At 70.8% G+C, this 57,671-nt stretch carries 47 protein-coding genes and 2 pseudogenes (2 of these 49 only partly in view); 27 read left to right on the plus strand and 22 right to left on the minus strand.

What is annotated here, in order from left to right; genetic code table 11:
- From zapE to AB0M27_RS10630, 9 genes and pseudogenes are all read left to right on the plus strand, one after another.
- On the plus strand, positions 1-991 hold the 3' portion of the coding sequence (gene zapE / locus AB0M27_RS10590; protein WP_365720055.1) for a cell division protein ZapE. Its footprint begins 113 nt before the window's first position; only the last 991 of its 1,104 coding nucleotides appear in the window; the start codon falls outside the window, past its left edge; the stop codon is at positions 989-991.
- A 166-nt stretch (positions 992-1,157) separates the two neighbouring features.
- Positions 1,158-1,496 (plus strand): hypothetical protein, encoded by a 339-nt coding sequence (locus AB0M27_RS10595; protein WP_365720057.1) that lies wholly within the window; start codon positions 1,158-1,160, stop codon positions 1,494-1,496.
- Positions 1,497-1,572: 76 nt separating this feature from the next.
- Positions 1,573-2,151 carry a carbonic anhydrase gene (locus AB0M27_RS10600; RefSeq protein WP_365720059.1) on the plus strand — a complete coding sequence of 193 codons (579 nt, stop codon included), beginning with the start codon at positions 1,573-1,575 and terminating at the stop codon, positions 2,149-2,151.
- Between the two features lie 8 nt (positions 2,152-2,159).
- Positions 2,160-3,638: a SulP family inorganic anion transporter gene (locus tag AB0M27_RS10605; RefSeq protein WP_365720061.1), complete on the plus strand. Its 1,479-nt coding sequence runs from the start codon at positions 2,160-2,162 to the stop codon at positions 3,636-3,638.
- 136 nt (positions 3,639-3,774) lie between these two features.
- Positions 3,775-4,626, plus strand: a complete 852-nt coding sequence (locus tag AB0M27_RS10610; RefSeq protein ID WP_365720063.1) for a slipin family protein — start codon at positions 3,775-3,777, stop codon at positions 4,624-4,626.
- 10 nt (positions 4,627-4,636) lie between these two features.
- Positions 4,637-5,185 (plus strand): YbhB/YbcL family Raf kinase inhibitor-like protein, encoded by a 549-nt coding sequence (locus AB0M27_RS10615; protein WP_365720065.1) that lies wholly within the window; start codon positions 4,637-4,639, stop codon positions 5,183-5,185.
- Between the two features lie 261 nt (positions 5,186-5,446).
- A pseudogene (locus tag AB0M27_RS10620) lies at positions 5,447-5,626 on the plus strand (Rieske 2Fe-2S domain-containing protein); the annotation flags it as partial.
- A gap of 113 nt (positions 5,627-5,739) precedes the next feature.
- The gene (locus AB0M27_RS10625) at positions 5,740-6,594 is read left to right on the plus strand and encodes a polysaccharide deacetylase family protein (protein ID WP_365720067.1); all 855 of its coding nucleotides are present in this window, start codon (positions 5,740-5,742) and stop codon (positions 6,592-6,594) included.
- 18 nt (positions 6,595-6,612) lie between these two features.
- On the plus strand, positions 6,613-6,795 hold the full coding sequence (locus AB0M27_RS10630) for a hypothetical protein (RefSeq protein WP_365720069.1): 183 nt from the start codon (positions 6,613-6,615) through the stop codon (positions 6,793-6,795).
- Between the two features lies 1 nt (position 6,796).
- Here AB0M27_RS10630 and AB0M27_RS10635 read toward each other — a convergent pair.
- Positions 6,797-6,925 (minus strand): annotated as a pseudogene (locus AB0M27_RS10635) (ABC transporter ATP-binding protein); the annotation flags it as partial.
- 42 nt (positions 6,926-6,967) lie between these two features.
- Here AB0M27_RS10635 and AB0M27_RS10640 point away from each other — a divergent pair.
- The 7 genes from AB0M27_RS10640 (at position 6,968) to AB0M27_RS10670 (ending at position 14,332) form a co-directional block, all read left to right on the plus strand.
- Positions 6,968-7,684: an aminoacyl-tRNA hydrolase gene (locus AB0M27_RS10640; RefSeq protein ID WP_365720071.1), complete on the plus strand. Its 717-nt coding sequence runs from the start codon at positions 6,968-6,970 to the stop codon at positions 7,682-7,684.
- 9 nt (positions 7,685-7,693) lie between these two features.
- Complete coding sequence (locus AB0M27_RS10645; RefSeq protein WP_365720073.1) at positions 7,694-8,332, plus strand: TetR family transcriptional regulator; 639 nt, start codon at positions 7,694-7,696, stop codon at positions 8,330-8,332.
- Positions 8,333-8,409: 77 nt separating this feature from the next.
- Positions 8,410-9,018 carry a TIGR03086 family metal-binding protein gene (locus AB0M27_RS10650; protein ID WP_365720075.1) on the plus strand — a complete coding sequence of 203 codons (609 nt, stop codon included), beginning with the start codon at positions 8,410-8,412 and terminating at the stop codon, positions 9,016-9,018.
- A 107-nt stretch (positions 9,019-9,125) separates the two neighbouring features.
- Positions 9,126-10,442: a DUF692 domain-containing protein gene (locus AB0M27_RS10655; protein ID WP_365720077.1), complete on the plus strand. Its 1,317-nt coding sequence runs from the start codon at positions 9,126-9,128 to the stop codon at positions 10,440-10,442.
- A gap of 413 nt (positions 10,443-10,855) precedes the next feature.
- On the plus strand, positions 10,856-11,629 hold the full coding sequence (locus tag AB0M27_RS10660) for a DUF4142 domain-containing protein (RefSeq protein WP_365720079.1): 774 nt from the start codon (positions 10,856-10,858) through the stop codon (positions 11,627-11,629).
- Positions 11,630-11,735: 106 nt separating this feature from the next.
- Complete coding sequence (locus tag AB0M27_RS10665) at positions 11,736-12,515, plus strand: TIGR04222 domain-containing membrane protein (RefSeq protein ID WP_365720081.1); 780 nt, start codon at positions 11,736-11,738, stop codon at positions 12,513-12,515.
- A 170-nt stretch (positions 12,516-12,685) separates the two neighbouring features.
- Complete coding sequence (locus AB0M27_RS10670; protein ID WP_365720083.1) at positions 12,686-14,332, plus strand: alpha/beta hydrolase; 1,647 nt, start codon at positions 12,686-12,688, stop codon at positions 14,330-14,332.
- An 18-nt stretch (positions 14,333-14,350) separates the two neighbouring features.
- On the opposite strand, the gene hemQ is transcribed toward AB0M27_RS10670, so the two are convergent.
- Both hemQ and hemG read right to left on the minus strand, forming a co-directional pair.
- On the minus strand, positions 14,351-15,082 hold the full coding sequence (gene hemQ, locus AB0M27_RS10675; RefSeq protein WP_365720086.1) for a hydrogen peroxide-dependent heme synthase: 732 nt from the start codon (positions 15,080-15,082) through the stop codon (positions 14,351-14,353).
- A gap of 5 nt (positions 15,083-15,087) precedes the next feature.
- A complete protein-coding gene (gene hemG / locus AB0M27_RS10680; protein WP_365720088.1) occupies positions 15,088-16,542 on the minus strand; it encodes a protoporphyrinogen oxidase in 1,455 nt (484 codons plus the stop codon).
- Between the two features lie 138 nt (positions 16,543-16,680).
- On the opposite strand from hemG, the gene AB0M27_RS10685 reads away from it, so the two are divergent.
- The gene (locus AB0M27_RS10685; protein ID WP_365720090.1) at positions 16,681-17,652 is read left to right on the plus strand and encodes a DUF4349 domain-containing protein; all 972 of its coding nucleotides are present in this window, start codon (positions 16,681-16,683) and stop codon (positions 17,650-17,652) included.
- A gap of 26 nt (positions 17,653-17,678) precedes the next feature.
- Positions 17,679-19,073, plus strand: coding sequence for an FAD-dependent oxidoreductase (locus tag AB0M27_RS10690; RefSeq protein WP_365720092.1), 1,395 nt, complete (start codon positions 17,679-17,681; stop codon positions 19,071-19,073).
- On the opposite strand, the gene AB0M27_RS10695 is transcribed toward AB0M27_RS10690, so the two are convergent.
- Complete coding sequence (locus AB0M27_RS10695) at positions 19,070-19,339, minus strand: hypothetical protein (RefSeq protein WP_351806705.1); 270 nt, start codon at positions 19,337-19,339, stop codon at positions 19,070-19,072. The two genes, AB0M27_RS10690 and AB0M27_RS10695, sit on opposite strands and share 4 nt — an antisense overlap.
- Positions 19,340-19,430: 91 nt before the next feature.
- Here AB0M27_RS10695 and AB0M27_RS10700 point away from each other — a divergent pair, with 91 nt between their 5' ends.
- Complete coding sequence (locus tag AB0M27_RS10700; protein ID WP_365720094.1) at positions 19,431-20,255, plus strand: rhomboid family intramembrane serine protease; 825 nt, start codon at positions 19,431-19,433, stop codon at positions 20,253-20,255.
- Between the two features lies 1 nt (position 20,256).
- On the opposite strand, the gene hemE is transcribed toward AB0M27_RS10700, so the two are convergent.
- The gene (gene hemE, locus AB0M27_RS10705; RefSeq protein WP_365720096.1) at positions 20,257-21,315 is read right to left on the minus strand and encodes a uroporphyrinogen decarboxylase; all 1,059 of its coding nucleotides are present in this window, start codon (positions 21,313-21,315) and stop codon (positions 20,257-20,259) included.
- Between the two features lie 140 nt (positions 21,316-21,455).
- Between hemE and AB0M27_RS10710 the strand changes: the two genes are divergently transcribed.
- The 5 genes from AB0M27_RS10710 (at position 21,456) to AB0M27_RS10730 (ending at position 28,184) form a co-directional block, all read left to right on the plus strand.
- On the plus strand, positions 21,456-22,133 hold the full coding sequence (locus AB0M27_RS10710; protein WP_365720098.1) for a DUF3000 domain-containing protein: 678 nt from the start codon (positions 21,456-21,458) through the stop codon (positions 22,131-22,133).
- Positions 22,134-22,412: 279 nt separating this feature from the next.
- Positions 22,413-23,069, plus strand: a complete 657-nt coding sequence (locus AB0M27_RS10715) for a response regulator transcription factor (RefSeq protein WP_365720100.1) — start codon at positions 22,413-22,415, stop codon at positions 23,067-23,069.
- Positions 23,070-23,286: 217 nt separating this feature from the next.
- Complete coding sequence (locus AB0M27_RS10720) at positions 23,287-24,576, plus strand: ribonuclease D (protein ID WP_365720102.1); 1,290 nt, start codon at positions 23,287-23,289, stop codon at positions 24,574-24,576.
- Positions 24,577-24,840: 264 nt separating this feature from the next.
- Complete coding sequence (locus tag AB0M27_RS10725) at positions 24,841-26,058, plus strand: acetyl-CoA C-acyltransferase (RefSeq protein WP_365720104.1); 1,218 nt, start codon at positions 24,841-24,843, stop codon at positions 26,056-26,058.
- Complete coding sequence (locus AB0M27_RS10730; protein WP_365720106.1) at positions 26,055-28,184, plus strand: 3-hydroxyacyl-CoA dehydrogenase NAD-binding domain-containing protein; 2,130 nt, start codon at positions 26,055-26,057, stop codon at positions 28,182-28,184. Before AB0M27_RS10725 ends, AB0M27_RS10730 begins: the two co-directional genes overlap by 4 nt.
- A gap of 61 nt (positions 28,185-28,245) precedes the next feature.
- Here the strand turns inward: AB0M27_RS10730 and AB0M27_RS10735 are convergent, their stop codons facing one another.
- The 7 genes from AB0M27_RS10735 to AB0M27_RS10765 form a co-directional block, all read right to left on the minus strand.
- The gene (locus AB0M27_RS10735; protein WP_365720167.1) at positions 28,246-28,638 is read right to left on the minus strand and encodes a hypothetical protein; all 393 of its coding nucleotides are present in this window, start codon (positions 28,636-28,638) and stop codon (positions 28,246-28,248) included.
- Positions 28,639-28,648: 10 nt separating this feature from the next.
- Entirely contained in the window at positions 28,649-29,665 is a 1,017-nt protein-coding gene (locus AB0M27_RS10740) for a hypothetical protein (protein WP_365720108.1), read from the minus strand.
- A gap of 47 nt (positions 29,666-29,712) precedes the next feature.
- The gene (locus AB0M27_RS10745; RefSeq protein ID WP_365720110.1) at positions 29,713-30,765 is read right to left on the minus strand and encodes an NlpC/P60 family protein; all 1,053 of its coding nucleotides are present in this window, start codon (positions 30,763-30,765) and stop codon (positions 29,713-29,715) included.
- Between the two features lie 41 nt (positions 30,766-30,806).
- Positions 30,807-31,289: a poly-gamma-glutamate biosynthesis protein PgsC/CapC gene (locus AB0M27_RS10750; RefSeq protein ID WP_031169214.1), complete on the minus strand. Its 483-nt coding sequence runs from the start codon at positions 31,287-31,289 to the stop codon at positions 30,807-30,809.
- Positions 31,286-32,896, minus strand: a complete 1,611-nt coding sequence (gene pgsB, locus AB0M27_RS10755; protein WP_365720112.1) for a poly-gamma-glutamate synthase PgsB — start codon at positions 32,894-32,896, stop codon at positions 31,286-31,288. Before pgsB ends, AB0M27_RS10750 begins: the two co-directional genes overlap by 4 nt.
- A gap of 6 nt (positions 32,897-32,902) precedes the next feature.
- Positions 32,903-35,236 carry a HAMP domain-containing protein gene (locus AB0M27_RS10760; protein ID WP_365720114.1) on the minus strand — a complete coding sequence of 778 codons (2,334 nt, stop codon included), beginning with the start codon at positions 35,234-35,236 and terminating at the stop codon, positions 32,903-32,905.
- 247 nt (positions 35,237-35,483) lie between these two features.
- On the minus strand, positions 35,484-36,704 hold the full coding sequence (locus tag AB0M27_RS10765; RefSeq protein WP_365720116.1) for a CapA family protein: 1,221 nt from the start codon (positions 36,702-36,704) through the stop codon (positions 35,484-35,486).
- Between the two features lie 20 nt (positions 36,705-36,724).
- Between AB0M27_RS10765 and AB0M27_RS10770 the strand changes: the two genes are divergently transcribed.
- Entirely contained in the window at positions 36,725-37,699 is a 975-nt protein-coding gene (locus tag AB0M27_RS10770; protein ID WP_365720118.1) for a hypothetical protein, read from the plus strand.
- Positions 37,700-37,737: 38 nt separating this feature from the next.
- Complete coding sequence (locus AB0M27_RS10775) at positions 37,738-38,136, plus strand: NTP pyrophosphohydrolase (protein ID WP_365720120.1); 399 nt, start codon at positions 37,738-37,740, stop codon at positions 38,134-38,136.
- A 199-nt stretch (positions 38,137-38,335) separates the two neighbouring features.
- Here the strand turns inward: AB0M27_RS10775 and AB0M27_RS10780 are convergent, their stop codons facing one another.
- The 9 genes from AB0M27_RS10780 to ngcE all read right to left on the minus strand — a co-directional run bounded on the left by AB0M27_RS10780 (position 38,336) and on the right by ngcE (position 50,492).
- Positions 38,336-39,859 (minus strand): amino acid permease, encoded by a 1,524-nt coding sequence (locus AB0M27_RS10780; RefSeq protein WP_365720122.1) that lies wholly within the window; start codon positions 39,857-39,859, stop codon positions 38,336-38,338.
- 152 nt (positions 39,860-40,011) lie between these two features.
- Positions 40,012-41,940: a 1-deoxy-D-xylulose-5-phosphate synthase gene (dxs, locus tag AB0M27_RS10785; protein WP_365720124.1), complete on the minus strand. Its 1,929-nt coding sequence runs from the start codon at positions 41,938-41,940 to the stop codon at positions 40,012-40,014.
- A 230-nt stretch (positions 41,941-42,170) separates the two neighbouring features.
- Positions 42,171-43,463, minus strand: a complete 1,293-nt coding sequence (locus tag AB0M27_RS10790) for a sugar ABC transporter permease (RefSeq protein WP_365720126.1) — start codon at positions 43,461-43,463, stop codon at positions 42,171-42,173.
- The gene (locus AB0M27_RS10795) at positions 43,460-44,251 is read right to left on the minus strand and encodes an ATP-binding cassette domain-containing protein (RefSeq protein ID WP_351806226.1); all 792 of its coding nucleotides are present in this window, start codon (positions 44,249-44,251) and stop codon (positions 43,460-43,462) included. Before AB0M27_RS10795 ends, AB0M27_RS10790 begins: the two co-directional genes overlap by 4 nt.
- Positions 44,252-44,437: 186 nt before the next feature.
- Positions 44,438-45,535 carry a substrate-binding domain-containing protein gene (locus AB0M27_RS10800; RefSeq protein WP_365720169.1) on the minus strand — a complete coding sequence of 366 codons (1,098 nt, stop codon included), beginning with the start codon at positions 45,533-45,535 and terminating at the stop codon, positions 44,438-44,440.
- A gap of 133 nt (positions 45,536-45,668) precedes the next feature.
- Positions 45,669-46,868, minus strand: coding sequence for an ROK family transcriptional regulator (locus tag AB0M27_RS10805; RefSeq protein ID WP_365720128.1), 1,200 nt, complete (start codon positions 46,866-46,868; stop codon positions 45,669-45,671).
- A gap of 186 nt (positions 46,869-47,054) precedes the next feature.
- The gene (locus AB0M27_RS10810; RefSeq protein WP_365720130.1) at positions 47,055-47,975 is read right to left on the minus strand and encodes a carbohydrate ABC transporter permease; all 921 of its coding nucleotides are present in this window, start codon (positions 47,973-47,975) and stop codon (positions 47,055-47,057) included.
- Between the two features lie 15 nt (positions 47,976-47,990).
- A complete protein-coding gene (locus AB0M27_RS10815) occupies positions 47,991-48,926 on the minus strand; it encodes a sugar ABC transporter permease (RefSeq protein ID WP_365720133.1) in 936 nt (311 codons plus the stop codon).
- A 120-nt stretch (positions 48,927-49,046) separates the two neighbouring features.
- Entirely contained in the window at positions 49,047-50,492 is a 1,446-nt protein-coding gene (gene ngcE / locus AB0M27_RS10820) for an N-acetylglucosamine/diacetylchitobiose ABC transporter substrate-binding protein (RefSeq protein WP_365720135.1), read from the minus strand.
- A 361-nt stretch (positions 50,493-50,853) separates the two neighbouring features.
- Between ngcE and AB0M27_RS10825 the strand changes: the two genes are divergently transcribed.
- A complete protein-coding gene (locus tag AB0M27_RS10825; protein WP_365720137.1) occupies positions 50,854-54,657 on the plus strand; it encodes a GH92 family glycosyl hydrolase in 3,804 nt (1,267 codons plus the stop codon).
- Positions 54,658-54,715: 58 nt separating this feature from the next.
- Here the strand turns inward: AB0M27_RS10825 and AB0M27_RS10830 are convergent, their stop codons facing one another.
- Positions 54,716-57,671, minus strand: the 3' portion of a protein-coding gene (locus AB0M27_RS10830; RefSeq protein ID WP_365720139.1) for a GH92 family glycosyl hydrolase. The gene runs 320 nt beyond the window's last position; only the last 2,956 of its 3,276 coding nucleotides appear in the window; its start codon lies beyond the right edge, outside the window; it ends in the stop codon at positions 54,716-54,718.

The following is a 57,671-nucleotide window of genomic DNA, read 5'->3' on the forward strand; positions in this document are numbered from 1 at the left end:
CCCGCCCCCACGCTTCGACTCGGTCCGCTTCTCGACCTACATACCGGACCCGAACCAGCCCAGTCAGAGCGAGGCCGTACAGGTGCTCGAGGGCTTCGCGGGCGGGCTCGGCGGGGCGCACGCCTCCGGCGCCGGCAGGCGCGGACTCTTCGGCTTCGGCAGGGCCAAGGCACCCAAGGCCCCGGCCGGCCCGCGCGGGGTCTACCTGGACGGCGGCTACGGCGTCGGCAAGACCCATCTGCTCGCCTCCCTGTGGCACGCCACCCCGGCCGAGCCCGCGCTCAAGGCGTTCGGCACCTTCGTGGAGCTGACGAACCTGGTCGGCGCCCTCGGCTTCCAGCAGACCGTGCGGACCCTCTCCGGCCACCGCCTGCTGTGCATCGACGAGTTCGAGCTGGACGACCCGGGCGACACGGTCCTCGTGTCGACCCTCCTCGGCAAGCTGGTCGAAGCGGGCGTGGCGCTCGCCGCCACCTCCAACACGCTGCCGGGCAAGCTGGGCGAGGGCCGGTTCGCCGCCGCCGACTTCCTGCGCGAGATCCAGGGCCTGTCGGCCCACTTCCGCACCCTGCGCATCGACGGCGAGGACTACCGCCACCGCGGCCTGCCCGAGGCGCCGAAGCCCTTCACCGACGAAGAGGTGACGAAGGCGGCCTACGCCACCCCGGGCGCCTCGCTCGACGACTTCCCGCATCTGCTGGACCACCTGGCCAAGGTCCACCCGAGCCGGTACGGCGGGCTGACCGACGGCGTGCAGGCGGTGTGCCTCACCGACGTGCGGCCGGTGCCGGACCAGTCGACGGCGCTGCGGCTCGTGGTGCTCGCGGACCGGCTCTACGACCGTGAGGTCCCGGTGCTGGCCTCGGGCCTGCCGTTCGACAAGCTGTTCAGCGAGGAGATGCTGAACGGCGGCTACCGCAAGAAGTACTTCCGCGCGATATCCCGGCTCACCGCGCTGGCCCGCGACGCGAAGGGGCTCGTCGGCTCCTAGTCAAGAGCGAGTTCGCGCCACGCGACCGGCACTTTTCACGCTCTCTTGCGCTCGTAACGCGTAGTTAACCCTGCAAAGGACTTTGCAGGGTTAACGTGTTTCTTGACCAACCATTGACCAGTGTTTGGCGCGCGCTAGAGACGTGAGACTTCCGGGAGGAGGGCGCATGTTCCGAGGTACGACGGCCCGGGCCGTTCTCGCTTCCGTTGCCGTCGTCCTGCTCGCCCTGCTGTTCTCCGCCCCCACGGATCCCTTCACATCTGCGCACACTCTCCGTGAAACAACGGCCAAGGCCGAGTCCGGAACCACGTCGCCCGAACAGCCGGTGCGCGACGCGGCGGAGGTGGTCCGCGCCCCCGCCTCCCGCTGCGCGCAGGAGCACCCGCTGATAACCGGCCGGGCAGCCGGTACCGGCCCCTCACACACACCCGGCACCGCGCACGGCCCGGTCCCCAGAGCCTCCAGAGCCCACGCACCGGCAGCACTTCAGGTCTTCCGCTGCTGACAGGCGCTCAGCTTTCCCCCACAACCGTCGTTCAAGTCCGACGCGCCATTCAGGCGCGCCAGGAGGAACCACATACATGCAGCCCCTCATCGACAACGCCCGTACCTTCGGACAGCGCCCTGAGGAGTTCGCCAGGCTCGCCGAAGGCCAGTCCCCGCAGGTGCTGTTCATCACCTGCTCCGATTCCCGGGTCGTCCCGGCCCTGATCACGGGCGCCCGCCCCGGCGAGCTCTTCGAGCTGCGCACCGCGGGCAACATCGTCCCGCCCCACACCTCGCAGCACCCCACCAGCGAGGCCGCCACCATCGAGTACGCCGTGGAGGTGCTCGGCGTCCGCGACATCGTGGTCTGCGGTCACTCGCACTGCGGTGCCGTCGGCGCGCTGGTGCGCGGCGACGACCTGACCGCCGTACCCGCCGTGCGCGACTGGCTCGCGCACGCCACCCCGCGCCCGGCCGGCCAGGCCGAGGACCCGGAGGTCGCCGAGGGCGTGCAGGCGCACGTGCTGACCCAGTTGCTCCGGCTGCGCTGCTACCCATGCGTCGAGCGCAAGCTGGCGGAGGGTCAACTCGGCCTGCATGCCTGGTACTACGAGGTGCACACCGGCGCCGTACGGGCGCACCGCCCGCAGACCGACACCTTCGAGTCCCTGTGAGCGCGCCGGTGACCAGCAAGAACCTCATATCCCGGTTTTCCTGCCTGCGGCAGGACTTCGCCGCCTCCCTCGTCGTCTTCCTGGTCGCGCTGCCGCTGTGCGTGGGCGTGGCCGTCGCCTCCGGGGTCCCGGCCGAACTCGGCCTGGTCACCGGCATCGTGGGCGGCCTCGTCACCGGGCTGATGCGGGGCAGCAGCCTGCAGGTGTCGGGGCCGGCGGCCGGCCTGACCGTGCTCGTCTTCGAGGCGGTCAAGGAATTCGGGCTGCCGGCACTCGGCGTGATCGTGCTCGCCTCCGGACTCCTCCAGGTGGCCATGGGCCTGCTGAGGCTGGGCCGTTGGTTCCGCGCCATCTCGGTCTCCGTCGTCGAGGGCATGCTGGCCGGAATCGGACTGGTGCTCATCGCCGGGCAGTTGTATCCGGCGCTGGCCGTCAAGGCCCCCGATTCCGGCCTGGGCAAGATCGCCGGGCTGCCCGGGGCGTTCCTGGACGCCCTCGGCGACGGCAGGGCGGTGGCCTCGCTCGCGGTGTGCGCGGGCACGGTCGCGGTGCTGCTGCTGTGGAAGCACCTCCCGGCGAAGGCGCGGACGCTGCCCGGCCCGCTGGCCGCGGTCGGTCTCGCCACGGTGGCCGCCTTCGCGCTGGACCTGCCGATGGCCACGGTCGAAGTGCAGGGCTTGCTCGGCTCGGTCCAGCCGCCGCCGCTGAGCGCGTTCGGCGAGCTGGCGAGTGCCGGGCTGCTCGGCACGATCGTCGCGTTCACGCTGATCGCCTCCGCCGAGTCGCTGTTCAGCGCGGCGGCCGTGGACCGGCTGCACTCCGGTCCGCGCACCGAGTACGACCGCGAGCTGGTCGCGCAGGGCGCCGGCAACACGGTGTGCGGGCTGCTGGGCGCGCTGCCGATGACCGCGGTGATCGTGCGCAGCGCGGCCAACGTGCAGGCGGGCGCCCGTACCAAGGCCTCCCGCGTTCTGCACGGCGTGTGGCTGCTGCTGTTCGCCGCGCTGCTGCCGGACGTGCTCGCCCACATCCCGGTCCCGGCCCTCGCGGGCATCCTGATCCACTCGGGCGCCAAGCTGGTGCCGGTCCGGGCGCTGGCCGTGCTGTGGCGCGAGCACCGGGGCGAGGCGCTGATCCTGGCGGTGACGGCGGTCTCGATCGTGGCGGTCAGCATGTTCGAGGGCGTGCTGATCGGCCTGGCGATGGCGGTGGTCAAGACCGCCTGGCAGGCCTCGCACGTCAAGCTGGAGGTCGTCGACAAGGGGGCGGGCCCGGTCGACGCCCATCTCTCGGGCAACGCGACCTTCCTGCGGCTGCCGAAGATCCTGGACAGCCTGGAGTCGCTGCCCCGGGACCGCCCGGTCCGCCTGGACCTGTCCGGTCTGCACCATCTGGACCACGCCTGCCGTACGGCCCTGGAGAACTGGGCCGAGCGGCACAGTGCGGCGGGGACGGAGCCGGTGAGGGTCACGACGCCGGCCCGCTGACGGCCGCTCTCTCCGGGCCGGGGTCCGACGCCCCTCGGCACCCCGGCCCGATCCCCCCGGCTTATGGCTTCCACCCCACCCCGGGCATATGGTTACAGCAGCGGACGAAATCAGACCTCTCCGTGAGGAGGTCACCATGCTCCAGGAGCTGCTGGGCGCCGTGGCGGCGGCGGGTTCGGTCGCCGTGGTCTACCTGGCGATGGCGGCGCGTGTCGTCAAGCAGTACGAGCGAGGCGTGCTCTTCCGCCTCGGCCGGGTGGTGGGAGGCGAACGCGAGCCCGGCCTGACCCTGGTGATCCCGTTCGTGGACCGGCTGCACAAGGTCAACATGCAGATCGTCACGATGCCGATCCCGGCCCAGGAGGGCATCACCCGCGACAACGTCACCGTCCGCGTGGACGCCGTCGTCTACTTCCGCGTGGTCGACGCGGCGAGCGCCCTGGTGAAGGTCGAGGACTACAAGTTCGCGGTGTCGCAGATGGCCCAGACGTCGCTGCGGTCGATCATCGGCAAGAGCGACCTGGACGACCTGCTCTCCAACCGCGAGAAGCTCAACGAGGGCCTGGAGCTGATGATCGACAGCCCGGCCGTCGGCTGGGGCATCCAGGTCGACCGGGTGGAGATCAAGGACGTCTCCCTGCCGGACACGATGAAGCGGTCCATGGCCCGCCAGGCCGAGGCCGACCGGGAGCGCCGGGCCCGGATCATCAACGCGGACGCCGAGTACCAGGCCTCCAAGAAGCTGGCCGAGGCGGCCCAGCAGATGGCCGACACCCCGGCCGCGCTCCAGCTGAGGCTGCTGCAGACCGTGATGGCGGTGTCCGCCGAGAAGAACTCCACGCTGGTCCTGCCCATCCCGGTGGAGCTGCTGCACTTCCTGGAGCGGGGCAACCAGCAGGCCGCGCCGAACGGTGACAGGGAACGCCGCCTGGAGAAAGGCGAACAGCAGGCCGTGCCGAACGAGGACGGAGAGCTCCCCTCCGGATAACGTGCCGGGCATGCGCAGGAGCTGGATGATCGCCGTGGCCGCGATGGCCTTCGTCGCGGGCTGCGGGGACGGCGCCGAACCGGCCGCCGCGCCGTCCCCAAGCGGAGCCCGCCGGCTGACCGTCACCAGTACCTACGCCGACGGCGGCACCGTCCCGCGCCGGCACACCTGCGACGGCGCCGACGTCTCGCCTCCGCTGGCCCTCACCGGCGTACCCGCGCGGACGTCCTCACTGGCCCTGCTCCTGCGGGACCCCGACGCCCCGCACGGCACGTTCACGCACTGGCTGGTGTGGGACATCGACCCGCACACCACGCGGCTGTCCGCCGGGGAGCATCCGCGGGCGGCGAGCGAGGGCCGCAACGACTTCGGGAAGACCGGGTACAGCGGTCCCTGCCCGCCGCGCGGTGACCCGCCGCACCGCTATGTCCTCACGGTGTACGCCGTCGACCGGCGTGTGTCGCTCGCCGCGGGGGCCTCGCCGACGGATCTGCTGAAGGCGCTTTCCGGGCACTCGCTGGCTGTGGGCACGTTGACGGGACGGTACGGACGGGGGTAGTGCCGCACAGGGAAAGGGTGACCCGTGGCCAAGGAGAACGGCAAGGATCTCCGGGATTTGCTGCGTCTCCCGCCCGGTGAGCCGGTCGACCTCGCCGCGTACGTCACCCGGGCCACGCCGGGTGCCCCCGCCGGGAAGAAGGCGGCCCTGCAGGACACCACGCCTGCGGGTAAACGGCTGGCCGAGCTCCAGGTGCGGTTGTGGGCGGCGGGACCGGCGGCGCTGGTGGCCGAGCATGGGCATCGAGTGCGGTGGGAGACCCGGGACGAGGAGGGCGCCCTGCACGCGGTCTCGGCCCGCTGCACCCACCTCGGCTGTCTGGTCGCCTTCAACCGGGCCGAACGCGCCTGGGAGTGCCCCTGCCACGGCTCGCGCTTCGACGTCGACGGCACGGTGATCCAGGGCCCGGCGGTGCGGCCGCTGGAGCGGCGTGACCTGTGAGGTTCCCGGGATCCCGGCGGGCTCACCGGGGCTCGCCGCCGCGCGGGTGACCGTGCCGCCGCGTCGCCGGACATATCGCCGTACAAGCGATCATTCAGTCCTACGTTCATACGGTGATCCCACGAGTACGCCGTATCACCGCCGTCTGTGTCCTGGGCGTGGCTCTCGCGGCCTGCGGTGGCGCGGGCCCCGTGGGCCATGCCCGTCAGGTCCCGGACAAGTCCGCCGTCTCCGCCTCTGCGTCCGCCTCGCGTCCGCCCGTGCTGGCCCCGGGTCCCGGCGGCCTGACCCCGGTCTTCGAGCACGGCCCGCGCACCCTGGGCAAGACGGTCGCGCTGACCTTCGACGCCGACATGACCGCCGACCAGGGGCCGCGCGCCGCCGCCGGCGAACACTTCGACAACCCGGACCTCATCGGCACCCTGCGCGTACTGAAGGTGCCGGCGACGATCTTCATGACCGGCCGCTGGGCCGACGAGTACCCGACCGAGGCCCGCAGCCTCGGCCACGACCCGCAGTTCGAGGTCGCCAACCACTCCTACAGCCACTACGCGTTCACCCGCGACTGCCACGGCCTGCCGACCGTCGCCGCCGGCAGGATGCGGTCGGACGTGGAGCGGGCGTACGCCTCCCTGCACAAGGCGGGCGTACCGCACGCGCTGCCGTACTTCCGCTTCCCCGGCGGCTGTTACGACCGGCGGGCGCTGCGCGCGCTGAGCGGGCTCGGGGTGACCGCGGTGCAGTGGGACGTGGTGAGCGGCGACGCGTTCGCCACCGACGCCGGCGCCGTCACCGAGCAGGTGCTGGACGGGGTGAAGCCCGGCTCGGTGGTCGTCATGCACTGCACCAGCAGCGCCGCCCCGACCACCGAGCGGGTCGTCCGCGCGGTCGTACCGGAACTGCGCAAGCGGGGCTACCGGTTCGTGAAGGTCTCCGAGCTGATCGGCGAGACCAGCGGACACCGCTGACCGGCCTACGCTGGAGGCATGAGCGACGAGGACTACTGCACGGTCGTCCAGGCGGCGAAACCACCCAGGGCCGACGGGCCGCCGTACGCGGAGTGCGTGCTGTGCCGGGAGCCGACGGAGTACCCGGAGTCGTACAAGGGCATCACGCTCTGCCCCCGGTGTGAATGGCTGGAGGCGCAGCGCACGGCCTGCTCGGGCTGACCGGCTCGCCGACACGGCCCTCCGTCGGCGCGTCCGGGCGGGCGAGGAGGCGGAGCGGGGTGGACTTTCCGGTGCTGTTCGCTCCTTCTACGCGGGTGAGGGTTCCGGGGGTGACGGTGAGGTCGACGCCCGCAAAATGGACACGGCCCGGCGCCCCTTAAGGTTGGCTGGTGTGAGCCATGTTTCAGCCTCCCCCGGAGACAGTCCCTTCCAGGCCGAGCGCAATCCGCGCGACGAGGCGCCACAGTTCGTGCTGCCCCTCGTCGTACGGATCGAGAAGAGCGCGCCGCCGGCGCGTACCGACGCGCTGGAGACGGCCGCCCGGGCGGTGCTGGTGCTGCTCGGGGACGAACGGGCGCACGGGGACGGCGAGTGGGCAGCGGCCGTACGGAGCTGGGAGGACGCGCGGATCCGCAAGGTCGTGCGGCGGGCCAGGGGCGCCGAGTGGCGGCGGGCCGGGGCGCTGCCGGGGATCACGGTGACCGGTAAGTCCGCGCAGGTACGGGTCTTCCCGCCGGTCCCGCTCGACGGCTGGCCCAAGGACCTGGCCAAGCTCCAGGTGTCCGGCACCGAGCTGGACGACCCGGAGCCGCCCGTCGCCGCCGACGCGGCGCAGCCGGTGCTGTGGCTGAATCCCGAGCTGGAGATGTCGGCCGGTAAGGCGATGGCGCAGGCCGGGCACGCTGCCCAGCTGGCCTGGTGGGCGCTGTCCGACGCCGAGCGCACCTCCTGGCGGGACGCGGGCTGCGCACTGGCCGTCCGTACGGCCGACCCCGCCGACTGGGCACGGCTGGCCGGCAGCGGCCTGCCGATGGTGCGGGACGCCGGCTTCACGGAGATCGCGCCGGGCAGCTGTACGGTCGTCGCCGACCACCCGGCGCTGCGCTAGGAGGGACCGATGACGCGGGTCGACGGGCGGGTCGAACGGGGCAACCGCACCCGCCGGCTGGTGCTGCGCCGCACGGTGGACATCGCCTCGGTCGAGGGCCTGGAGGCGCTCACCGTCGGCCGTCTCGCCGCCGAGCTGGAGCTGAGCAAGAGCGGGGTGTTCGCGCTCTTCGGCTCCAAGCAGGAACTGCAGCTGGCCACCGTGCGGGAGGCCGCGCGGATCTTCACCGAGCGGGTGATCCGGCCCGCGACCGAGACCCCGGCCGGCGTCGGCCGGGTGTGGCGGCTGTGCGAGCTGTGGCTGGAGTACTCGCGTGGCCGGGTGTTCCCGGGCGGCTGCTTCTTCTACGGCGCCATGGCCGAGTTCGACGCGCGGACGGGGCCCGTGCACGACGCCGTGGTCCGTGCGCAGCGCGACTGGTCGGCCCATGTCGAGCGCACGATCGACGAGGCCCGTACGGCGGGTGAGCTGCGCGCCGACACCGATGCCGCACAACTCGCCTTCGAGATAGTGGCGTTGCTGGAGACGGCGAACGCCCTGTCGGTGCTGCACGACGAGGAGACCGCGTACCGCAGGGCGCGGGTGGCCCTCGCGGAACGGCTGCGCGGTGCGGCCGTGGACGGTGTCCCGCTCCCCCGATTTCCCTGAGCCGAGGCGGTGTTGGGAATGGGGACGCATTTTCTAAAAAATAAGCACGTCCGTTCGCTTTGTTTTATGCTCGGGCCATGACTCTGACCGGAGCGGACTTCGTCGAACTCGACCGGATCGCCGTCCAGGAGGCCGTGCGCGTGGTGGACCTGGCCACGGACACCGACTGGACCCGGGACACCCCCTGCGCGGGCTGGACGTTGCGGCAGCTCGTCGCGCACATGACCGCACAGCACGTGGGGTTCGCCGCCGCGGCACGCGGGGCGGGGCGGGAACCGGAGCACTGGCGGCAGCCGGAGGACATGAGCGAGCCGGCCCGGGTCCACCGGTCGGCGGCGGCCTCGGTCCTGTCCGCCTTCGCCGAACCGGGCGCGGCCCGGCGGGAGTTCACGCTGCCGGAGCTGGGCGGCGGCTTTCCGGGCGGCCGGGCGATCAGCTTCCACTTCGTCGACTACGTCGTCCACGCCTGGGACGTCGCCGCCGCCCTCGGCACCAGGCCGGAACTCCCCGAGCACGTCCTCGTCGCCGCGCTCGCCGTGGCCCGTCGGGTGCCGACCGATCCCGGCCGGCGCGGCCCGGGCTTCGCTTTCGCCCCGGCACTGGAGGTGCCCGAGGGTTCCGGCCCGCTGGAGGAGGCACTGCGTCTGCTGGGCCGCAGCCCCGAGCAGTGGCCGGCCCGGGGCTGAAGCTCAAATGTTGCTCTGAACACGGCACGGAGGAGGTTCGGGTCCGGCCGCCGGGGCCATACCCCCGTCATTCGACGGAGGGATTCGCTGGACGGAGGGGAGCAGCCATGCGGCGACTGGGCACGGGGATCGGCTGGCGGCCGGAGATCGCGGACGCCGTGGAGCGCATGCCGGGCATCGACTGGGTGGAGGTCGTGGCGGAGAACGTCTGCCCCGGCCACCTTCCCGAGTCGCTGCTGCGGCTGCGCGAGCGCGGCGTGACCGTGATCCCGCACGGCGTCTCCCTCGGCCTCGGCGGCGCCGACCGCCCCGAGGAGGTCCGGCTGACGGCGCTGGCGGAGCGTGCGGAGGCCCTGGGTTCCCCCCTGGTCACCGAGCACATCGCGTTCGTCCGGGCGGGCGGCCCGCTCACCGCCTCCCCGCGCCTGGAGGCCGGGCACCTGCTGCCGGTGCCGCGCACCAGGGACGCCCTGGACGTGCTCTGCGAGAACGTACGCATCGCGCAGGACGCCCTTCCCGTGCCGCTGGCCCTGGAGAACATCGCCGCGCTGTTCTCCTGGCCGGGCGAGGAACTGACCGAGGGGCAGTTCCTGTCCGAGCTGGTCGAGCGCACCGGCGTACGGCTCCTGATCGACGTGGCCAACCTGCACACCAACCACGTCAACCGGGGCGAGGACCCGGCCGAGGCGCTGGCCGCGCTGCCCGTGGAGGCGATCGCCTACGCCCATGTCGCGGGCGGCTTCGAGCGTGACGGCGTCTGGCACGACAGCCACGCCCATCCCGTGCCGCACCCGGTACTCGACATCCTGACCGACCTCGCCGCCCGTACCGCGCCGCCCGGTGTCCTCCTGGAACGGGACGAGAACTTCCCCGAACCGGCCGAGCTGGAGCGGGAGTTGACGGTGATCCGGGACGCGGTGACGGCCGGGCGCACGCGGGCCGACGGGAGTACCGGGACCGGTGCCGTCGCCCGCTCCGAAGGCGGGGGTGTCGCCGTCCTGGCGCCGCCGGCGGTCCGTGCACGGGAGCGGCTCGCCGTCGCCCAGGCCGCCGTCCTGTCCTCGCTGGTGGCGGGGACGCCGGTGCCCGAGGGGTTGGACCGGGTGCGGATGGGGGTGCAGGCGCGGGCACTCACCTCGAAGCGGGCGGACGTGGTGGCGAAGGTGGCGCCGGAGCTGCCGGTCATTCTCGGCGACGGGTACCGGGCGGCGTTCCTGGACTACGCCCGGGTGCGGCCGATGACCGGGGGCTACCGACGGGACGCCCTGGATTTCGCGGGGCACTTGTTGAAAGCGGGGCGGCCGGAGGAGGCGGGGGCCCGGCGACAGCTCCGGGAGTGGTGGCTGGACCGGGCGGGTCCGGCACCGAGGTCCGGCGGACGGGTGGCCCGGGCGGCGCGGAAGGTACTGCTGCGCAGGGCATGACGTGGCGCCCGGTGCCGGTGCCGGCCGGGGGTCGGGTCGCTCACCGGCGCCGGCAGGGTGCATCCCACAGCGGGGGTAGCCCCAGCCCCAGCCCCAGCGGCACGACTGCCCGCAGCCACGGCGCGAAAGCGGGTGCGGCGACTGCAACTCCCCCAGGGGCGCAGGGCTGTATCGATACGCGGTTCCGCCGCGTGGGCGCGACCAGCCACAACACACCGGCAGCCGACAACACACCGCAACCCCAGCGGCAGCGAGGCACAGGGCACACCATCCCGACAGCCGCCGCACCCACAGCACCCCAACGGCGCCCACGCACACCCCCGAGCCCGGCGGCAGCCGAACGCACCCGAGTAATATGCCGCCCGCACCACACCCCCCTGCACACTCGCGTGCGGTGCGCTACAGGAGGCGTCATGCGACCCCGCCCCCCGGTCAAGGGCCGAGGCATATTCAGCGGCACAGGCCTCATCATCGCGGCCCTCGCGGCGACCGCGGCGGCGCTGCTCTACCCGCTCTGGTCGTACGCCGGCCACCAGAGCCCGGCGGCCGGTGCGACGGTGCTGAGCACGCAGACCGTGACGACCCCCTTCGGCCCCCTGTCCGCGCAGGACCGGGACTTCATCACCAAGGTCAGGCTGGCGGGGCTGTGGGAGCTGCCCGCCGGCGAGCTGGCGGAGCGGAAGGGCACCACGGCGGCCGTACGCACGGCGGGCCAGCACCTGGTCGACGGGCACACCTCGCTGGACGCCCATGTCCGCACCGTCGCCACCCAGCTCGGCGTACCGCTGCCCAACGAGCCGAACCAACAGCAGCAGCAGTGGCTCGACACCCTGAGGACAGCGCAGGGCCAGGACTTCGACCGCCAGTTCGCCGGCATCCTGCGGCTCGCCCACGGCCGGGTGTTCGCGCTGGTCGCCGCGGTCCGGGCCGGCACCCAGAACTCCCTGGTCCGCGATCTCGCCGACGACGCGAACGCGACCGTCCTGGATCACATCAAGGTCCTGGAGGCGACCGGGTACGTCGACTTCGCAGCGCTCGCGAAGGAGTTGGCCTCCTCGCCCACCCCCGTGCCGACCCCGACCGCCGTCGAACCGAGTGCCGCCGTGCCGGTCACCCCGTCGCCGGCCGAGTCGTACTCCCTGCCGCCCGTCGCCACCAGCCCGCCGCCGGCGACGAACGGCTCCTGACATCCCTGACCTGGGCGCGAAACGGAACGTCACAGACCGCCAACACTGTGTCCGGATGGTGAACAGGGCATGGCGCTCAGCTAGGCCTCTGACATAGAAACACGTCATGTTCTGGGTCCTTCTCCTGCTCCTGGCCTGGGCTTTCGCCGGTACGGCGTGCACCCGGCTCTGTCTGGCGGCCGTCCGCGCGGCAGCCCTGGACGCGGATGCCACGACGGCGGACCGGGAGCACGATCTGACGCTGTACGAGGCGGCCTTCCTCTCCGGCGGCCCGGCCCGGGTCGCCGATGTGACGATGGTCTCCATGGCCCGCCAGCGGCGCCTGCACCTCGCGCACACCGGCTGGGCCACGGTGGTGGACCCGCGGGGGCGTGATGAGATCGAGCAGTCCGTCATAGGGGCCATAGGTCCGGAGGGACAGTCGCGCATCGCCCCCGTGCGGGCACGGGCGGCCGGCGCCGAGGCGGTACGGCGGCTCGCCGACCGGCTGGTGCGCGCCGGTCTCGCCGTCCCCGACGGCGCCGGCGCGACCGTGGGCACCGCCGTCCGCCAGGTGCGCGCCGCCGCCGCGACCGTGCCGGTGCTCGGGCTGACCGCGCTCCTGCTGCCCGTCCAGACCGGGACGCCACGGCTGCTGGTCGGACTGTGGTTCGCCCTGCCCCTCATCCTGTCCCTGAGCTGCCTCGCCATCGCCCGGTTCGAGGCGCATCCGTACTCGCGCTGGGCCTCCCCGGCCGGGCAACGGCTGCTGGGCGCGCTGGTGCGCAGGCCGGCCGGCGACGAGCGGTCCCTCCTCACCTCGGTCGCCGTACGCGGGATCCGCGCGATCGGCGAGCCGCAGCTGCGCGCCGCCTTCACCCACCGCGACCAGCCCTGGCGGGAGTGAGGGCGGCCTGAGGGTCCCCACAGGGTCTTCCAGGGGCGCATAGGGGGCATTGGCGCCGACACCGGCCGGGTGGTGCTTGCCTTCACCGAGAGCCGAACGAAATATCCCTTGTGTTGTTGCCGGGCCGTGGCAGCCGTGCCATCGCCGTCGCCGCACCGAAGGGATACGCGATGAGAGCTGCCGCCCTGTACTCGGCCGCCGGATCCTTGCTCCTGACCACCCTGGCCGCCGCCCCCGCGGGCGGTGCGGCCCGGGCGGGCGGGGCGGCCGCCGTCCCCGGCACGGCCGAACTGCGCGGCACCGCGGTGGCCGTGGCCCGCGCCCGGGCGACCGGTATCGACTTCGGCGCGTGTTCCGCCACCGACGTACCGGAGGCACCCCGCAACGTGCGGTGCGGCACCGTGACCGTCCCGCTCGACTACGCCCACCCGGAGGGCACGCAGATCCACCTGACCGTCAGCCGGATCCCGGCGACGCAGAAGGACCCGCGCAACAGCAAGCGGAAGGTCCCCCGGCAGGGCGCGCTCGTCTACAACCCCGGCGGCCCCGGCGCGTCCAGCATGTACTTCCCGCTGATCGGCAAGGTCCCGCAGTGGCAGCGGATCGCCGCCGCCTACGACCTGGTCGGCTACGCCCCGCGCGGGGTGGGCCGTTCGGCGCCGCTGTCCTGCGAGGACCCCGAACGCTTCGTCAAGGCGCCCACCGCGTCGCCGACCCACCCGACGGAGGCGTACAAGCGGCAGCGCATCGCCCAGGCCAGGGCGTACGCGCGCGGCTGCGCCCGGCGCTCCGGGAGCAAGCTGCGCTTCTACACCTCGCCGAACAACGCCCGGGACCTCGACGTGCTGCGGGCCGCGCTGGGCGAGGACCGGCTGACCTTCGTCGGAGCGTCGTACGGCACCTACTTCGGCGCGCTGTACGCGACCCTGTTCCCCACGCACGTACGGCGTATGGTGCTGGACTCGGCGGTGAACCCGGACCCGGCGAAGGTCTGGTACCGCAACAACCTCGACCAGTCGGCGGCGTTCGAGGACCGCTGGGCGGACTTCCGGGAGTGGATCGCCCGTCACGACGACGTCTACAAGCTCGGGAACACCGCCGAGAAGGTGCAGCGCGGCTACGACACCGCGCGCGAGCGGCTGGCCGGAAAGGCGGCCGGCGGGAAGGTGGGTCCCGGGCAGCTGCAGAACGCGTTCCTCATGGCCGGGTACGACGACGACTTCTGGCCGAGCCGGGCCGAGGCGCTGTCGGCCTATCTGCACGGCGATCCGAAGCCGCTGGTCCGCCTGGCCGCGCCGAGGGCGGAGACGGCCGCCGAAGCGGAGAACGGCAGCGCGGTCTACACGGCCGTGGAGTGCAACGACGCGCCCTGGCCGACGGACTGGAAGGAGTGGGACCGCGACAACACCCGGCTGGCCAGGGTGGCGCCGTTCGAGACCTGGGACAACGCCTGGATGAACCTGCCGTGCGCCTACTGGCCGGCGCCCCGCCGGCAGCCTCTGGACGTGCGGACCGGGCCGGGCGAACTGCCGCCGGTGCTGATCCTGGCGGCCGAGCGGGACGCGGCGACGCCGTACCCGGGGGCGCTGGAGATGAACCGGCGGCTGGCCGGCTCGGTGCTGGTGACCGAGCGGGATGCGGGGACGCACGGGATCGGGGGCGGGCCCAACCAGTGCGTCAACGGCCACCTCGACGCGTATTTGCTGGAGGGCCGGGTTCCGGGGCGGCGCGCGTCGTGCGCGCCGCACCGGTTGCCTCCGGCGGTCGGGCCGGCAAAAGAGTCCAAGCGAGGCTCTCTGAGGGCCGGGCGGCGCTAGGAGCCCCTTCGCGGCGCTTTAGGCCAGGCCCGCCACCAGGTCCCCGATGTCCTTGCGGCGGCCCGTGAAGAACGGGATTTCCTCGCGGACGTGCATGCGGGCCTCGGAGCCACGCAGGTGGCGCATGAGGTCGACGATGCGGTACAGCTCGTCGGCCTCGAAGGCCAGGATCCACTCGTAGTCGCCGAGGGAGAACGAGGCGACCGTGTTGGCGCGCACGTCCGGGTAGCCGCGGGCCATCTTGCCGTGGTCGGCGAGCATGCGGCGGCGGTCCTCGTCGGGCAGCAGGTACCAGTCGTAGGAGCGCACGAACGGGTAGATGCTGATGTAGTTGCGGGGCGTCTCGTCGGCGAGGAACGCCGGGATGTGCGAGCGGTTGAACTCGGCGGGGCGGTGCAGCGCCATGTTGGACCACACCGGCTCCAGCGCGCGGCCCAGCTTCGTGCGGCGGAAGAGGTTGTACGCATCCTGGAGCTGGTCGCTGGTCTCGGCGTGCCACCAGATCATGAGGTCGGCGTCGGCGCGCAGGCCGGAGACGTCGTAGGTGCCGCGGATCGCCACGTCCTTGGCGGCGAGCTGGTCGAACAGCTCCTGGACCTCGTCGGCGTAACCCGCGCGGTCCTCCGGCAGTACGTCCTTGAGCTTGAAGACCGACCAGAGGGTGTAGCGGATGACCTCGTTGAGGTCCTTGGCCAGCTTGCCCTTGTTCGGGATCCTGCCGGACTCGGTGGTGGGGGCGTCGTCACTCATGGTCCCTATTCTCCCGCTCCGCCGTGGAGGCTCTGCACCGGGTTGGCCGTAAGCTCCCGGATTCCGCTCAGGTCGCCGTCGAGCTGGTCGACGGCCGCGTACGCGCCCGCGATGCAGGCCGGGATGCCGACGCCGTCGTACTGCGCGCCGCACACCGCGAGGCCCGGCAGCTTGGCGACGTGCTCTCGGATGCGGGCCACGCGCGCGTGATGCCCGACGGGGTACTGCGGCAGGCCGTCGGTCCAGCGGGTCACCCGGGTCCGCAGCGGTACGGCGTCCAGGCCGGTGGCCTCCCGCAGATCGTGCCGGGACACCTCGACGAGGGCGGCGTCGTCCCGCTGGAGGATCTCCGTCTCGCCGTGCCGGCCCACGGAGGTGCGCAGCACGACCACGTTCGGGTCCTCCTCGGCGATCCAGCCCCATTTGCGGGAGGCGAACGTGGACGCCTTGATGGTGCGGCCGTCGACGGGCGGGACCAGGAAGCCGCTGCCCTCGGGGAGGTTCAGGCCGGAGCGGCGGTAGGCAAGAGTGACCAGCGCCATGGACGCGTACTCGACGGCGGCCAGCTCGGCGGCGGCCTCCGGGGACTCCGCGCGCAGCAGCCGCGCGGCGGCCGGGGCGGGTACGGCGACGATCACGGCGTCGGCGTGCAGGGCCCGCTCCCCGGCGGTGAGCCGCCAGCCGCCGGACGCCTCGCGGCGCAGCTCGGTGACCGGTGTGCCGGTGAGGATCTCGCCGCCGCGGGCCCGGACGGAGTCGGCGACCGCGAGCGGCAGGGTGCCGACTCCGCCCTCGATGCCCATGAAGACCGGCCCGGTCTGCTGGTTCGCCACCGCTTTGGCCTGGATCTCGCGGACACCCTCCGTGAGGGAGGTGTGGGTGCGGGCGGCCTGGAAGAGCTGCGGGACGGCCGAGCGCATCGAGATGCGGTACGCGTCGCCCGCGTACACCCCTCCGAGCAGCGGCTCGACCAGGCGGTCGACGACCTCGCGGCCGAGCCTCGCGGCCACGTACTCCCCCACGGCCACGTCGTCGCCGACCTCGGTGCGCGGCAGGTCGGCGTCGCGCTCGATACGGGCCAGGTCCTCGTCGGAGAGCACACCGGAGAGCGCGGCGGCGGTGCCGGGGACGCCCATCACATGGCCCTTGGGCATGGGGCGCAGGGCGCCGCGGGTCCAGATCGAGGCGGTCGCGGTGGCCGGCGGCTGGAGGCGCTCCGCCAGGCCCACCTCGCGTGCCAGGGTCACGGCCTCGGGGCGGCGGGCGAGCATCGACTCGGCGCCCAGGTCGACCCGCACGCCCGCGATCTCGCCGGGCAGCAGCTTGCCGCCGACCCGCTCCGCGGCCTCCAGCACGGTCACGCGCGTGCCGCGCCCGAGCAGCCGGTGGGCGGCTGCCAGCCCGGCGATACCGGCTCCGATGACGACGACATGCCCCGTACGCGTACCCGTTGCGCTCATGTCCCCCACTCTCTCAGACCCCACTGACACTCCCGCCAGGGCCGGAGGTCCCCACACCGGGGCCGTTGTCCGAACGTTCCGGCGCGTCCGGCCGTCGTAGGGACGTCACAGGCCGCAGAGCCCTCGGGGGTACCGCCCATGCACACATCACGTTCCACACGACCCGCACGCCCCACCAGGGCCCTGGCGGGGATCCTGCTCGCCGCCTCCCTCGCCCTCGCCGGGTGCGGCGGTGCGGCCGACTCGGGCGGCGACGGCTCGGCGAAGTCCGCGGCGAACGGAGCCGGCGTGGCCGCCGGGCCGGGCGCGGCCGACAGCGCCAAGCCGGCGGCACCGAAGACACCGCGGCTCACCCAGAGCGCGATCATCCGCACCGCGTCCCTCACCCTCCAGGTCAAGGACGTGCCCAAGGCCCTGGACCAGGCCCGGACCACCGCGGAGGACGCGGGCGGCTACGTCAGCAAGGAGAGCACCGGCCGGGACGCCGGCGGCCATGAGCACACCCGGGTCGTGCTGCGGGTGCCCAGCGCGCAGTACGACGAGGTGCTCGCCGGACTCCAGGGCACGGGCCGGCTGATCGACCGTACGGCGCAGGCGGAGGACGTCACCGACCAGGTCGTGGACGTGGACAGCCGCGTCAGGTCGCAGCGGGCCAGCGTGGACCGGATCCGCGCGCTCATGGACCGGGCGACCAAGCTGAGCGATGTCGTCGCGCTGGAGGGCGAGTTGAGCAGCCGTCAGGCCGACCTGGAGGCGCTGCTGGCCCGGCAGGCGTCCTTGAAGGACCGCACGAGCCTCGCCACCATCACGCTGTCGCTGTCCCGGACACCGGTGAAGAAGACGGCCGGCGACGACTCCCCCGGTGTCGTGGACGCCCTGTCCGGCGGCTGGCACGTGTTCGTGACCATGCTGCGCTGGATCGTCCTCGCGCTCGGCGCCGCCCTGCCGTTCGCTGCATTCGCGGCCCTGCTGACGCTGCTGTGGCTGCGGGTCGTACGGCCCCGGCTGCCGCGCCGGCGGGAGCCCGCGCCCGCGACGACCGCGCCGGGCCCGCTGCCGTCGGCCCGCCCGGCGCCGGAACCCTCCGAGGAGCGGCCGGACCGGGATTGAATGCCGACGCCCCGTAGCGTGTTCCCATGAGCATGGGTGACGGACGGGGCGGGACGGAACGACTGGTCGTGATCGGCGGTGACGCCGCGGGCATGTCCGCGGCGTCGCAGGCGCGCCGGCTGAAGGGGCCCGAGGAGCTGGAGATCGTGGCCTTCGAACGCGGCCACTTCACCTCCTTCTCTGCGTGCGGCATCCCGTACTGGGTGGGCGGCGACGTCCCCGAACGCGACGCCCTGATCGCCCGCGCCCCCGAGGAGCACCGGGCGCGCCGGATCGATCTGCGGCTGCGCACCGAGGTCACGGAGATCGACGTGGCCGGACAGCGGGTACGCGCGCGTGACGTCGATTCCGGCGCCGAGTCCTGGACGTCGTACGACAAGCTCGTCATCGCGACCGGCGCGCGCCCGGTCCGCCCCGACCTGCCCGGCGCGGACGCCCCCGGGGTGCACGGCGTGCAGACCCTGGACGACGGCCAGGCGCTGCTGGAGACGCTGGCACGCACGCGTGGCCGCAGGGCCGTGGTCGTGGGCGCCGGCTACATCGGCGTGGAGATGGCGGAGGCGCTGATCAACCGCGGCTTCGAGGTGACGGTCGTCAACCGCGGCAAGGAGCCCATGTCGACGCTCGATGCGGACATGGGCCGTCTGGTGCACCGGGCCATGGAGGGCCTCGGCATCACCATGGTGAACGACGCCGAGGTCACCAAGATCCTCACCGGGGAGGACGGCCGGGCCCGCGCAGTGGCCACGGAGGACGCCGAGTACCCGGCGGACGTGGTGATCCTCGGCATCGGCGTCCGCCCGGAAACCGCTCTCGCCAGGGCCGCGGGGCTGCCCCTCGGCGCCCACGGCGGCCTGCTCACCGACCTCGCGATGCGGGTGCGCGGCCACGGGAACATCTGGGCCGGCGGCGACTGCGTGGAGGTGCTGAACCTGGTCTCCGGCCAGGAGCAGTACATGCCCCTCGGCACCCACGCCAACAAGCACGGCCAGGTCATCGGCACCAACGCCGGCGGCGGTTACGCCACCTTCCCGGGCGTGGTCGGCACGGCGGTCAGCAAGGTCTGCGACCTGGAGATCGCCCGCACCGGTCTGCGCGAGAAGGACGCCGGCCGGGTGGGCCTGCAGTACGAGACGGTCACCATCGAGTCCACCAGCCGCGCCGGTTACTATCCCGGCGCCTCCCCGATGACGGTCAAGATGCTCGCCGAACGCCGCACCGGCCGGCTGCTCGGCGTCCAGATCGTCGGCAGGGAGGGCGCGGCGAAACGGGTCGACATCGCCGCGGTCGCGCTGACCGCGCGGATGACGGCGGAACAGATGACGGCCCTGGACCTGGGCTACGCCCCGCCTTTCTCCCCGGTGTGGGACCCGGTCCTGGTGGCGGCGCGAAAGGCGGCGGCGAAGGTGCGGGACGCCTAGGCCGTTCCGCTGATGCGCGGCAGCGCGGACACGGCCGCCGGCGGCTGCTCCCCGGCGGGCTTCGCGTGCGTGGCGGACGGCCGGGTGGACCGCAGCCGGTAGCTCACCGCCTCGTCCAGCGTCACCGGCCGCTGCATCTGGGAGGCGAGCCGCCCGGCCTCCTGGCCGAGCCGGGCCACGTCCTCCCAGGGGAGCCGTAGGACCAGAGAGATCTCCGCCTCGCCGTCGGGCAGAGCATGCATCGGAGGAGTGATTCGTTCGCTCATCGCCTGTCCTCACGTCGGTTGAAAGGAGATACGCACACGCACCCGACGCCGTTCACCGATTCGCCCGCCGCATCCCGGGCACTACTTCTGTGTGGTCATCCCCGTCCATGACGTGAACCCGGTGCGCCGCACCCCCTGGGTGACGTACGCCCTCATCGCCGCGAACGTCCTGGTGTTCGTCACCACGCCCGGCATAGCCGGTTCCGTGGCCGGCGGCAGCGACCTGGCGCAACTGTGCCATCTGCAGGCCTTCATGGATCATTACGCCGCCGTCCCGCGGGAGCTGATCCACCATCAGTTGCCACGGCTGGTCCCGACGGGACAGGTGGGCGTCGGGCCGCACGGCCCGGGCTGCGTGGTGGCCGCGCCCCACTACGACAAGTCGCCGCCGCTGTCGGTCTTCACGGCGATGTTCCTGCACGGCAGCTGGCTGCACCTGCTCGGGAACATGCTCTTCCTGCTGATCTTCGGCAACAACGTCGAGGACCGGATGGGCCACATCCGGTTCTTCCTCTTCTACGTCGTCTGCGGCTACGCGGCCGGATACGGTTTCGCGCTGCTCAACGCCACCTCGGGCGACCCGCTGATCGGCGCGTCCGGTGCGATCGCGGGGGTGCTCGGCGCCTACATCGTGCTGTGGCCGAGGGCGCGGGTGTGGGTCCTCGTGCCGTTCCTGATCTTCCTGCCGCTCCGGCTGCCCGCCTGGCTGGTGCTGGGCTTCTGGTTCGTGCTGCAGGCGGTCTACTCGTCCGGGCACGGTGTGTCCGGAGCGGGCACGGTGGCGTACGCCGCGCACGTGGTCGGATTCCTGGCGGGCATGGTGCTGGCCTGGCCGCTCAAGGCCGGTACGCCGCCCCCGCCGGAGCCGGGCGGCCTGCTGTTCGGCAGGCGGGCGCGGCCCCGTTACACGTGGTGAGTCAGCACGCGGTCGCGGTGTGGACGTACTCCACGAGACGGGTGAGCGCGTCCGGGTCGGTGTTCGGCAGGACGCCGTGGCCGAGGTTGAAGACATGGCCCTCCAGACCGGCGGCCGCGTCCAGCACCTCGCGGGCCCTGGCCTCGACGGTGTCCTTGTCGGTGAACAGGACCGTCGAGTCGAGGTTGCCCTGGAGCGCCTTGCCGGGGCCTACGCGGCGCCGCGCCTCGTCCAGCGGGACGCGCCAGTCGACGCCGACGACGTCCGCGCCGGCCTCGCCCATGAGCTTCAGCAGCTCACCGGTGCCGACACCGAAGTGGATGCGCGGGACGCCGTAGCCGGAGACGGCCTCGAAGACCTTCGCGGAGGCGGGCATGACCGAGCGCCGGTAGTCCGCCGGGGCAAGGGCGCCGACCCAGGAGTCGAACAGCTGGACCGCGCTCGCGCCGGCCTCGATCTGCACCTTCAGGAAGGCGGCCGTGATGTCGGCCAGGCGGTCCAGCAGGTCGGCCCACAGCTCGGGGTCGCCGTACATCATCGCCTTGGCGTTCTCGTACGTGCGAGAGGGACCGCCCTCGACGAGGTAGCTCGCGAGGGTGAAAGGCGCGCCCGCGAAACCGATCAGCGGGGTCTGTCCCAGCTCCTTGGTGAGCAGGCCGATCGCCTCGGTGACGTAGGGGACGTCCTCGGGCGTGAGGTCGCGCAGCCGGGCCAGGTCGGCGCGGGTGCGGATGGGCTCCTCGACGACCGGGCCGACGCCCGGCTTGATGTCGAGGCCGAGGCCGATGGCCTTCAGCGGGACGACGATGTCGCTGTAGTAGATGGCCGCGTCCACGTGGTGCCGGCGCACCGGCTGCAGCGTGATCTCGGTGACCAGCTCGGGCCGCATGCAGGACTCGAGCATCGGGATGCCCTCGCGCACCTTGCGGTACTCGGGCAGGGAGCGGCCGGCCTGGCGCATGAACCACACGGGGGTGTGCGGCACGGGTTCGCGCCTGCACGCCTTGAGGAAGGCGCTGTCGTACGTCGCTGTCGGCTGCATGCTGGTGTTGGCGGTCACGGGGCAAGTTTCGCATGCCGCCGGATGCGATTGATCCGGGACCGATGCCGGCCGGGAGTCGGGGCGCTCGCCCGCGGCCACGTTCGCCGCGGTGGTGTCTTGCCCTGCACGAAGGCTCCGTTCCCCTTACTCTTCCCGGCATGGCTGCGGCTCACGGACGAATGTCGGACAGCGCTGACGGAATGGACGACGTGAAGGACACCGAGGAGGCGGACCGGCGTTCCGGTACTCCGGGGCCGCCGGCGTTCCAGGCCGCGGTCGACGCCCTGCGCAGCAGCCGGTCGCGGCCGCAGGTCGAGGTGGAGCCCACCCCCGCCCCGCAGCGGCTCGCCCCGTACACGTACGCGCTGGAGGCCGTGGTGATCGACGGCGAGCAGGAGCTGGCCGACGGACGTCTGGTGCTGCTGCACGACCCGGCGGGTCACGACGCCTGGCGCGGAACCTTCCGGCTGGTGACGCTGGTGCGCGCGGAGCTGGAGCCGGAGATGGCCGCCGATCCGCTGCTGCCCGAGGTGTGCTGGTCGTGGCTGACCGGGGCGCTGCAGGCACGCGGGCTCGGCTACGGCGAGCCGAGCGGGACGATCACGCGCGCGAGCTCGCACTATTTCGGCGGGCTGGCCGAGCGGCCGGCGGCCTCGCAGATCGAGATCCGGGCGTCCTGGACGCCCCGTGAGGGCCTCGGCGGAGTGCCCGACACCGCCGCCCACCTGGCCTCCTGGTGCGATCTGCTGGTCCAGGTCGCGGGGCTGCCGCCGGCCGGTCCGGGCGACGCCTCGGTGGTCACGCTGCCGCAGCGCAGGGGTCCGCAGTCACGGTGAGCGGGGCCGTCGGACCGGCCCTTCATCCGCATGGGCGCCTTATTGACCATCCCTTTGTCGATACGGCCACTTTCCGACCCCGAATGACACTCGCTCGAACCGACTCGATCTTCGGATGATCGATCGTGTGTCCGAATTGCACGGATTGTTACTCACTAGATCGTGATCATTCTCTAAAGGCGGACGAGTTTGCTGCCGAAGACGACTGTGACCTGAAAGCACGGTTCGTCCCGGCTTCCTCCCCACAAGCCGGCCCCGTCCCCCCACCCAGGAGGCCTGGTGTCCGTTCTCCTCGAGCAGCCCGCAAGCCTGGTCGCCTACCGCCCGAACAAGCCGACCGCCATGGTGGTCGTGGCCGACCCCCGCGTCCGTTCCACCGTCACCCGCCATCTGTGGGCGCTCGGCGTGCGCGACGTGATCGAAGCCTCGTCCGTCGCGGAGGCTCGTCCCCGCATCGGCAACCCGCGCGACATCTGCGTCGCCGACGTCCATCTGCCCGACGGCTCCGGCCTGACCCTGCTGTCCGAGACCCGCGCCGCGGGCTGGCCCAACGGGCTGGCGCTGTCCGCCGCCGACGACATCGGCGCGGTGCGCAACGCCCTGGCCGGCGGGGTCAAGGGTTACGTCGTCACCGGCACCCGTACCAACCTCGGCATGCCCACCCGGCCCGGCGCCGCTCCCCTCGGCGCCGCCCGGATGCACCGCCGCCCCCCGGGTGCCCCGAGCCACCCGGGCGGCTACCGCGAGCTGTCCGGCCGCGAGGTCGAGGTGCTGCGGCTGGTCGCGGAGGGCCAGTCGAACAAGGCGATCGGCGTCTCCATGGGCCTGTCCGCCCTGACCGTCAAGAGCCACCTCGCCCGCATCGCCCGCAAGCTGGGCACGGGCGACCGGGCCGGCATGGTGGCCGTGGCCCTGCGCACGGGGATCATCCACTGAGCCCAGCCCGATCACCGCGCCGGTCCCGAGCCGGTCACCGAAACGATCACCGTTTACCGAGCCACCCTTAAGCCACCCATTGAGCCGTTCAGAGCAGCGGACGGTGCACTCACGTGAACCGCACCTTTCACCGGCCTGACTGGTTTACGACCCTCCGGCGCCCATCGACGGAACGTTCCGTCGACGGGCGCCGTCCACACACCGATACCCTTGACAGGTGACCGACGCCCAAGACACCGCAGCAGACAGCTCCCTGCGTACCACCGGAGGCACTCCTCCGGACGACGCCGGATCTTCTGTGATGGGGGCGCCGACACCGCTGCTCGAACCCCGCGAGGGAATTCCGCCCGTCGTCGCCGACGAGGCCGCGCTCGCCAAGGTGGTCGCCGCCTTCGCCGCGGGCTCCGGCCCGGTCGCCGTCGACGCCGAGCGCGCCTCCGGCTACCGCTACGGCCAGCGCGCCTACCTGGTGCAGCTGCGCCGCGAGGGTGCGGGAACCGCCCTGATCGACCCCATGGCCTGCCCCGACCTGTCCGGGCTCGGCGAGGCCCTGTCCGGCGTCGAATGGGTCCTGCACGCCGCCACCCAGGACCTGCCCTGTCTGCGCGAAATAGGCATGGTCCCGACCCGGCTCTTCGACACCGAGCTGGCCGGCCGGCTCGCCGGGTTCCCCCGGGTCGGGCTCGGCGCCATGGTCGAGAACGTCCTCGGCTTCGTCCTGGAGAAGGGCCACTCCGCCGTCGACTGGTCGACCCGGCCGCTGCCCGAGCCGTGGCTCAGATACGCCGCGCTCGACGTGGAACTCCTCGTCGACCTGCGCGACGCCCTGGAGAAGGAGCTGGACCGGCAGGGCAAGCTGGAGTGGGCCCTGCAGGAGTTCGACGCGATCGCGGCCGCACCGCCGGCCGAGCCGAGGAAGGACCCGTGGCGGCGTACGTCCGGGATGCACAAGGTGCGCAGGCGCCGGCAGCTCGGTGTCGTACGGGAGCTGTGGGAGACGCGGGACCGGATCGCGCAGCGGCGGGATGTCTCGCCGGGCAAGGTGCTCAGCGACGCCGCCATCGTGGAGGCGGCGCTCGCTCTTCCGGCCAACGCCCATGCGCTCGCGACGCTGAACGGGTTCGGCCACCGGATGGGGCGGCGGCAGCTGGAGCAGTGGCAGGCGGCGGTCGACCGGGCCAAGGCCCTGCCGGACTCCGCGCTGCCTCAGCCGGGTCAGCCCGTGACCGGGCCTCCGCCGCCGCGGGCCTGGGCCGACAAGGACCCCGTCGCCGCTGCCCGGCTGACCGCGGCCCGGGCGGGAGTCAGCGCTCTCGCCGAGCGGCTCGCCATGCCGCAGGAGAACCTGGTTTCGCCGGACACGGTCCGGCGTATTTGCTGGGAGCCGCCGAAGACTGTCGACACCGAGTCCGTCGGGGCTGCGCTGGCGGGGTACGGCGCGCGTGCGTGGCAGGTGGAACTGGTCACGCCGGTGCTGGTGAGTGCGCTGTCCGCGAAGGGTGCCTAGCCGCCGTGACGCTCGATCGGATACGGCGGCTGCGGGCTGTCTTTGGTTCCCCGCGCACCTCACGGAAGCGGAACAGACACGTCGAGATCACGCCAAGATCCTGGGACCGCTGCAGGGAAGGGACGGAGAAGCCGGCCGGGGTGTGACGTTCACCGCTCCCCCCACCAGGACTGTGCAGCTACGTTACTCATAAGTAGCATGGGTCCTGAGCGCGCGCTCAGCGCAACGCAGCAGTGCCATCCCGCACCCTGGAGGAGAGCCATCGTGCCTCGTACCGTCAGGGACGTCGTCTTCGTCGACGGCGTCCGCACCCCGTTCGGCAAGGCGGGCCCGAAGGGCATCTACCACGAGACCCGCGCCGACGACCTCGTCGTGAAGGCGATCCGGGAGCTGCTGCGCCGCAACCCCGGTCTGGACCCGAAGAAGATCGACGAGGTCGCCATCGCGGCCACCACGCAGATCGGCGACCAGGGCCTCACCCTCGGCCGTACGGCCGGCATCCTCGCGGGCCTGCCGCAGTCGGTGCCCGGCTACTCCATCGACCGCATGTGCGCCGGCGCGCTGACCGCCGTGACGACCACCGCCGGTTCGATCGCCTTCGGTGCCTACGACGCCGTCATCGCCGGTGGCGTGGAGCACATGGGCCGCCACCCGATGGGCGAGGGCGTGGACCCGAACCCGCGGTTCGTCTCCGAGAAGCTGGTCGACGAGTCGGCCCTGTTCATGGGCATGACGGCGGAGAACCTGCACGACCGCTACCCGCACATCACCAAGCTGCGCGCCGACGAGTACGCGGTCCGCTCGCAGGAGAAGGCCGCCAAGGCGTACGCCAACGGCAAGATCCAGCAGGACCTGGTGCCGATCTCGGTGCGCCGCACCAACCCGGAGGCCGGCGAGACCGGCTGGGGCCTGGTCACCGCCGACGAGCCGATGCGCCCGGGCACGACCCTGGAGAGCCTGTCCGGCCTGAAGACGCCGTTCCGCGTCCACGGCCGGGTCACCGCCGGTAACGCGGCCGGTCTGAACGACGGCGCCACCGCCTCGATCATCGCCTCCGAGGACTTCGCCCGCGAGAACGGCCTGCCGGTCAAGATGCGGCTCGTCTCCTACGCCTTCGCGGGCGTGGAGCCGGAGGTCATGGGCTACGGCCCGATCCCGGCCACGGAGAAGGCCCTCGCCAAGGCGGGCCTGTCCATCTCCGACATCGGCCTGTTCGAGATCAACGAGGCCTTCGCCGTCCAGGTCCTGGCCTTCCTCGACCACTACGGCATCGCGGACGACGACGAGCGCGTCAACCAGTACGGCGGCGCCATCGCCTTCGGTCACCCGCTGGCCTCCTCCGGCGTCCGTCTGATGACGCAGCTGGCCCGCCAGTTCGAGGAGCAGCGACACGTCCGCTACGGCCTGACCACCATGTGCGTCGGCTTCGGCATGGGCGCGACGGTCATCTGGGAGAACCCGCACTTCGAGGGGGACAAGTGAGCACCACCGCCGAGCTTCTGAAGCAGGCCGCGCAGCAGTTCCCCGACGAGGTCGTCACCAGTGCGCACGTACGCCACTTCGACCTGCCGTTCGGCGCCGGCCGTTTCGCGCTGATCACGCTGGACAACGGTTTCGACCACACCAAGCCGACCACCTTCGGCCCCGGCTCGCTGGCGAACCTGAACACCGCCATCGACCAGGTCGAGAAGGAGGCGGCGGACGGCGAGATCGTCGGCGTCGGCATCACCGGCAAGCCGTTCATCTTCGCGGTCGGCGCCGACCTCAAGGGCGTCGAGGTCCTCAAGGAGCACGAGCACGCGCTCGCCATCGGCAAGGGCGGCCACGACGTCTTCAAGCGTCTGTCGAACCTGGCCGTGCCGACCTTCGCCTACTACAACGGCGCGGCGATGGGCGGCGGTGTCGAGGTCGGTCTGCACTGCACCTACCGCACGGTGTCGAAAGCCGTCCCGGCGTTCTCGCTGCCCGAGGTCTTCCTCGGCCTGGTCCCCGGCTGGGGCGGCTGCACCCTGCTGCCGAACCTGATCGGTGCCGACAAGGCCGTCTCGGTCATCATCGAGAACTCGCTGAACCAGAACAAGCAGCTCAAGGGCAAGCAGGTCTTCGAGCTCGGCATCGCCGACGCGATCTTCGAGGGCGCCGACTTCCTGGAGCAGTCGCTGATCTGGACCGCGCAGGTCCTCAAGGGCGACGTCCAGGTCGAGCGCCCGGTGATCGACCGCGGTGAGGCCTGGGACCAGGCCGTGGCCAAGGGCCGGTTCATCGCGGACTCCAAGGTGCACGGCGCGGCTCCGGCCGCCTACCGCGCCCTCGACATCATCGCGGCCGCCAAGAACGGCGACCTGCAGCAGGGTTACGACGCCGAGGACCAGGCCCTCGCGGACCTGATCATGAGCGGCGAACTGCGCGCCGGGCTCTACGCGTTCAACCTGGTCCAGAAGCGCGGCAAGCGTCCCGCGGGCGCCCCGGACAAGAACCTGGCCCGCCCGGTCACCAAGGTCGGCGTCGTCGGCGCCGGTCTGATGGCCTCCCAGCTGGCCCTGCTCTTCCTGCGCCGCCTGGAGGTGCCGGTCGTGCTGACCGACATCGACCAGGAGCGCGTCGACAAGGGTGTGGGTTACGTCCACTCCGAGATCGACAAGCTGCTCGGCAAGGGCCGGATCAACCAGGACAAGGCCAACCGCCTCAAGGCGCTGGTGACCGGTGTGCTGGACAAGGCCGAGGCCTTCGCGGACGCCGACTTCGTCATCGAGGCCGTCTTCGAGGAGATCGGCGTCAAGCAGCAGGTGTTCGCGGAGGTCGAGGCGGTCGCCCCGGCGCACGCGATCCTCGCGACCAACACCTCCTCGCTGTCGGTGACGGAGATGGCGTCGAAGCTCAAGCACCCCGAGCGGGTCGTGGGCTTCCACTTCTTCAACCCGGTCGCGGTACTGCCGCTGCTGGAGATCGTCCGCGGCGAGAAGACCGACGACGCCTCCCTGGCCACCGCGTTCGCCGTCGCCAAGAAGCTGAAGAAGACCGCGGTTCTGGTCAAGGACGCCCCGGCGTTCGTCGTGAACCGCATCCTGACCCGCTTCATGGGCGAGATCCAGAACGTCATCGACGAGGGCACCCCGGTCGAGGTCGCCGAGAAGGCCGTGGAGCCGCTCGGTCTGCCGATGTCCCCGCTGGTGCTGCTGGAGCTGGTCGGTCCGGCGATCGGCCTGCACGTCTCGGAGACCCTCAACCGGGCCTTCCCGGACCGCTTCACGGTCTCCCCGAACCTCGCCGCCGTGGTCAAGGCGGGCAAGCGCGGCTTCTACGTCTACGACAGCGGCAAGCCGGAGCTGGACCCGGAGGTCGCCGCGCTGCTGAAGCAGGGCGACGTCGTGCTCACCGAGGAGCAAGTCCGCGCCCGGGTGCTGGACGCGGTGGCGCAGGAGATCGGGCTCATGCTCGACGAGGACGTCGTCGCCGAGGCCCAGGACATCGACCTCTGCCTCATCACCGGCGCCGGCTGGCCCTTCCACCTGGGCGGCATCACGCCGTACCTGGACCGCGAGGGCGTCTCGGAGCGCGTGAACGGCAAGAAGTTCCTGGCGCAGGGCGTGGCGAGCGTCCCCGCGTAAGGCACCGCGTACGGTCGTACGATGCCCGGCACACCGACTGGTGTGCCGGGCATCGGCGTTGTCAGGCCTCGGCCGGGCGGTCGTCCTCGACATGGACGACGTGCAGCTCGGTGCCGTCCCGGTCGCGCCGGGAGCGGCCGAGGATGCCGACGGCCAGGTGTGAGGGATCGGCGGAGTCGTCCAGCGGGACGAAGGTGACGACGTCCGGGTGGTGGCCGGTCACCAGCCAGCCCTCGCCGTTGTTCAGTTCCAGCACCCGGAAGTCGCCCGCGGGCCCTCCCACCCGTACCGGCCCGAACTCCCGCAGGATCTCGGTGGCTTGGGCGGCCGGGTCCCCGGTGGGCTGTTCGAGCACCACGCAGGTGCCGTGCTCGAACAGCACCCATGTCTTTCCGGAGTCGGCGAGGAGACGCCGCCAGGCGTCGATGAGAGTCTCGGTGTCCACGGTGGCCATCATGGCGCACTCAGACCTGCCGCCACGCCTCCAGTGCCAGTCCCGGCTCGGACTTGCGGCGGGTCAGCAGGAGTTGGCCGGTCGACGGGGACAACGTCGCCGCAACGACCCGGTCGTCCTGGTCCGTCGTCAGGGACACCGTCGCGTCCACCGGCAGGCGCGGGCCCGACTCGGTCCACCAGGCGCCCGCCGACTCCCGTTCGGTCGGGTAGGCGGAGAAGGCGACGCGGCCGCTCGCCGAGCGCTGGGCGAGCAGGGTGCAGTCGTGGCCGTCGAGTTCGCAGCGGACCGCCGAGACCGGGCCGGAACCGGCGGAGGGCAGCAGGGTGACCGGTTTGCCGCCGGGGCGCCAGGCGCACAGGTCGCCGTCCGTGTCGGTGTAGAAGAGCGTCGTGCTGTCGGGAGACGTGGCGAGGGCGTAGAGGGTGCCCGGGCGGACCGGGGTGCGCAGGGACTGGGTCAGGACCGGCTCGGCGCCCGCCTCCTCCTGGCGCCAGTGGCGGATCCCGTCGGGGACGGCCGCGTACAGCTCGACCCGGCCGGACTCCCCCGTCACCGCCGCCAGACCGTCCCGGACGTTCTCGCCCTTCAGGTCCCGCCAGGCCGCCCAGCCGCCCTTCTCCTTCTGGACGAGCAGGCGCACCCCGCCCTGGCCGTCGGGCACGAAGACATGGGCGCGACCCTGGGCGTCGACGGCCACCGCGGGCGTGCCCGTGCGGTCGCCCTTCCTCTGCGGGTGGCCGAGCGGGTTCCAGTCCAGGGCCGCGAGGCGCGGCCGGTAGTGGGTGGAGTGGACGAGTCCCGACTCGCCCTTGACGGTGGGCCGCCAGGACACCAGATGGGCGTAGCCGTCGGTGCCCTGGCCGAGCGCCAGCACGGGGTGCAGTTTCTGGTCGCCGCCCACCGTGCGCGGGGTGGTCCAGGGGCCGCCGGGCTCGCGCTCCGCCCGGCACAGGACGGCGTCGCCCGACAGCTGGTAGACACTGAGCCGGCCGTCTCGGCCGCGCAGGAGCCAGTCGCCGTTCACCGGTTCACTCTAGCCGCGGGCCGCACAAAAACCCTCGCCGCCCCTGGTCACAGCCGCTTCGCCGTGCGGAACAGCTTGGCGTAGAAACCGTTGCCGTCGAGACGCGAGACACCGCCCTGGTCGCCGATCGTGGGGCCGTTCTGCTCCTTGCGGCTGGAGATGAAGACCTTGTGGCCCTCGGTGTCCGGGCCGAGGTAGATCGCGGAGTGGTCCATGTGGTTGCCGGTGCGGTGGTCCATCTTGAAGAACAGCAGATCGCCGGGCTGGAGGACGTCGATGTTCTGCGGCCGTACGTACCAGGGGCTCGGGCCCTGGAGCTTGATGATGTCGACGCCCTCCTTGCCGCGGGCCATGCCGTCGGCGGTGCGCGGCAGCCCGTCGCCGTGGTCGTTGTCGGACATCAGCGGGTAGCGGGCGCGGTAGCCGTAGACCAGGCGCAGATAGCCGGAGCAGTCCACGGCGCGCAGGCGGTCCTGCTGCGGGTACTGGGTGACACCGTCCCGGAAGGTGTACGGGATGCCCAGGTAGTCGTAGAAGTCGGTCTGCTCGTAGCGGTCGACGCCGTCGGCCTTGAGGGGGCCGTAGGTGGCGTGCCCGGCGTACTGGACGCCCTGGTCGTCCTTCTTGGCCGGCGCGCCCACGATGTACTGGAAGGCGAACGCGAAGACGTCGTCCTCCTCGCTGCCGTAGTACTGCTTGAACCAGTCCTTGAACCACTGCTGCTTCTCGGAACCCTTGGTCCAGGTCTCCGGCATCAGGCGGACCCAGTCGTCGGTGACCACCTTGGTGGTGGTGTTGGCCGGTTCGCTGAAGGTGCGGGTCGGGCCCTTGAGGGTGGCGGTACGGGCGCCGTCCGTGAAGGTGGCGATGACCGCGCCCTTGCCGTCGCGCAGGACCGAGCGCGCCGGGTTGTTCAGCCGTTCCCAGGTCTGCTTGCCGGTCGCCCCGCCCGAGCTGTTCAGGTTCTCGGTGATGCTCTGGGCGGCCGGGACCTTCGCCTGCTCGTCCTTGCGCAGTTCGAAGGTGAAGTAGGCGCTGCCCGCGAGCAGCGCCAGGACCGTCACCGTGTGGACGACCGGGCGGCCTTTGCGCTTCGGCATGGTGGGGGCTCCAGGAATGCGTGCGTCGGATACGGGCGGGTTCAGGCGGTCGGCATGGCGCCGAGGAGGATGCCGGCGGTCAGCACCACATAGGTGGCGAGGGAGACCGACGCGACGGACAGCAGGGTCGCGCCCTTGGGCTGGCGGACCAGCTGGTAGCCGATCAGGCCGGGGACGATGAAGCCGAGCGTCTGGTTGGCGTACAACAGCGGGAACTCCATCTGCAGCACGATGATCACGGTGGCCTGGATGAGCACACCGCTGAGCACGACCGCCGCGAAGAGCCGCTTGCCGTACAGGATCACGAACTTCTGCATGAGCAGTGTGGCGAGGTACGTCAGCACGGTCACGCCGACGACGAGCGCGGCGCGCTGGAGGTCCTCGATCAGGGTGAGCGCGAGCCAGCCCGGAGTGATCATGCCGCCCGGCGACAGGTTGGTCGTCAGGTAACACATGAGAGAGAACATCAGGCCCAGGCCGATGCCGATCGCGGCGATCTCGGGGGTGAGGACGGAGGGGATCAACGCTGTTCTCCTGGGCTGTGCCACTGCTGGCTGTCGTCGGCGGAAGGCTGGGGCGGGATGCGGGGCTCGAACAGCCCGCGGGACTGCGCCGGTCGGCCGCTGTCGGCGGGTGCCTGGGGCAGGGCGGGCCGGCCGGCTTGATTGGGCTGGGGCTCGGTCCAGGTGCCGTACGACTGCGCCTGCTCGTGTCCGGCCCGGTGCACCGGCTCCTCGTGCCGGTGGGGCTGTGCGGCGCTCCGCTGCACCGGAAGCTGCGGGACGTACGGCTGCTGGTGCTGGGCGTAGCGCGACTCGTACGCCTCCGAGTAGTGCTGGTAGGGGTCGATGCGGGGCGCGTACAGCTGCATCGTCTCCGAGGGGTCGACCCGGGCGGGCGCCGGCTCGGTCCGGCCGGCCGGTGCCGCGGCGACCGGCTCGTCGGCGCTGTCGTCCGGCGGGAGTTCGGCGAGGTGCTCCAGCAGGATCTCGCCCTGGCCGTGGATGTTGCCGATCGCTACCATCGACGAGTCCGCGCCGAGCATGTCCAGCATCTTGCCCATGAACTCCTCGGGGTCGCGCTTGTCGCCGCCGAGGTCCACGGCGCGCGAGCGGAACTCGGCGGGGATGGCGTCGATGGCGGACTTGGCCGGGTGGCCGATGACGAAGACGCGCTCGGGGTCGAGGTCGGGGATGATCTCGCCCATCTGACCGTTGCGTTCGACGCGGTCGGGGCGGCAGTTGATGACCACGTTGAGCGGGCGGTGGATGGCGCCGAGGTCGAGCAGCTGGTTGATGTTCATCAGCGTCGACTCGGGGTCGTTGGCGGCGAAGACGTTGGCGAACCGCAGCTTCTTGCCCTCGGGCGTCCGATAGCGCTCGACGGAGAGGACACCGGGGTCGGGCGGGGCGTCGTACATGCCCTGCAGGGCCGTCTCGCGGTCCACGCCGAGGAGTTCGGCGACGGTCAGCGCGATGGCGACGTTCTCCTTGAAGGTGAACCAGCTGAACCCGCGCAGCTCCTCGTCGGTCACCGTCTCGGGGTCGGCGTAGATCAGCTTGCAGTTCCGGGCGTCCGCCTCCTCCTCGAGGATGTCGAAGCGGTCCTTCTCGGCGGTGACGCAGATGCCGTCCTCGGGCATCGAGCGGCACAGCGAGCGCGCCACGTCGTCCAGGGTGGGGCCCATCTCGGCGAGGTGGTCCTCGCGGACGTTGCACAGCACGCCGATGGTGGAGCGGATCAGCTTGGACTGGTTGATCTCCTGCAGGGCCGGCATCACGGCCATGCACTCGATGACCAGCGCGTCCGGCTTGTACGCGGCGGCGCGCCGCACGATGCCGATCTGCTCGACCACGTTGGCGATACCGAACTTGCGGTAGACCGGCTCCTCGGTGGCGTCCGGGTGGATGAACCGGGCCGCGGTGCCGGTGGTCTTGGCGACGGTGGTGAGGCCTCCGCCGCGCAGGGCGCCCGCGCACAGCCGGGTGATGGAGGACTTGCCGCGGATGCCGTTGACCAGGACCCGGGTGGGGATGTGGTCCAGGTTGGTGAAGTGCCGCCGCTGTTCCACGATGCCTGCTGCGAGCAGCATCGCGCAGCAGACCAGCAGCACGGTGTAGAGGAAGAGCACGGGTGATCAGTTCCTTGTGTACTGCTGGGGCGGGTACTGCTGGGGCGGGTACGGGTCCGGGTGCGACGGCGGCGTGTACGGCTCGGGCGGCTCCTGCCGCGGTGCGGAGGGCCGGGGCGGCGGGGTCCGGCGAGGCTGCTGTTTGCGCTGGTCCTGCAGTTGCTGCCGGATGAGTTCCAGGGAGCGGGTGACGGCGCCGACCTCGTCGTGGTGCTGCGGGAAGAGCACGGTCTTGCGGTCGCCCCCGGCCAGTGCCTCGGCCCGGTCGGCGAGGGTGCGCAGCGGCCGGGCGACGACGATGTGCAGCCAGCCCAGGCAGGCGACGGCCGCGGCGGCGCCGAGCAGACCGGCGAGGACGGTGCGGTTCTGGGTGTCGTACTCCGGGATGGCGAGCCGGTCGACGGGCTCCCAGCTGACCACGCTCCAGTGCAGCGACTCGGCCGAGCCGCTGCCGGAGAACGGCGCGGCGGCGGCGATCCGCAGCCCGTTCTCCCGGTACAGCACCCCGTTGGGCCGCGGCTTCTTGCCGAGCCGCTGGGCGCTGGCCTCGACGAGGTCCGTCAGGTGCTGGTCGGGCAGCGACTGGAAGGCGAGGAAGCCGGTGTTGCCGGCGATGACCTTGTTACGGTCGTCCACGAGCCGGACCACGCCGAGGCCCGGGCGGGTCAGCAGGGCGTTGAGGAACTCGGGACGGAACTCGCCGATCAGTCGGTCCCCGTCCCGGCCGGGTATCTCGGCGACGGCGACGACCACGGGCTCCTTGCCGCCGCGGCCGAGCAGCCGCAGGGGCTTGTCGGAGACGCGGTTCTGCCGGATCACCTTCGGGTCCTTGCCCTCGCGGGCCTTGATCTCGCCGGAGGAGTCGACGACGTAGAGGGAGCGGTAGCGCTTGTTCTCGTTGTAGGTGCGCTCCAGCACCGTCTCCATGGCGTCGGGTGCGGTCTTGTCCCCGATCAGGGAGGCCACCGACTGCAGGTCGGCGTCGCCCTCGTTGAGCGCGCGGCGCACCCGGTCGCTGAGCGTGTCGGTGCGTTCGCGCTGGTCGTTGACGAGCTGCCGGGGTATCTCGGCGGTGTTGTCGGCGCGGTTGAACAGCAGCATCAGCGGCGCGGCCCAGGCCAGGAGCAGCACGGCGCAGACCGCGAGGAGGGCGCGGGTGCCCACCCGGCGCGGGCCGCTGGGGCGTTCGGCCGCTCCGGTGGCCTCGGCGCTCTCGCCGAGCAGCTGCCGGCGCAGCCGTTCCAGGGCGCCGCCGATGCGGTGCGCCTCGCCGTAGCCGGGGACGGTGACGGGCCGGGTCAGATCGCCGCGGGTGAGCCGGCGGGACTCCAGGAACAGCCGGATGAGCGGGCGCTGCACGGTGCCCAGCAGCACCGCCACGGCCAGGGCGCCGACGACGAGCAGCGCGGCGCCCGCCGCCAGCCCGAACACCGGGGACTGGGTCCCGCCGGACTCCTCGGTCACCTTGACCATGGCGACCACGGACAGGCCGAGTCCGGAGGCGGTGGTGGTCTCGCCGGGCTCGGCTGCCGCGAGCGTGGCGTATCCGGCGACGGAGCGGTCGCCGAGCAGCTTGCCGCCGAGGAGGCTGCCGCTGACGCCCTGGTAGCCGCCGCTGCCGGGCTCCTTGCTGCTGCGCGGATCCTGCTTCGCGCGACGGGCGGCCTGCCCGGCGAAGTCCTTCAGCTGCTTGCGGGAGTCCGTGATGTCCTTGCGGTCGATGCTGTTGCGTGCGGACTCCGGTTCGGCGATGCCGTCGCTGCTGAGGATCGCGCCGCCCGCGTCGACCACGGCGATGGAGCGGAACTGGCCGAGGCTGATGCCGGGGAACTTCAGGTTCCTGGAGGCCACCAGCAGCAGCTGCGGCTTGCCCGGCCAGGTCAGCAGTCCGAAGGACAGCAGCCGTACCTCGCCGTTCTTCAGCCGGACCATGCGCGGGGCCAGCCCGTCCTCGCCGCTGAGCGAGGAGAGGTCCACGGAGGTCAGCGGCACCGTCTCGCCGCGGGCCGCGACCAGCTTGCCGGTGCGGACCTCGACGACGGCGGTGCCCATCCACTTCTCGTAGGTGCTGCCGAGCTTGTCGAGGACGGCGTCGCCGGAGACCGGCTGCCCGGCGCTGAACAGCGTGGCGGAGCGGGTGACGTCCTTGACGGACTCGTCGATGGAGGCGCGCAGCGCGATGGCACCGTCCTCGGCGAAGTGCTGCTGGGAGTTCAGCACCGCCTTCGGCACGCCGGCGTCGTCGACGCGGCCCAGCACCAGGGCCGTGATGGCGGCGAGCGTCAGCAGCAGCGCCGAGAGGACCGCGATCGGCGGGCGGATGCCTCCGATCAGCGACATGTCGGCTCGGCGGCGGGCTCGGTGCTGCCGCGCCGGGGGCGGTGACGCCAAGGGAGGTGTCCTCTCGTGAAAACGGGCTCCGGGCGTACCGACACTAAGGGCCCGCCCGGATACCTCAGACAGATAAGAGGGGCACTAAGTTGCAGTAAGTCCGACGTGATCTAGGCAACATCGCGCAACCGTCGGACAAGTTCGGACAAATGCGTTGCCTCTGGGGGCCTCTCCGGCATGGCGGCCTCTCCGGCGTCTACTCGGGCAGCGGCGTGAGCGGCTTCAGCCCGTCCTTGGCCGCGCCGCGGTTCAGCAGGGTGCCCTCGGTGCGCTCGAAGGCCAGCCGCAGCCGGGCCTTCTGGGCGTCGGTGAGGTCGCGGTCGTCGCGGAGCGCGGCCGGCACGTCCAGCAGGCGGTAGTCCCGTACGTCGTCGCCGGTGTACGCGGCGGTGCCGCCGTCCCGGACGTTCTCGGCGTCCGGCGGGATCGTCAGCAGCGTCGGCTCGAACCGCGGCTGGACGTCCCAGTGGCCCTTACCCTGCTCGGTGAACGTGAACCAGGCGATCACGCCCTCCTCGGTCAGGCCCGTCGGCACCTCGTGCCGGGCGATCTGGTTGCCGAGGCCGTAGGAGATCCAGGTCCCGTCGACCTTCTCCATCGGCTCCACGACGTGCGCGTGGTGGCCGATGACCAGGTTGATACCGGTGTTCCGGGCGATCTGCCGGGCGAAGGAGATCTGCGAGCCCGACGGCTCCGGATGGTGTTCACGGCCCCAGTGCAGGGAGAGGATCACCACCTCAGCACCGGCCTTGCGGGCCCGCTGCTCGGCGGCCCTGATCCGGCCCAGGTCCTGCAGGTTGGCCAGCCAGGGCTTGTCCTTCGGCAGCGTGTGCGGCTCGTTGAAGCCGTAGGCGAAGGAGATCTGCGCGACCTTGACGCCCTTGACGTCCATGATCAGCGGGGTGTTCGCCTCCTTCGCGGTGCGGGCGGAGCCGGTGTGCTTCAGGCCGGCGGCGTCCAGGGCGTCGAGGGTGCGCTTCACGCCGTCGTAGCCGTGGTCGAGGGTGTGGTTGGAGGCGGTGGAACAGGTGTCGTAGCCGATGTCCTTGATGGTCTTCGCCTGCTGCGGCGGCACCTGGAAGTCCGGGAAGCCCTCGAACGGTCCGGTCGCCGGGCCCATCACCGGCTCGAAGTGGCAGATCGCCAGGTCGGCCTTGCTGATCAGCGGCTTGATCCCGGCCATCATCGGCTCGAAGTCCAGCCCGTCCACGCCCTTGCCGGTGCGCTTGGCGTCCTTGCGCGCCTGGTCGACCAGTTCGGGGTGCATGAGGATGTCCCCGGCGGCCGCGACGGTGAAGGAGCGCCCGCCGCCCGAGGCAGCGGCGTCGTCCGAGAGGAGTCCGCATCCGGAGACGGCGGCGAGGAGGGAGAGCGGGGTCAGCAAGGACAACAGGGTCCGGCTACGGCGTCTGTTCACCGGGATATCTTGATACAACCATGAGAGCCCATCGCTCACGTCTCATAACGATCGCAACACTGCTGCTGGTCGTCACCGGTCTCGCGGCCGGTCTCACCGCCCTGCTCCGCACCCCGGGCGGCACCGTGGACGACGCCCGCGGGCCCGTGCCGAAGGGGGCCGAGCAGATCGACCTGTCCCGCGAGGTGGCCGACTACACGAGCCGGTTCGGCCCCGACCGGGGCTATCTGGCGCCCGGCCGGTCCGACCGCGAGGACATCGCCGCGGCCGTCGGCCTGTTGCTCGACGGTCACCGCAAACAAGCGGAACAGCGACTCTCACAACGGGACTTCACCGTACGCACGGTCTTCGACCGGTCCTCCGGCCACCGCTACGCCGAGGTGGCCGACCGCACCGACTCCGCCGTGACCCCGCGCGGCTGGGGCCGGGTCTACCTGGATCTGGACCACCGCCCGAGCTGGTCGGTGCAGGTCCCTCATCCCGGCTTCGATCTGGGCACCGAGCAGCTGGGCGTGCGGGTGCTGCGCGGCTCACCCGGTGGGGTCCTGGTGATCGCGGGAGCACATCGCAAAGCCGGGGTCGGTAATTCCGCGGACGTGGCGCACCGCCTGGACACCGTCTTCCACGCCATCTGCGCCGAGCTGGCCCGCCGTGGGATGCCCGGGATCCAGGTGCACGGCTTCGCCGCGTCCGCCGTCCCCGGCTACGACGTGGTCGCCTCCACCGGTGCGGGGTCGGCGGGCCGGCAGGACGGCCGCGACCTGGCCGACGCCCTGCTCGGCCACGGCTTCCGGGTGTGCCGGGCCTGGGCGCGCTCCTGTCCGCTGGAGGGCCGGACGAACGTGCAGGGCCGGGTGGCCGACGCCGACCATGTGCCGTTCCTGCACGTCGAGTTCTCCCCGGAGGTGCGCGCGGGCGGGCGGCCCGCCGAGCGCGCGGCCGCGGCGATCACCGAGATCACCCGCCGGTGGGCGGGGAGACCCGTGACAGACTGAGTCCGCCAGGAACACGGCAGAACAGGGCTGTTACCGACATGACGGACACTTCGGGCGCTGGGCACGAACCGCTGCCGCTGCTCGTCGTCGACGGCGCGAACGTCGTCGGGTCGGTGCCCGACGGCTGGTGGCGCGACCGCCGCGGTGCCGCCGAGCGCCTGCGCGACCGGCTGGCGCCCCTCGCCCGGTCCGGCGTAACCGGCCTGCCCGGTCCCCTGGAACTGGTCCTGGTGGTGGAGGGCGCGGCCCGGGGCGTGGAGTCGGTGCCCGGGGTGCGCGTCGAGGATGCCCCCGGCAGCGGCGACGACCACATCGTGCACCTCGCGGCAGCGGCCGCCGTCCGCCCATGCCTGGTCGTCACGGCCGACCGCGAACTACGACGCCGGGTCCAGGAACGCGGGGCACAGGTGACGGGGCCCCGCACGGTACTGGGCTGAGGCCGCCGTCCGCACGGGGCCGAGAGCCCGAAGTCCGCACGGGATCGGTCCGAGCGCCCGACGTCCGCACGGGGCCGGGTCGAGAGGCCGGCATCCGCACGAATCTCGGCCAAGAGCCCAGCGGCAACAGCACGGACTCCGGCCGCCGGCCCGACCGACCGCACGGGGCCGCAAGCGAGGAGTCACCGGGTGAAGACGGTTACGGAGCGTTTCCGGCGGACGGCCGCTGGGTCGCTCCGGTGGTGGTCTGCCCGCCCGGGGCCAGCCGGCTGTGGGTCCGGCCGTAGAAGAAGTACACGGCGAAACCGATCACCATCCAGATGGCGAACCGCAGCCAGGTCTCGGCCGGCAGGTTGAGCATCAGCCACAGCGAGGCGCACACCGACAGGGTCGGGATGACCGGGACCCACGGGGTGCGGAAGGCGCGCGGCAGGTCCGGGCGGGTCCGGCGCAGGATGATCACGCTGATCGCGACGACGACGAACGCGAAGAGCGTGCCGATGTTCACCAGTTCGGCGAGCTCGCTCAGGCTGGTGAAACCGGCGACGATCGCGATGATCACGCCGAGCAGGATGGTCGGCCGGTGCGGGGTGCGGAAACGCGGGTGGACGCGGGAGAAGAAGCGCGGCAGCAGGCCGTCGCGGCTCATCGCGAAGAACACCCGGGTCTGGCCGAGCAGCAGGATCATGCACACCGTGGTCAGGCCGACGGCGGCGCCGAAGCTGATCACACCCGCGAACCAGGGGTGCCCGATGGCCTTGAAGGCGTCGGCGAGCGGGGCCTCCACGGACAGCAGGGAGTACTTCTCCATGCCGACGACGACGAGGGAGACGGCGACGTACAGCACGGTGCAGATGAGCAGGGAGCCGAGGATGCCGCGCGGCATGTCCCGCTGCGGGTTGCGGGTCTCCTCGGCGGCCGTGGCCACGATGTCGAAGCCGATGAAGGCGAAGAACACCACCGAGGCGGCCGTGAAGATGCCCATCACACCGAAGTTGGCGGGCGCCCAGCCGAACATCAGCTGGATCAGCGGGGCCTTGAGATTGCCGCCGGCCGGCACCGGCTGGGGCTTGGGGATGAACGGCGAGTAGTTGCTGCCCGTGATGAAGAAGGCACCGGCGATGATCACGATGAGGACGACGATCACCTTGATGGCGACGACGAGCGAGGTGATCCGGGCCGACAGTTTCATGCCGAGGACGAGGATGCCGGTGAGCACCAGCACCAGGGCGGCGGCGAGGATGTCGAAGCCGAAGCCGGAGGCCGTGTCCCGGCTGGCCAGATAGCCCGGCAGATGCCAGCCGGCGTTGTCCAGCAGCGAGCGGATGTAGCCGGACCAGCCGACCGCCACCACCGCCGTACCGAGCGCGAACTCCAGGACCAGGTCCCAGCCGATGATCCAGGCGGGCAGCTCGCCGAGGGAGGAGTAACTGAACGTGTACGCCGAGCCCGCCACGGGGACCGTGGACGCGAACTCGGCGTAACAGAGGGCGGCGAGCGCGCAGACCACGCCGGCCACCACGAACGCCAGGGACACCGCCGGGCCGGCGTTGTTCTTGGCGACCTGTCCGGTGAGGACGAAGATGCCGGTGCCGATGATGACACCGACGCCGAAGACGGTCAGATCCAGCGCGGAGAGGGATTTCTTGAGCGAATGCTCCGGTTCCTCGGTGTCCTGGATGGACTGCTCGACGTTCTTCGTCCTGAACAGCGCGCTGCTCACGTACCTACCTCCCACGCTCGGGGGCCACGCCCTGGCCCGTCATGATCGAGAGGGTCGGGATGCGTATGCCCCGGCACAGGCAGGTTCACGCAAGCGGGCCGGTTCCGCCACCGCAAGGTGTGGCGTGACCGGCCCGTGGGAGCGCGTTCGCGTCAGTCGCGCGCGGGCTCGACCGAGTCCACCTCGGCGGCCGTACGGTCGAACCGGCCGTCCAGCTTGGCGACGAGCCCGGTGACCTGGCGGGCGATGTCCGGGGCGGTCAGGCCGATCTCGGCGAGGACCTCGGCGCGGGAGGCGTGGTCGAGGAAGCGCGGCGGGATGCCGAAGTCCCGCAGCGGCACGTCCACGCCGGCGTCGCGCAGGGCCTGGGCGATCGCGGAGCCGACGCCGCCGGCCCGGCTGTTGTCCTCGACGGTGACGACGACCCGGTGCCGCTCGGCCAGCGGGGCCATGGCCTCGTCGACGGGCTTGACCCAGCGCGGATCGACCACGGTGGTGGAGATGCCCTGCTTGTCGAGCAGGCCGGCGATCTCCAGGCACATCGGGGCGAGGGCGCCCACGGAGACGAGCAGCACGTCCGGCCGGTCGGTGCCGGGCTCGCGCAGCACGTCCATGCCGCCGATCCGGCCCACGGCCGGTACGGCGGGCCCGACGGCCCCCTTGGAGAAGCGCACCACGGTCGGCGCGTCGTCCACCGCGACGGCCTCCCGCAGCTGGGCCCGCACCTGCTCGGCGTCCCGCGGGGCGGCCAGCCTGAGCCCCGGCACGACCTGCAGGATCGACATGTCCCACATGCCGTTGTGCGAGGCACCGTCCGTTCCGGTGACACCGGCCCGGTCCAGCACGAACGTCACCCCGCACCGGTGCAGGGCCACGTCCATGAGGACCTGGTCGAAGGCGCGGTTGAGGAAGGTGGCGTAGACGGCGAAGACGGGGTGCACCCCGGCGTACGCGAGGCCCGCCGCGGAGACGGCACCGTGCTGCTCGGCGATCCCGACGTCGTACACGCGTTCGGGGAAGCGCTTGGCGAACTTGTCGAGACCGACCGGCTGGAGCATGGCCGCCGTGATGGCGACGATGTCCTCGCGCTCCTCGCCGAGCCTGACCATCTCGTCCCCGAAGACGGAGGTCCAGTCGGCGCCAGAGCTGGCGATCGGCAGGCCGGTGTCCGGGTGGATCTTGCCGACGGCGTGGAAGCGGTCCGCCTCGTCCTGCAGGGCGGGCTGGTAGCCGCGGCCCTTCTCGGTGAGGCAGTGCACGATGACGGGCCCGCCGAACCGCTTGGCCCGGGCGAGGGCGGACTCCAGCGCCTCGATGTCGTGGCCGTCGATCGGGCCGACGTACTTCAGGCCCAGGTCCTCGAACATGCCCTGCGGGGCGATGAAGTCCTTGAACCCCTTCTTCGCCCCGTGCAGGGTCTCGTACAGCGGCCTGCCGACGACCGGGGTGCGCTCCAGGAGTTCCTTCGTGCGGGCGAGGAACCGCTCGTAGCCGTCCGTGGTGCGCAGGGTCGCCAGATGGTTGGCGAGGCCGCCGATGGTGGGGGCGTACGACCGCTCGTTGTCGTTGACGACGATGACCAGCGGGCGGTCCTTGGCGTCGGCGATGTTGTTCAGCGCCTCCCAGGCCATACCGCCGGTGAGCGCCCCGTCGCCGATGACCGCCACGACATGGCTGTCGCGCTGCTTGAGCTGGTTGGCCTTGGCGATGCCGTCGGCCCAGCCGAGCACCGTGGAGGCGTGGCTGTTCTCGATGACGTCGTGCTCGGACTCGGCCTGCGAGGGGTAGCCCGACAGGCCGCCCCTCATCTTCAGCCGGGAGAAGTCCTGCCGGCCGGTGAGCAGCTTGTGCACATAGGACTGGTGGCCGGTGTCCCAGAGGACCTTGTCCCTCGGCGAGTCGAAGACGCGGTGCAGGGCGATGGTCAGCTCCACCACACCGAGGTTGGGGCCGAGGTGGCCGCCGGTCTTGGAGACCGCGTCGACGAGGAAGGTCCGGATCTCCTCTGCCAGCTGGGCCAGCTCCTCCAGGCTGAGCCGGTCCAGATCGCGCGGTCCCCTGATGCGGGTCAGCAGCGGCACCCGTGCCTCCTTGCAGTAGAGCTGATCGAGCTTTCGCCGGGCTCGCCAGAGTCTAATGTTCCGGCTTTGCACGACACGACAGCGCCCGGCACGTTTCAGCGTGCCGGGCACGGTGGGCGCGCCGAAGGGGCGCGGGGCCGTATCGATACGCGGCTCCGCCGCGTGGGCGCGGCCGGCCACAACGGACCAGCACACCCGATACAACCCCACGCCCCCAGGGCGACTAGGCGTTACGCACGCCCCGCGGTCTTCTGCGTCTTGCGCGTCACCGCGTCGATCACGACCGTGGCCAACAGCACACCACCGGTGATCATGTACTGCACCGGCGAGGCGATGCCCTCCAGCGCGAGGCCGTACTGGATCGAGACGATCACCAGCACACCGAGGAGCGCGTTCCAGGTGCGCCCACGCCCACCGAACAGCGAGGTGCCACCGATGACCGCCGCGGCGATCGCGTTCATCAGCAGGTCACCGCCACCGGCACCCTGGTTGGCGGACGCGATCTTGGAGGCGATGAACAGACCGCCGATGGCCGCGAACGTACCGGAGATGGCGAACACCGAGATGCGGACCATGTCCACGTTGATACCGGCACGGCGGGACGCCTCGACGCTGCCGCCGAGCGCGAAGACCTTGCGGCCGTAGGGGGTGCGGCGCAGCGCGAAGTCGGTGATCAGCAGCATGCCGACGAAGATCACCACAGCCAGCGGCAGGCCCTTGTACTGGTTGAAGACGATCGCGGCGGCGAAGGACACGATGGCCAGCAGTACGGTGCGCAGGACCGTCTCGCTCAGCGGGCGGGACGGCACACCGGCGGCCTCGCGGCGCTTGTTGCCGAAGTAGGAGCTGAGGAAGAACAGCACCGTCACCGCGACGGCCAGGCCGTAGGCGGCGGCCACGTCGGAGAAGTAGTAGCTGGTCAGCTTGGCTACCAGGCCGTTGTCGTTCAGGTTGATCGTGCCGTTGTCGCCCAGGATCTTGAGCATGAAGCCGTTCCAGAACAGCAGACCGGCCAGGGTGACCGCGAAGGCCGGCACGCCGATCTTCGCGAAGAAGAAGCCCTGCAGCGCGCCCGCGACCGTTCCGGTGAGGATCGACAGCACCAGGGCCAGGATCTCGTTCATGCCGTGGGTGACGTTGAGCACCGCGAAGGTGGCGCCCGCGACACCGGAGAGCGAACCGACCGACAGGTCGATCTCGCCGAGCAGCAGGACGAACACGATACCGATGGCGATCATGCCCGTGCCGACCATGGCGACGGAGATGTCGGAGAGGTTGCCCGCGGTGAGGAAGTTGGAGTTCAGGCTCTGGAAGATGATCCAGATGATCGCCAGGCCGATGACGACCGGGATGGAGCCGAGGTCACCGGCCTTCATCTTGCGCTTGAACTCGGTGACATAGCCGGCGAGGCCCTGTTCGCGCACCAGCAGGCGGGGGTCGACGGCGACGTCGGAGCCGCGCGCTGCCTCGGGGTTCTCCACGGGGACGTCCTCGGGGGGCGTGGAGGTCTTGTCGATGCTCACTTCTTGATCTCCCCATTGCTGCGCGCCGCACGACGGGTCACGGCGTTGTCCGTGGCGCCGGTGATGGCGGAGATGATCTCTTCCTGCGAGGTCGACTTGACCTCGAAGACGCCGTTGTTGCGTCCCAGACGCAGGACGGCCACCTTGTCGGCGACGGCCTTGACGTCGGCCATGTTGTGGCTGATGAGGATCACGGCGTGACCGCGCTCCCGCAGCCGTTCCACCAGGTCGAGGACCTGGGCGGTCTGCTCCACACCTAGCGCGGCGGTGGGCTCGTCGAGGATGACCAGCTTGGGCGCGCCGAGCATGGAGCGGGCGATCGCCACGACCTGGCGCTGACCACCGGAGAGGGAGGCGATCGGGATGCGGACGCTGGGAATGCGGATCGAGAGCTGGTCCAGCAGCTCGCGCGAGCGCCGCTCCATCTCGACCTCGTCCAGCACACCGCGGCGGCGGATCTCCCGGCCGAGGAAGAGGTTGCCGACGACGTCGATGTTGTCGCACAGCGCGAGGTCCTGGTACACCGTCGCGACGCCCAGGTTCTGGGCGTCGTGCGGCTTGTTGACCTGGACGGCCTTGCCTTCCCATTCGATGACACCCTCATCGATGGGGTGCACGCCGGCGATCGTCTTGACCAGCGTGGACTTTCCGGCACCGTTGTCGCCCACCAGGGCGACCACCTCACCGGCGTGGACCTCAAGCTCTACGTCGGTGAGCGCCTGAACGGCACCGAACCGCTTGGAGACCCCGCGCAACGCCAGCACGGGCGTAGCGGACACGTGAACCATCTCCTTCGCCGCCTGACCCGGCGGGAGGTTGTGCAGAAGTTTGGGGGGTAGTTCCGTCCGGCGCCCCGCACCGAGCTTGCGGGGCTGTTTGTTTGCGCGGGGCGCCGGAGGAGCTTGTGGACGCCTTCCTCCCGCTAGGGAAATTCAAGGGTGGATTCCCCTAGTTGGAAAGGCGCGTGCGGCTGCTTACTTCAGGCCGATCTTGTCGCAGGCGGCCTTGTACTGCGGGGTGCAGATGTCGGCAACCGTGTAGACGCCGTCCTTGATGACGGTGTCCTTGATGTTGTCCTTGGTCAGCGCGGTGACGGGCACCAGGACCGAAGGCACCTGCTTGGTGGTCGGGCTGTCGACCTTGTCCTTGGCGACGGAGTCGAGCGACTTGCCCTGGGCGAGGTCCACGGCCATCTCGGCGGCGGCGGCGGCCTCGGGAGCGTACGGCTTGTAGACGCTCATGTACTGCTCACCGGCGACGATGCGCTGGACACCCGCGAGCTCCGCGTCCTGGCCGGTGACCGGGACCTTGATGCCCGCCTGCTTGAGGGCGGTGATGATACCGCCGGCCATGCCGTCGTTGGCGGAGTAGACGCCGATGATGTTCTTCTTGCCCAGAGCGGAAATGGCGCCCTCCATGTTGGAGTTGGCGTTCTCCGGCTTCCACTCCTTGGTGTCGTACTCCTTGCCGACGTTCACCTTGCCGTCGAGCACCTCGTGGGCGCCCTTCTTGAACTGCGCGGCGTTCGGGTCGGTGGAGGAACCGTTCATCATGACGATCTTGCCGGACTTGGCCTTGGAGCCCAGGGCCTTCAGCAGGGCCTCGCCCTGGGTCTTGCCGACCGTCTCGTTGTCGAACGAGGTGTACGCGTCGATCGGGCCCTGCGCCAGGCGGTCGTAGGCGACGACCGGGATGCCGGCGTCCTTGGCCTTCTGCACCGAGTTCTTGATGGCCGCGGCGTCCACCGCGTCCACGATCAGGACGTCCACCTTGTTGGTGATCATGGTGTCGACCTGCTGGTTCTGCAGGCTGGCGTCCTGCTTGGCGTTGGCGTAGACGATCTTGCCCTTGCCGTTCGTGAGCTCCTGGACCTTCTTCTCGATCAAGGGCTTGTCGAACTTCTCGTAACGGGCGGTCTGGTTCTCCGGCAGGAGCAGGCCGACCGTGATGGCGTCGCCCTTCTTGGGGCTGGACGACTTGGAGGAGCCACCACCGGACTCCTTGGCGCTGCCACAGGCGGCGAGAGAGACGGCCATGGCACCAGCAGCAACGGCGAAGGCCGCACGACGCATACGCGTGTTCACTTCAGAAACCTCCCTGACGAGGCCGCGTCGTTGCGGCCGAGGTGGCTGGAAGTCAACTCGGCCACACGTGCGACGTCAAGAAGTAAATCCTTAACGAGATGGCAACGGTGCCATCCGTTCTCTAAGTGAAGGCAGGGGCCGCCATGGACAGCGAACCGTCCAAAAGGGTCGAATCGCCCATCTCGCTGAGGGCGAGGGCGAGCGCTCCGAGCACCTCGGCACGACCGCCAAGTGCCCCCGGGAGAACGGACAGTTGGCGCGCCGCGCTGGGAATGGCGTAGCGGCCCACGGACTCCCTGATCGGCCCGAGCACCAGCTCACCGGCCTCGGCGAGATCACCGCCGAGGACCACCCGGCTCGGGTTGAGGAGATTGCAGAGATTGGCCACCCCGCTGCCGATGTGGCGGCCGACGTCGGCGATCACCCGACGGCAGCCCGGGTCTCCGTCCCTGGCCAGCCGTACGACACCCTCCATGGTCAGGTCGGGGCCGTGACTGGGCTGGAGCAGCGGGAGCACATAGCGTGCGGCCGCGAACGTCTCCAGGCAACCGCGGTTCCCGCAGCGGCAGACCGGGCCGGATTCATCGAGTGTAATATGTCCGATTTCTCCGGCCGTGCCTCCCGGACCCCGGTAGATCTTCCCCTCGATCACCAGACCGGCGCCGACACCGCTCGCGACCTTGATGTACGCGAGGTCGCGGACCCCCTTGCCGGCGCCCCAGACCAGCTCGCCGAGGGCGCCCAGGTTGGCGTCGTTGTCCACGTGCACGGGCACGCCGAGCCGCTCGCGCAGCTCCTCGGCGGGCTTGGCGCCGGTCCAGCCCGGCAGGATCGCGGTGGAGCCCAGCGTCCCCGACTCCACGTCGATGGGACCCGGCACACCGAGCCCCACGCCCGCCACCTTGGACCGGCTGACGCCCGTCGCCGCGATCAGGCGGCTGACCAGCTCCTCCGCCCGGTCGAAGCCCTGCGCGGCGGAGGCGTCGACGTCCAGCGGCTCGGCCTCCTCGGCCAGCACCTGGTGGGCGAGGTTCCCGATCGCGACGCGCAGATGGGTGTGCCCGAAGTCGACGCCGATCACAATCCCGGCGTCCCCGCTCAGACTGACGCTGCGGGCCCTGCGCCCGCCCGCCGACGTGGGCGTGACCTCGACGGTTCCGCCGTCCTTCAGCTCTCGCACGATGTTGGAGACGGTCGCGGCGGACAGACCGGTCGTCCGCGCGATCTCCGCCTGCGTGAGGGACCCGGCCAAGCGTACGGCCCGTACGACCCGCTCCAGGTTGGCTCGGTGCAGCGACGACTGCGACCCTGGAGTCTCCACGACGACCTCCTGAGCGCGGGGCCGCTTCGGCGAGGCCCCGCGTATGTCCAACTAGTGAACTCTAAGCTGAGCTGTTCGGGGTGTCTTCCGTCAAGAGGTTGAACCGTTTCCGGGTACGCGGACGCACGTGCGGACGCCGCCCGGAGGCCGGAGCGGCGTGTGCACGGACGGTCGCGGAGCGTGCCGCTACTTGAGGGTCGCCGAGGTCAGACCCGCCTGCACCTGGCGCTGGAAGGACAGGTAGACGACCAGCATCGGGATCATCGCGATGGTCACACCCGCGAACAGGACCGGCAGGTCGGAGGCGTATCCCTGCTGCTGTTGCAGCTGGATCAGCCCCTGGGTGAGGACATAGCGCTCGGGGTCGGAGCCGCTCTGCGGCTGCATGAGCACCGTGGGCAGGATGAACTGGTTCCACTGGCCCAGGGTGTTGAAGATCCCCACGCTGATCAGGCCGGGCTTGGCCATCGGCAGCATCACCTGGAAGAAGATCCGGGTGTGCGAGGCGCCGTCCAGGACCGCCGCCTCGAAGACCGCCGTGGGCAGGGTCCGGAAGAAGGCGTGCATGAAGAACACCGTGAACGGCATCGAGTAGGCGATGTAGACCAGGATCAGGCCCTGGTAGGTGTTCAGCATGTCCAGCCGCTTGACCATGAAGAACAGCGGCACGAGGGCCAGGAACACCGGGAACATGGCGCCGGCGACGAAGAAGTAGTACAGCAGCCGGTTGCCCCAGAACTGGTACCGGGCCAGCACATACGCGGCCATGGAGCCGAACAGCATGGTCAGCGGCACGGAGAACACCAGGACGATCACGGTGTTCAGGAAGTAGTCCCCGATGCCCTTGTTCCAGGCCCGCTGGAAGACGTCGAAGGACCAGTCGTGCGGCCAGCCGAACGCGGAGCCGCCGATCTGCGCGTCGGTCTTGAAGGAGCTGAGCACCAGCCACAGCAGCGGCAGCACGATCAGCAGCGCCCACAGGGCGAGGAAGCCGTGCGAGAAGACGTTCAGTACGACGCCCTCGCCGCGCCGGTCGCCGGGCCTGACGGGCACCTTGGCCACGGGCCCCTCGGCCGAAGCGGGGGCGGTCTCCTTGAGTGCAGTCATCGTCGTTACTCCCGCTCAGAACTCGATGCGCTCGCGGCGGGTGGCGCGCAGCGTGACCACGGACAGGATCAGGGTGAGCAGCAGCATGACCACACCCATCGCGCAGGCGTAGCCGCTCTTGCCGTAGTAGAGGAAGTTGCGCATCATCACCGTCGACATCACATCGCTGTGATGGTCGGGGCCGCCGCCGTACGCACCCATGTTCTGGGTCATCGAGGACACCAGCACGAACATGTCCATGGCGACGATGCCGAGGTAGACCCAGGCGGTCTGCACGGTGTCCCACAGCAGCGGCAGGGTGATGCGGAAGAAGGACTGGTTGCGGTTGGCGCCGTCGATCAGCGCGGCCTCGTAGACGTCCTTCGGGATGGACTGCATGGCGGCCGAGAACAGCACGAGGTAGAAGCCCACGCCCTGCCAGACCACGGCCACCATCAGTGCCCACAGCACCAGGTTCGGCTCGTTCAGCCATTCCACCGGGTTGTCGGCGTCGACCAGGCCGATCTTGATCAGCGCGCCGTTGAGCAGACCGCCGCCGTCACTGCGGTACACCGCGTTGAACAGCACGGCGAGAATAGCCAGCGACAGCACCTGCGGGAAGAAGTAGACGATCTTGTAGAACTTCGACCCCGCGACGCCCTGCACTCCGCCGGCCCTGCTGCGTCCGCCCGCGTTCAGCATGAAGGCGAAGAACAGGGCGAGCAGGATCGTGATCACCGGGATGAAGATCAGGAACTGGATGTTGTGCCACACGGCTTCCAGGAACACATCGTCCTGGAACAGCGCCTTGTAGTTGTCCAGACCGACGAAGCCGAAGGTCTGCGACTGCCCCTTCCAGTCGGTCAGCGAATAGCCGAACGTCTGGATGTACGGCCAGATCACGAAGATCAGATAAAGCACCACGGGAACGAAGAGAAACCCCGTGACGAACCGGTACTGCCCTTTGCGCATACCTGCCCCTGATATTCCGGTCAGCACCAACGCCCCGAAAGGGGCGCGGGGAACTGCGCCACCAGCCACCACGGACCGGCACAGCAATCACACCCGCACCCCCACGGCGGTCAGGCGAATCTACTCGTGCCGGTTCTTCTTCGACGCCGGGTCCTTCGCCTGCTTGTCCACGGCCGCCTGACACCGCTTCAGCCATTCCTTCGGCTGAATCCGCTTCGCCATGAGTTCATTGGACGCGTTCTGGATCGCCGTGTCCATCTCGCTGTACCAGTCCGGGTACAGATACCGGAACGTGTTGGAGCCGGCCGCCTTGGAGGCCTCCACCGTGGACTGCGTACCGGGCCGCAGCTTCACGCTCGGGTCCACACCGTCCTGCAGAATCGTCAGGGAGTTGGCCTCCTTGGCGAACAGCGTCGACCACTCCTTGGACAGCATCCGCCGCATGAACTCCTTGGCGCCGGGCAGGTTCGCCGCCTTCGCCGGGATGATGAACGGCTCACCGGAGCCGGCGCGGATCGCCTCGAACGGCATCTTGCTGCCGGACAGCAGCGGCATCGGCAGGAACTTCATGTCGAAGTCCGTCGGCGTCTGCTTCAGCTGCTCGTTCTCCAGCCAGGAGCCACAGGTGATGAACGCGGCCTTGTACTGGTTCCACCGGGTCTGCGACTCGGTGTGGGTCAGGCCGTTGGTGCCAGGCATCAACAGGCCCTTCTCGACGACCTCGTAGATCGCCTCGACGCCCGCCTGGGCCGCGGCGGAGCCGACGAACGCCTTCGGGTCCAGGTTGTCGATCGCCTTGACGGCGTCGATGCCGCCCTTCTTGGCGATCACGTCCATGATGGCGACGTTGATGTAGTACGGGTACTTGCCCTGGTGGGCGAGGCCGCCGATGCCCTGCTTCTTGGCGTCCTGGCAGATGGCCAGGAAGTCGTCCCAGGTCTTCGGCGGCGTCCAGCCCTTCTCCTTGAAGAGCTTGCCGGAGTACCACAGGCCCCACACCGTGTAAATGTAGTTGAGGGCAACGACCTTGCCCTCCTGGATGCCCGGGTCGAGCGTGCCGGGGATCAGGGTGTCACGGACCTTCTTGCTCGGGTCGTCCACCGAGGGCGCGTCGAGCACCTCGGACAGGTCGAGCAGCGAGCCGTTCTTGTACAGGACGTCGATCTTGATCTGCTGGGCGCCGGAGTCGTCCACGACGTCCGGCGGGTTGCCGGCGTTGAAGCGCGGCTGCAGCTTTCCGGTGATCTCCTGGGTGCCGGTGTGGGTCGAGGTGATGCCGAGTTTCTTGCTGAAGTCGGCCTCCCACGCCTTGGCGTAGTCGTCGCCGTATCCGCCCTTGAAGACGACGACATCGAGTTTGCTGCCGCTCTTCGCGCCGAAGGGGTTGTCCTTGGACGCCTTTCCCTTGGTGTTGCCCTCGTCGGAGTTGTCGCCGCCTCCGCCGCCGCTCGCACAGGCGGACAGGAGGCCCATTGCGGGCGTGGCCACCAGGCCCAGCGCGGCCGAACGCTTGATCAGATCGCGGCGGCCGACACCCTCGCCACCGTGGTTCGCAGTGGATCCCATGCTCAAGTCCTCGCCTTCTCCAGGACTCAGGCGGTGAACCGGATCCTCCCCGGCACCGCGGTCGGGTAGTGCTGGGTCGTGCAGAGTAGTGCTGGGTCTTGCTGGAAGTGCCGACAGGTATAGTCCATTTCCCGCCGGCGGAGCAAGATCGAATGCAGGGTTCGCCATGGGTCTTTTCCGAGTTGAGACCTCGCGGAAATATGAGACCCCTGTGGGGCGCCTGACAGAAAAACTCGCGGCATAAGTGCCTGAATGCCACACCCAACACCCTTGACACCATGGGCAACTTGACGCCCTACTGGTTCCTGCGCACCGAAGTTGACAACGTTGTCCAGAGTGGTCGCAGGAGGGGAATCCGTAGATGCAGCGGAGAACTCGGCACAGATGGGGTCCGGCGGTCGTCCTTACGGCCGCCTTTGTCATGGCCGTCGGCGCACAGGGCGCGGCGGTCGCCCTGCCCGCCAAGGCTCCGGCAGCCGACCGGGAGTTCGCATCCTCGTTCGAGACGGGCGATCCGGCACCGGACTGGCTCAACACCGTCGACACCGAACCGGACGGCACCAAGCGCGCCTCGGGGGTCGACGGCGGCTACAGCACCGGCATACCGGGCAATGTGAACGACCATGTCACCGAGGTCCGGGCGAGCGGCGAGAACACGGGCGCGGGCGAGGTCAAGGAGAACCTGGCCGACGGCGAGCCCGGCACCAAGTGGCTGACCTTCGAGCCCACCGGCTGGGTGGAGTTCGACCTGGACAAGCCCATCAAGCTGCTGACGTACGCGCTCACCTCGGCCAACGACTACGCCGAACGCGACCCGAGGGACTGGACGCTGCTCGGCTCCACCGACGGCAAGGACTGGAAGACGGTCGACACCCGCGCGGGCGAGACCTTCTCCGAGCGGTTCCAGACCAAGTCCTACGACCTGGCCGAGCCCGCCGAGTACCAGCACTTCCGGCTGGAGGTCACGAAGAACTCCGGCGCCGACATCCTGCAGCTCGCCGATGTGCAGTTCTCCACCGGTGGCGGGGGCGGCCCGGTGCCGCAGGACATGCTGACGCTGGTCGACAAGGGCCCGACCGCCTCGCCGACGGCCAAGGCCCGGGTCGGGTTCACCGGGAAGCGGGCGCTGCGCTACGCCGGGCGGCACACGGCGGGCGGCCGGGCGTACTCGTACAACAAGGTCTTCGACGTGGACGTGAAGGTCGGCGGCGACACCCAGCTGTCGTACCGGATCTTCCCGCAGATGGCCGACGGCGACCGGGACTACGACGCCACGAACGTCTCCCTCGACCTGGCCTTCACCGACGGCACGTATCTGAGCGGTCTGGGCGCGCTGGACCAGCACGGGTTCCCGCTGTCACCGCGCGGGCAGGGTGCGTCGAAGTCGCTGTACGTGAACCAGTGGAACAACGTGGTCGCGCGGATCGGGTCGGTGGCGGCCGGCAAGACGGTCGACCGGATCCTGGTGGCGTACGACTCCCCCGCGGGGCCGGCGAAGTTCCGGGGCTGGATCGACGACGTGGCGCTGAAGCCCGTACCGCCGCAGGAGCCGCAGGCGCATCTGTCGGACTACGCGCTGACCACGCGCGGCACCAACTCCAGCGGCAGCTTCTCGCGCGGCAACAACTTCCCGGCGACCGCCCTTCCGCACGGTTTCAACTTCTGGACGCCGGTGACCAACGCCTCTTCGCTGAGCTGGCTGTACGAGTACGCGCGGGCGAACAACGACGACAACCTGCCCACGATCCAGGCGTTCAGCGCGAGCCATGAGCCGAGCCCGTGGATGGGTGACCGGCAGACCTTCCAGCTGATGCCGTCGGCTGCGTCCGGCACCCCGGACACCGGCCGCGAGGCACGCGAGCTGCCCTTCCGGCACGAGAACGAGACCGCGCGGCCGTATTACTACGGCGTCCGTTTCGAGAACGGTCTCAAGGCGGAGATGACGCCCACCGACCACGCGGCGATGCTGCGCTTCACCTACCCCGGCGACGACGCGAGCGTGCTGTTCGACAACGTCACCGAGCAGGCGGGCCTGACGCTCGACAAGGAGCACGGGATCGTCACCGGTTACTCGGACGTGAAGTCGGGCCTGTCGACGGGCGCGACCCGGCTGTTCGTGTACGGCGAGTTCGACAAGCCGGTGACGGACGGCGGGTCGAGCGGGGTGAAGGGTTATCTGCGTTTCGACGCGGGCGCGGACCACACCGTCACGCTGCGCCTGGCGACGTCGCTGATCAGCGTCGACCAGGCGAAGGACAACCTGCGCCAGGAGATCCCGGACGGCACCTCCTTCGACACGGTCAGGCAGCAGGCCCAGCAGACGTGGGACGAGCTGCTCGGCAAGGTCGAGGTGGAGGGCGCGACCCCGGACCAGCTGACCACGCTGTACTCCGGCATGTACCGGCTGTACCTGTACCCGAACTCGGGCTTCGAGAAGGTGGGTGGCAAGGACCGGTACGCCTCCCCCTTCTCCCCGATGCCGAGCCAGGACACCCCGACCCACACCGGGGCGAAGATCGTCGACGGCAAGGTGTACGTCAACAACGGTTTCTGGGACACATACCGGACCACGTGGCCGGCGTACTCCTTCCTCACCCCGTCCCAGGCGGGCGAGATGGTCGACGGGTTCGTGCAGCAGTACAAGGACGGCGGCTGGACCTCGCGCTGGTCCTCACCCGGTTACGCCGACCTGATGACCGGCACCTCCTCGGACGTGGCGTTCGCGGACGCGTACGTCAAGGGCGTGAAGTTCGACGCGAAGGCCGCCTACGACGCGGCCCTGAAGAACGCGACCGTCGTGCCGCCGATGTCGGGCGTGGGCCGCAAGGGCATGAGCACCTCGCCGTTCCTCGGCTACACCAGCACCGCCACCGCCGAGGGCCTGTCCTGGGCGATGGAGGGGTACGTCAACGACTACGGCATCGCGAAGATGGGCGAGGCCCTGTACGAGAAGACGGGCGAGAAGCACTACAAGGAGGAGTCCGAGTACTTCCTCAACCGCGCCCGGGACTACGTGAACCTGTTCGACTCCAAGGCGGGCGGTTTCTTCCAGGGCCGTGACGCCAAGGGCGACTGGCGGATCGACTCCGCGACGTACGACCCGCGCGTGTGGGGGTACGACTACACGGAGACGAACGGCTGGGGGTACGCCTTCAGCGTCCCGCAGGACAGCCGGGGCCTGGCCAACCTCTACGGCGGCCGGCAGGCTCTCGCCGACAAGCTGGACGCGTTCTTCTCCACCCCGGAAACCGCTTCCCCGGACTACGTCGGCTCCTACGGTGGTGTCATCCACGAGATGACCGAGGCACGAGACGTCCGGATCGGCATGCTCGGGCAGTCCAACCAGGTCGCCCACCATGTGTCGTACATGTACGACGCGGCCGGCGAGCCCTGGAAGACGCAGGCGACGGTCCGCGAGATCCTCTCCCGGCTCTACTCCGGCAGCGAGATCGGGCAGGGCTACCACGGCGACGAGGACAACGGCGAGCAGTCGGGCTGGTACCTGTTCTCCGCGCTCGGCTTCTATCCGCTGGTGATGGGCAGCGGCGAGTACTCCATCGGCTCCCCGCTGTTCAAGAAGGTCACCGTGCACCTGGAGAACGGCCGCGACCTGGTGGTCAAGGCGCCCGCCAACAGCGCCAAGAACATGTACATCCAGGGCGTGACCTTCAACGGCCGCCCCTGGACGTCGACTTCGCTGCCCCACTCGATGCTGTCCAAGGGTGGGGTGCTGGAGTTCTTCATGGGCGCCAAGCCGTCCGCGTGGGGCACGGGCAAGAACGCGGCCCCGGTCTCCGTCACCCAGGACGACAAGGTGCCGGCGCCCCGCTCGGACGTCCTGAAGGGTGACGGCGCGCTGTTCGACAACACCTCGGCGACGGACGCCACGGTCACCTCGGTGGACATGCCGGTGGACGGGGCCGTGAAGCCCGTCCAGTACACGCTGACCTCCTCGACGGACCACACCAGGGCGCCGACCGGCTGGACCCTCCAGGGCTCCACGGACGGCACCACCTGGCAGACCCTGGACCACCGCTCCGGCGAATCGTTCACCTGGGACCGCCAGACCCGGGCGTTCACCATCGCCACGCCGGGCACGTACACGAAGTACCGGCTGGTCCTGGACGGCGAGTCCACACTGGCGGAGGTGGAGCTGCTGGCCTGACCCGGGCACGGGAAAGGGGGCGGGCCCGTTCGGGTCCGCCCCCTCGTCATGCGGTCGGTCAGCCGGCGGCCAGGGTGAACACGTGCAGGTCGCCGTTCTGCGGGAGCCGCACGCTCGCGATGGTCTTCCCGTCCGGCGCGGTGAAGGGCCGGGTGGCGAAGACGTAGGTCGCCACCGGGTCCTTGTCGGCGCCCGCGACATTGCGGTACGAGGTCCTCGCGACGACCTCGTTGCCGTACTGGACGCTGCCGCCTCCGCCGCCGATGGTCCAGTCGGTGAAGGAGAGGTCGACGGTGTCGGTGGTGCCGTCGGTGTAGGTGACGGTCGCCCTGGTCTGCTGGTTGCCGTTGACGGCGCTGCCGATGAAGGACAACTTGCTTGCAGGGGTGGTGAGTTCAATGGTCTGGCCGGATCCCGAGGCGTTGTCCCGGCGGCCGTCCGGTGAGCCCGGCCAGGTGAAGGCGAGGCCGTCGACGGTCCCCTGCCCGCCCGCTGTCAGGCCGGCCGCCGCGAGGGCCTGGCGGGAGTAGCTCCAGCCGCCGCCGTCGAAGTCGGCCTCGTCGTGGTCGCCCGTGTCGTCGGAGATTCCGGTGTTGTCGTAGGCGGCGAGGAGGGTGCCGGGGGCGGCCACGGTGAGGGCGACCGGCTGCCGGTAGGAGGTGTCGCCCGAGGTCACCGTGATCTTGACGTCGGCGAAGCCCTGTGCCGCGTCCTTCGCGGCGGTGAGGGTGATCTCCTGGAGGCCGTCGGTGACCGTGCCCTCGGCGGGCGTGGCCGTGACGCCGGCCGGGGTGTCCACCCGGAAGCGCACCTCGGGGCCGGTGCCGCCGTTCAGGGACAGCGCGCGGACGACGGTCTTCGTGCTGTCACCGGGGGCGAGCGTGGCGGCGGTGGGGCCGACGCCGATCTGGTACGGCTGCTCGCCCTCGCGGAAGGACGGCGGGGCGGAGACCGGGTCGCTGCCCCAGGTCCGGTTCGGGGTGCCGGAGAGGGTGTAGTCCAGGGTGCCGCCGTCCCGGACGAAGGACGCCGGCAGCCACGGGCGGTCGCTGCTGCGTCCGTCGACCTTCAGGGACTGGACGTACGGCGCGTCGGGCGCCGCTCCGCTCGCGCGGATGGAGATGTCGTTGCCCTGCGGCCTGCTGATCTCCGCGCGCTCGAACAGCGGTGAGGCGAGGACCAGTTCGGCCCGGGACGGCACCTGTGGATACATGCCGAGGGCCGAGAAGACGTACCAGGCCGACATCGCGCCGAGGTCGTCGTTGCCGGGGATGCCGCCGGGCGCGGTCGACCACAGCTGCCGCATGGCGGCTCGTACGGTCTCCTGTGCCTTGTACGGGGCGCCCGCGTAGTCGTACAGGTAGGGGACGTTGATCGACGGCTCGTTGTCCAGCTCGGACTTGGTGCCGCCGTGGCCGGTGAGGGCCCAGCCGCCGCCGGCGTCGTGGAAGAAGTCGTCGAGCCGGGCGAGCGCCTTGTCCCGGCCGCCGAGCGCGGCGAACAGGCCCGCCGGGTCGTGCGGGACCATCCAGGTGTACTGGGCGGCCGTGCCCTCCACGAAGCCGTTGCCGGTGTCCGGGGTGAAGCCGGTGACCCAGCTGCCGTCGGCCTTGCGGTTGGCGATGTAGCCGCCGCTCGTGTCCGCGGCGACGTCGAAGTTGTTCTGCCACCACTGGGCACGGCGCTGGAAGGCGGCGGCGGTGTCCTTCTCCCCCGCTGCGGCGGCGAGTCGGGAGAGCGAGAAGTCCGCCGTGGACATCTCCAGGGTCTCGGCGGCACCGCCCCAGGCGTTGGAGACGCTCGGCATGTAGTGCAGGTCGAGGTACTTGTCCAGCGAGGGGCGCTGGCCGGCGGACAGCACCGGTTTGCCCGCCGGGGACAGGTCCTGCGCGGTCGGGACGGTGGCCGCCTCGACCAGCGAGTCCAGCGCGCCGTGCAGGTCGAAGCCGGTACCGCCGAAGGCCCGGATGCCGGCCAGGGCGGTCGGCGAGGGGTCGCCGTTCATGACATGGGTGCCGCTCGCGCCGTGCAGCCAGCGGTCCCAGGTGCCGCCGTTCTGCCGGGCCAGCTCGTACAGCGACTGGGCGATGTCGGAGCCGGTGCGCGGGTCGAGCAGGGTGAGCAGCTGCACCTGGTCGCGGTAGACGTCCCAGCCGGAGAAGGTGCCGTACTGGGCTCGATGGCCGTGGCCCACGGTGTGCACCTTGCCGTCGCTGCCGCGGTATCCGCGGTCTGCGTCGCTGATGATGTTCGGATGCAGCAGCGCGTGGTACAGCGCGGTGTAGAAGGTGGTGCGGTCGGCGTCCGTGCCGCCGCCGACACGGATCGCGCCGAGCCGCTCGCGCCAGGCCCGGCGGGCCGCGCTCTCGACCGCGTCGAAGGAGCGGCCGGGCGGGTTCTCGGCGGCGAGGTTGGCCTCGGCGGCCTGCCGGCTGACGTAGGAGATGCCGACCTCGACGTTGACCGGTCCGGTGCCGGGCGCGAACTCGACGTAACCGCCGGCGCCCTTGCCCGCGACGGGCCGCCCGCCGTGCGTGAAGCCGCCGGTGCCGCCGGAGGCCGCGAGGGAGCCGGGGCTCAGCTTGTCGTCCTGCCAGGTGCCCGTGCTCTGGAAGGCGCGGTCGAAGCGGGCGGTGAAGTACAGGGTGTAGTAGGCGCGCTGCCCTTCCGGATCGAGGTAGCCGCAGAAGTCGCCGGAGGTGACGGACCCGGAGATCGTCCGGCTCCCCGGGTCGATGGTGACGGTGGAGTCCTCCGAGCCGAGCTCGGAGTTGGCGGTGCGCACCAGCAGTGAGGCGGGCTTGCCGGCCGGGAAGGTGAAGCGGGCCGAGCCGGTGCGTGCGGTGGCGGTCAGGTCGGCGGTGACCCCGGAGGCGAGGCCCACCTTGTAGTGGCCGGGCTCGGCGGTCTCGTCGGCGTGGGCGAAGTCGGAGGCGTAGACGGCGTCCCTGGTGTCGCTCGCCGGGGAGGAGGTGACCTCGCCGGCGTACGGGAAGAAGGGGATGTCGCCGCTG

Origin of the sequence: Streptomyces sp. NPDC052107 (assembly GCF_040680215.1) — a bacterium.
Classification (GTDB): domain Bacteria; phylum Actinomycetota; class Actinomycetes; order Streptomycetales; family Streptomycetaceae; genus Streptomyces.

What these genes read in the sequence shown, in the direction of transcription:
- AB0M27_RS10595 (WP_365720057.1), top strand. Translation starts at nt 1,158, where the DNA reads ATGTTCCGAGGTACGACGGCCCGGGCCGTTCTCGCTTCCGTTGCCGTC.
- AB0M27_RS10600 (WP_365720059.1), top strand. Translation starts at nt 1,573, where the DNA reads ATGCAGCCCCTCATCGACAACGCCCGTACCTTCGGACAGCGCCCTGAG.
- AB0M27_RS10610 (WP_365720063.1), top strand. Translation starts at nt 3,775, where the DNA reads ATGCTCCAGGAGCTGCTGGGCGCCGTGGCGGCGGCGGGTTCGGTCGCC.
- AB0M27_RS10615 (WP_365720065.1), top strand. Translation starts at nt 4,637, where the DNA reads ATGCGCAGGAGCTGGATGATCGCCGTGGCCGCGATGGCCTTCGTCGCG.
- AB0M27_RS10630 (WP_365720069.1), top strand. Translation starts at nt 6,613, where the DNA reads ATGAGCGACGAGGACTACTGCACGGTCGTCCAGGCGGCGAAACCACCC.
- AB0M27_RS10645 (WP_365720073.1), top strand. Translation starts at nt 7,694, where the DNA reads ATGACGCGGGTCGACGGGCGGGTCGAACGGGGCAACCGCACCCGCCGG.
- AB0M27_RS10650 (WP_365720075.1), top strand. Translation starts at nt 8,410, where the DNA reads ATGACTCTGACCGGAGCGGACTTCGTCGAACTCGACCGGATCGCCGTC.
- AB0M27_RS10655 (WP_365720077.1), top strand. Translation starts at nt 9,126, where the DNA reads ATGCGGCGACTGGGCACGGGGATCGGCTGGCGGCCGGAGATCGCGGAC.
- AB0M27_RS10660 (WP_365720079.1), top strand. Translation starts at nt 10,856, where the DNA reads ATGCGACCCCGCCCCCCGGTCAAGGGCCGAGGCATATTCAGCGGCACA.
- AB0M27_RS10665 (WP_365720081.1), top strand. Translation starts at nt 11,736, where the DNA reads ATGTTCTGGGTCCTTCTCCTGCTCCTGGCCTGGGCTTTCGCCGGTACG.
- AB0M27_RS10670 (WP_365720083.1), top strand. Translation starts at nt 12,686, where the DNA reads ATGAGAGCTGCCGCCCTGTACTCGGCCGCCGGATCCTTGCTCCTGACC.
- hemQ (WP_365720086.1), bottom strand. Translation starts at nt 15,082, where the DNA reads ATGAGTGACGACGCCCCCACCACCGAGTCCGGCAGGATCCCGAACAAG.
- hemG (WP_365720088.1), bottom strand. Translation starts at nt 16,542, where the DNA reads ATGAGCGCAACGGGTACGCGTACGGGGCATGTCGTCGTCATCGGAGCC.
- AB0M27_RS10685 (WP_365720090.1), top strand. Translation starts at nt 16,681, where the DNA reads ATGCACACATCACGTTCCACACGACCCGCACGCCCCACCAGGGCCCTG.
- AB0M27_RS10690 (WP_365720092.1), top strand. Translation starts at nt 17,679, where the DNA reads ATGAGCATGGGTGACGGACGGGGCGGGACGGAACGACTGGTCGTGATC.
- AB0M27_RS10695 (WP_351806705.1), bottom strand. Translation starts at nt 19,339, where the DNA reads ATGAGCGAACGAATCACTCCTCCGATGCATGCTCTGCCCGACGGCGAG.
- AB0M27_RS10710 (WP_365720098.1), top strand. Translation starts at nt 21,456, where the DNA reads ATGGCTGCGGCTCACGGACGAATGTCGGACAGCGCTGACGGAATGGAC.
- AB0M27_RS10735 (WP_365720167.1), bottom strand. Translation starts at nt 28,638, where the DNA reads ATGGCCACCGTGGACACCGAGACTCTCATCGACGCCTGGCGGCGTCTC.
- AB0M27_RS10745 (WP_365720110.1), bottom strand. Translation starts at nt 30,765, where the DNA reads ATGCCGAAGCGCAAAGGCCGCCCGGTCGTCCACACGGTGACGGTCCTG.
- AB0M27_RS10760 (WP_365720114.1), bottom strand. Translation starts at nt 35,236, where the DNA reads ATGTCGCTGATCGGAGGCATCCGCCCGCCGATCGCGGTCCTCTCGGCG.
- AB0M27_RS10770 (WP_365720118.1), top strand. Translation starts at nt 36,725, where the DNA reads ATGAGAGCCCATCGCTCACGTCTCATAACGATCGCAACACTGCTGCTG.
- AB0M27_RS10775 (WP_365720120.1), top strand. Translation starts at nt 37,738, where the DNA reads ATGACGGACACTTCGGGCGCTGGGCACGAACCGCTGCCGCTGCTCGTC.
- AB0M27_RS10795 (WP_351806226.1), bottom strand. Translation starts at nt 44,251, where the DNA reads ATGGTTCACGTGTCCGCTACGCCCGTGCTGGCGTTGCGCGGGGTCTCC.
- AB0M27_RS10800 (WP_365720169.1), bottom strand. Translation starts at nt 45,535, where the DNA reads ATGCGTCGTGCGGCCTTCGCCGTTGCTGCTGGTGCCATGGCCGTCTCT.
- AB0M27_RS10810 (WP_365720130.1), bottom strand. Translation starts at nt 47,975, where the DNA reads ATGACTGCACTCAAGGAGACCGCCCCCGCTTCGGCCGAGGGGCCCGTG.
- AB0M27_RS10815 (WP_365720133.1), bottom strand. Translation starts at nt 48,926, where the DNA reads ATGCGCAAAGGGCAGTACCGGTTCGTCACGGGGTTTCTCTTCGTTCCC.
- ngcE (WP_365720135.1), bottom strand. Translation starts at nt 50,492, where the DNA reads ATGGGATCCACTGCGAACCACGGTGGCGAGGGTGTCGGCCGCCGCGAT.
- AB0M27_RS10825 (WP_365720137.1), top strand. Translation starts at nt 50,854, where the DNA reads ATGCAGCGGAGAACTCGGCACAGATGGGGTCCGGCGGTCGTCCTTACG.